The sequence below is a fragment of the Candidatus Bathyarchaeia archaeon genome (assembly GCA_038882715.1).
Taxonomy (GTDB): domain Archaea; phylum Thermoproteota; class Bathyarchaeia; order Bathyarchaeales; family DTEX01; genus DTEX01.
The window spans coordinates 1-56,618 of the sequence record JAVZNR010000010.1; the positions used below are offsets into that span (position 1 = coordinate 1).

Here is a 56,618-nt window from a genome sequence, read left to right on the forward strand (position 1 = left end):
GCGTCAAAGAATACTTTATTGAGGGAAATGTGAAAATCGACAATAAGATATGTCAGGGGATAGAGTGTAAGCTCTGCATTAAAGCCTGCCCAACCAACGCCCTCTACTGGGGCTATGGCAGAGTAAACTTAGTTGAAGACCTATGCGTCTACTGCGCGGCCTGCGTCCTAAGCTGTATAGTCGATGACTGCATTAAGGTGACGAGGAAGAGGGCTGATGGAAAAATAGAATCCTTCAGCAAGCCGGCTGAAGCGGTTAAGCTCCTTCAAACCCTAAGCTCGAAGAGAAGAGTTAATTTAGTGAGCCGCGTTTTTCAGCATTAGGCGCTTAGGCGCTAAAAAAAGGTGGATCCATCTTGAAGATCGCTGTAGCTGGGAAGGGCGGTGTGGGAAAAACCCTGATTTCCGGAACCCTAGCGCGCGTCTATGCGCGTCAGGGTTACAGGGTGTTGGCTGTTGACGCTGATCCAGCCATGAATTTAGCGTACGCGATAGGAATTCCGCCCGAAGTCTCATCGAGAATAGTGCCTATTGCCGAGAACACTTCGCTGATAGAGGAGAGAACCGGGGCTAAACCCGGCTCAGCTTTTGGAATATTCTTTAGCTTGACGCCGACGGTTGAAGATATAGCGGATAAGTATGGTGTGATTGGGCCCGATGGCGTTAGGCTGCTTGTTATGGGAACCATAAGATCAGGTGGCTCCGGATGCGCGTGTCCCGCTAACTCGCTTATAAGCGCCTTAATCAGGCATGTAGCCCTTAAAGAAGGCGACGTCGTTGTAATGGATTTGGAGGCTGGCTTGGAGCCGCTCGGCAGGGCGACCGCTAAGGGTTTCGACGCGCTTCTCTGTGTTGTTGAGCCGAGCGCCCCATCTATAGAGACAGCGATGAGAATAAAGAATTTGGCCGGCGAAATAGGCATAAAGCGGGTTTTCTTTGTCGGAAATAAGATTTCATCTGTTGAAGATAAAGAGTATGTTGAGGAAGCCTTCAGCAAAGTTGGCCTAAACCTGTTGCATCTTATCCCATTCGATGTATGTGTGGTTAAAGCTGGGAGGCTCCGCGTGGCGCCGATAGATTATTCGCCTTCGTCGCCGGCAGTATTGGCAATCAAGGAGCTAAGCGGGAAACTGATGAGAAGCCTGCTGAAAAAGGATTGATTTATTCTGCGCCTGTTTTCCTTGTTCTAAAGCAGCCTAGGCTATCATAGATGGTATGCGCCTACTAGAGACACAAGGACAACTCCCAATAAAATTTCTTAGCTACCATTTTTCTCCGCTAGTTCCGCTAGAATAGTTTTCTTTAAGATTTCCTTTAGATCTAGCATGGCTATGTTTGATTTTAAGGTTTCTCTTCTGAGACATGAAACATAAAGTTCCCTATCGAACCTCACTACGCCATTAATCTCCAAATTTAGTTCGGCGGCTTTATCCATGACTAGCTCCCTAATGTCCTCGGTGACTTTATTCGCTATAACCCAAAATTTCTTCTTTAGGGATTGAGCTACCTTTTTTAGTATTAGGGCCAGCTCCATGGATTCGGCTGTCGGGTCAACGATGACCATTAGTCCATCGGAAACCTCTTCAAGCCTCCTGCCCACATGCTCGATTCCGGCGTCGGTATCCACCAAGACAATCTCATTCTCTCTTAAGATAAGGTTGCCGAGCAGTATTCTTGCCAATATGTTGAATGGGCATGCGCAGCCTTCGCCATACTCCCTAACCTTACCCACGGTTACGAGCTTTATCCCATCGCTGGAGGTCGCTACATACTCTTCTGGCAGCAAATCTAGCCTTACTCCTCCCCTAGCCTTTGACAACGCTTGGACTATGTCCGGCTCTATTCTCTCAAAAACTTCCTCATCCTTTTTTCCGCCAACATATTCGACGAGGGGTTTTGGCGGCTTAACCCCTAAAAGATCCGGTAAGAGAACATTGGATTCGTCGGAGTCAACGATATAGACATTAAACTTCTCTGAGAGTATTTTAGCCATAAGGACTGTTAAAGCCGTCTTGCCAGTTCCGCCCTTCCCGCAAACCATGATCTTCATGCTTAACACCGTTAAACAGTGTACATGACATTTAATTAAATGTGTTTTGCAGATTTTAGCCTACTGGCTTTCTATAATGACGATTGAGTTTAATGCGTCAATAAGCGATATCTTCATGTTCGGTAGGATTCTCTCCTCAGCGTCCACATTTAGGATCTTGATGCATCCGCGATCCGCAGCTATGAGAGCAACGTTTTCGGCGACCAGTCTTCTGCCACCGTTTCTAGCATCATTAACATAGATTTTTAAGAGGCACATGGATTTTCCGCCCTCTCTTCAGATATTATTAGATATTAGAATGTTTTCCTCAAGATATACCTATGGTTCCCGCTGGCGCAATTAACAGAGAAGTTTATAGATGTCTTTCTTAACCTTATAATGAATGATGTTTAATGGACGCCTCCATATATCGAGAGATCATCGAGCATATAATGAGCGTACCAAAACCCACACCCAAGGATGTTCAAGCAGCCAAGATTAAGGTTGCTGAAAAATATGATTTAAGCGCGCTGCCACCGAACTCTGAACTCATAAAATTTCTGAGGCCGGAAGAGAGGCCTAGGCTCCTCAAGGTTTTAAGAAGAAAGAGCGTTCGAACAATCTCAGGGGTCACCGTTATCGCGGTTATGGCTAAGCCGTGGCCTTGCCCCAAGAAGGAGCCATGCGCATACTGTCCGGGAGGCCCATCATACGGCGTTCCGCAGAGCTATACTGGCCGTGAGCCAGCTACGATGCGCGGCCTACAATTCGACTTCGATCCATATAGGCAGGTTAGACATAGGATTGAGCAGCTTGAAGCCATAGGCCACTCAGTCGATAAAGTTGAGTTGATAGTTATGGGCGGAACCTTTCCCGCTATGCCGGAGGACTACCAAAAATACTTCATTAAGGAGTGTTTGGATGCTGTTACTGGGTTGCGCTCAACATCGATTGAGGAGGCGAAGAAGAACGCTGAGGTAAGCCGCGTAAGGAATGTCGGCATAACCGTTGAAACGCGGCCAGACTGGTGTAAAGAGCATCAAGTTGACTTGATGCTGTCTTATGGGACGACGCGCGTTGAGATAGGTGTACAAAACATTTACGACGACATATATGCGCTCGTAGATAGGGGGCATAGCGTCGAAGACGTCATAGAGGCGACCAGGATCCTTAAGGACGCGGGGTTAAAGGTAGTCTATCACATGATGCCGGGGCTTCCAGGATCAGATTTTAACAGGGACTTAGAGGCTTTTAGAAGAATTTTTTCTGAACCGGATTTTAAGCCCGATATGCTTAAGATATATCCGTGTCTAGTGGTTAAGGGGACTAAGATCTACGACTGGTGGGCTAAAGGTCTTTATAGGCCTTATACGACGGAGGAGGCCGCTAGGCTGGTTGCAGAGGTCAAGAAGATCACTCCAGAATGGGTTAGGATTATGCGCGTTCAAAGGGATATACCCGCATACCTCATAGAGGCCGGCGTAAAGAGTAGCAATCTTCGGGAGCTTGCCCTAAAGATGCTTAGAGATGAAGGTTTACGCTGCAGATGTATTAGGTGCCGTGAGGTCGGGCATAGGTGGCTTAAAGACCGCGTTAAACCCGACCCCGATAACATTAAGGTTTTGGTTAGGCGTTATGAAGCCTCTGGAGGCGAGGAATTCTTCATATCCATTGAGGATCCAGCGAACGATGTGTTGGTAGGCTATCTGAGACTTAGGATCCCATCCAGCATGGCCCATAGGCCGGAGATCTCCGGGAAAAATGCTTCTATAATAAGGGAGCTGCGCGTTCTAGGGCCCTTAGTTCCAGTTGGGAAACGTGAGGATGAGGGCTATCAGCATAGAGGCTTCGGCAAGTCTCTGCTGGAGGAAGCCGAGAGAATAAGCATTGAGCAGGGCTGCAGGAAGATTCTAGTTACAAGCGCTCTTGGAACAAAACGGTATTATATGCGTTTCGGCTACGTTTATGATGGACCCTACATGAGCAAAAACCTATATGGGTGAATAATAGCCTATAATAAAATGGCTACTTAGGGCTGATAAGTAACGCCCATGATGCTTAACTTAAAAGCAGTAAGGTGAATGTTAAAATGATGAAGGGCGCGGATAAATTTGAGAAAATAAGCGAGCTGGCCCGCAGAAGAGGCTTCTTCTGGCAGTCATATGAGATTTACGGTGGCGTAAGCGGCTTCATCTGCTGGGGTCCTTTCGGCGCCGTTATGAAGCGGAGGATAGAAGACAAGTTTAGAGAATTTTTCCTGAAGCGGCTAAATTTCTATGAGGTCGAGACGCCCATAATTGCTCCGGAGCGGGTTTTCAAGGCTTCTGGGCATGTGGAGCATTTTAAGGAGCCGATGGTTGAATGCTTAAAGTGTAGGAGGAAGTTTAGGGCAGACCATCTCCTTCAAGACCTCGCGAAGATAAGTTCGCAGGAAACCGACAGGATGGGGCTTCAGGATATTAAAAACGAGATTGAGCGCCACAATATTAAATGCCCGGAGTGCGGTGGAGAGTTTTCTGAGCCAAAATATTTTTTAACAATGTTTCAGACGAGTATTGGGCCGTACGCTGATAACGTCGGCTATGGGCGCCCGGAGGCTGCTCAAGGAATATTCGTCGAGTTTAAGCGCCTATATGAGCAGGTCAGGGAGCGCCTACCGATAGGTTTCGCCCAAATAGGTCACGCGTTGAGAAACGAGATATCGCCTAGGCAGGGGCCGATAAGGCTTAGAGAGTTCACAATAATCGACTTGGAGTTCTTCTTTGACCCGGAGAACGCGAAATGTCCGCTTCTAAATGAGGTTGCGGACGAGAGGTTGAGGGTTGTTTTAGCTAGGAATAGGCTTAGCGGAGACGAGAGCCCCGTGGAGTTAACAGTCAGGGAGATGGTGGCTGACGGATACATTATGGTTGAGTGGCTGGCGTTCTTCATGGCGCTGGCCAAACGGTTTGTCGCAGGCTTAGGCATACCGGAAGATAGGCAGCGCTTCATAGAGAAGCATCCTTGGGAAAGGGCACATTACTCCGCCCAAGGCTTTGATCAAGAGGTTTACCTTGAAAGATGGGGTTGGGTTGAGGTTGCGGGCTTCAATTATCGTACGGACTATGATTTGAAGGGGCATATGAGGGAGAGCGCCGTCGATATGAGGGTCTTTAAACCGAGCGAAAAGAACGGGGGCAGGCATTTTATTCCACACGTTATTGAGCCGAGTTTCGGGTCGGATCGCTTAGCTTACGCAACCCTAGAGTACGCGTACACGGTGAAGGACGGCAGGGTTATTCTTAAGCTGCCTAGGGACATAGCTCCAGTGCAGGTGGCTGTCTTGCCTCTAGTGAGCAGAGATGGGCTTCCCGAAAAAGCCAGAGAGGTCTACAAGGTTCTTTTAGATGAAGGCTTTACGGTCGAATACGATGAATCTGGCTATATTGGCAGACGATACGCACGGTTCGATGAGATAGGTGTCCCATTATGCATAACAGTAGACTATCAGACGCTTGAAGACAACACTGTAACAATACGTGATAGGGACACGTGGAGGCAGGTTAGAGCTGAGATAGGTAAAATGCCGCGGCTCATATACGAATACCTGCGCTACAGAATTAACTTTGAGGATTTAGGCTCCGCAGTCAAGAACTGAGCGGTTTTGAAGGCTACTGTTATAGGTAGATTTTTAAACAGTCTTTTTACTATCTCTTTTAGAGAATTAACACTGAATATTGAGGTTGGGGGCTTACAGTTGGTATTCCCAATAGAAGCCGAGCCGCGCGCAAAGAGAAGGGCTTTAAACCTATGCCAAGACCATTTGAGAAAGATCATTGAGATAGTTCGTAAGACAGCACAGCTAGTCGATAGCTTTGTCGCTGGAGATGCAGGTTCTGTGCTACATTCGTACGATGAAATTCAGAGACTAAGCGATGAGATAGCGGATTCAAAGAGAGCTGTCACGCAGGAGATTGTTGAGGTAGGCGCCATACTGCTCAACCGCGAAGACTTTCTAAGGTTCATTTACGTGATAAGCGAGATAGCTGATTTATGTAAGGGGGTATCGTTCAGGATACTGGTTATAGTTGAGCGGAAATGGGAGGTACCGCGGGAGCTCAAGAAAGGCATAGCCGAACTTTCAAGCGCTGTCTTCAACGCTATGATGAGGCTGAGAGACGCAGTGTTTGCGCTGAATTATGGTTCTCCACAAATGTTTGAAAAAGCTAGGGAGGTCGAGATCACTGAAAGAGAGGTCGACAACCTCTATAGGAGGGTGGAGATATCGTTACTGGAGCAAAATATTGAAGCATCCAAGATGCTTTTAATAAGGGACATAATAGGTCTCCTAGAGGATACGGCTGACAAAATAGAGGATGCCTCAGACGCCGTGAGGATTCTCTCCCTCGCCCTATAATCTCAGAGGACGTAAATATGACCTCAAACAAAAACGCAAAGATTGAAGCGGAGTTTCTAGAGAACTTTCTAGTAGTCTGGGATCCGAAAGACGGGTCAAACCTCTATAAAATAGGCTTCTATGGGAAACCGCTTGGAATACCGAAGCCTAAAAGCCCCGAATTTAATGTCCCGCTGGTGCTCGACCTAATGGAGGGCCTCTATTTACTGGAGAAGGGCATAATAGATGTTTTCGAGGGGCTGGAGAAAAGCAGGGTTAGCGTGAGGGTTCTGAGGGCTAGGGCTAGACAGGTTTACGAGGACTTTGACTTAAAGTTTGCTGTATACAAGGATTTAAGGGAGAAGGGCCTAGTCGTAACGCCTGGCGTAAAGTTTGGATGCGACTTCGCAGTATATAAGCAGGGTCCTGGGTTAGAGCATGCTCCCTACATGGTTTCAGTTAAGAGTAGAAAGGATGAGATAACGCCGACGGAGATAGTTAAAGCGGGGCGGCTTGCAACAACTGTTAGAAAACGATTTATTATAGCTGTTCCAGACCTTGAGAAGGGTAAAGTAGAGTACCTGATTTTTAAGTGGTTTAAAGCGTAAATGCAGGTTTAAGCGGCTTCTTCGCCAGTAGCTGTGGTTTTCTCCTCCTCGCTTTCCATAATTCTCATGTTTATCTGCAGAATATCTTCCGTTATAGTGTTTCCTCTAACCATCTTTCTTCTTCTTTCACCTTTATCCTTAGGTTTAAAGCCAACTCCACTACTTAACAGGATGCGCGTCTTCACGCCTCCGTGGACATCAGGCCTCATAGGGAATCCGTCCTTATCGCTTCCGCCCGTTATTATAAGCTTTACGCCGGGCATTCCAACCACTGAGCCGTCAACTATATCACCTATCTTTCTGCCAATCAACGGGGTGGCTCTAGCCCCCTCCACCTCAACAGACTTTGATTTGCCGGTTTTGGGATCCGAAACTATTATCTTGAACTTAGCCATACTTTGTTCTCTCCAAGAGATATTCTTGAAAAAATGAGTTTCGACATATAAATTATTCGCATAAATAGCCTTTGGATGAAACGTAGAGTCTTGGAAGCGGTATGAGGGGAACAATAATATTTGGGTAAAGCCCTATAGAAAGAGTTTTTTCCTCCATAATGTCCTCCTCGCATATGTAGAACTCATGGGTTTCAAGGAAACCCTTCAGTAATCGGGCTTCGGCGGCATAATCGGTTTTAGTTATGTTCATGTATTGAAACGTGTAATGCCTTAATATCGCTGAGGAAGTTATGGATTTTAAGGGCTCTGCCTCTAGATTAGCCTCAACATATGTTAAATCAACTGGCAGCCAACCCCACGGTGGAATAAAAACCATTGCCCAGCCGTGCCAACCAACTCTAATCTGTCTGAACAAGAGATGCCCGCTGTAATATGTTCTATTGCTGTTCCAGCCGCTAATATATATGCAGCCAACCTGCAAATAAGCTGGTATGCCGACCGCGCGGCAAAACGTTATGAGCAGATTTGCTTGGTCGTCGCAGTCTCCTCTACGGCTCAAAAATGTTTCTATAGGATACTTCGGGAGTTCGGAGGTTTCATATTTGATTTCCCTCGCTATCCACGAGACGAACCTCTTAATAATTTTCAGAACATTAGTTTCATTACCAACTATTTTTAGGGCTTCCTCCATGAGCGTGGATACGTTCGACTGCCAGAGACTTGTCGGCTGACAATGCTCTTTTCGAAGATCTTCCGGGATCTCGTCGATTCTCCCAGAGATCTCCTCCGAAATGTTCGGCAGCTTCCTCTCCTTAAATATTAAAACATATGTAGCATTATAGCCTACTTTTTCGCCGGGCACGATTGATTCTCTTCCAAGGTTTAGTATGAGCACAGCGTTCCCATTAGAATCTTTCTTAATACTCTCTATACTGTGAGAAACCCTAGCCAGATAAGCCTCCTGCCAGCTATTGTTAATAAATAGGCCTACTGCCCTATCGTTATCAGTTAAGTTCCATATCTTTTTCTCCTCTCTATTTTCGAAGAGGACTTTCATGGTTAGGCTGAAGACCTTCCCTTCTAGCGGCGGCCTATAGGTAGCTTGCCTTAAAACTGCCAGCAGCAGGAACGCTAAGAGCATTAGGATGATTAAGTAGTCTCGTACTTTTGCTGCTGTTTTCGGCTCTATGTCAAAACGGCTTACTTGAGTAGATATGGGCATCAAAAGATAAATTGTCACGAAGGCTTAAATAATTGTCTTTTTGCAGAATATTATGGTGAAATTTTATGCAGATCAAAGTTGGCGAAACATCAATCGAGCTCGTTAAAGGGAATATAACTGAGCTGGATGTCGAATGCATCGTTAACGCGGCGAACAGTTTACTCAAGATGGGCGGAGGGGTTGCCGGCGCGATAAGAAGGAAAGGCGGGCAGAAAATACAGGATGAATGCGATGAAATAGTTGCTAAAAATGGACCTGTGCCGGTCGGAGGAGCCGTTATAACAGGCGGAGGAAACTTAAAGGCGAAATATGTTATACACGCTGTCGGCCCGGTTTACGGTGAAGGTGACGAGGAAAGGAAGCTTAGGGAGGCAACCCTAAATAGTCTTAGAATTGCTGAGCAACATAATATATCCAGCATAGCGTTCCCAGCGATCTCGACAGGCGCCTTCGGGTTGCCGAAAAAGATCTGCGCTGAAACAATGATAGCGGCGACGCTATCATATGTCAGGGGCGGGACAAGCATAAAAAGAATAATTTTCTGCTTATATGATGAGGAAACATTCAACGTATTTAGGGAGGTTCTTGAAAGATTTAAGGCTGGTTAGTGGGACGCATCTATTTATGGTCTTCCTAAAAAGCAATTTGTTCGGATACGTCTGCGCGGAGATAATTGACGATTTAAAGCAATAAGTTTTTTAGATGTTTTCTCAGAGATTTATCTATGCTACCCCTAATCGAGGAATATAAGAACAAAATTTTCAAGCTGATTGAAAGGATATACTCAGAGGAATGGGAAGACATTTTGAACGCCTCTAAAATTATGGCTGACTGCGTCAAAGAAAACAATTTAATTTATGCTTTCGGCGCCGGGCACTCCATGGCTTTGGCTCTGGATATTTTTTATCGTGCTGGCGGCCTGCCTCAAGTTTATCCAATGCTTGACCTAAGCGTGTCAGCCTATAACGGCGCCATTAAAAGTACAGAGCTTGAAAAGCTGCCTGGATACGCTAGGGTTCTAATTAATTATTATGGCTTGAAGGAGGGAGAAACGCTTATAATTGTTTCTAATTCAGGGAACAGGGTTCTTCCAGTTGAAGCTGGGATTGAAGCAAGGAAGAGGGGGGTAAAGGTTATCGCTATAACTTCGGAGGAGTACTCTAAGTCTCTTCCGGTCGAGAACCCTTATGGGAAAAAGCTATTTGAGGTTGCCGATGTCTCCATAGATAATAAGATGCCGCCCGGAGATGCCGTAATAGACGTAGAGGGTTTATCGGCGAAGATAGCGCCTGTATCCACAATAATAAACTCCTTCATCTTACAGAGCCTAGTGATCGCCACAGTTGATAAGCTGATTAAGGATGGTGTTAAGCCTAGAATTTGGGTGAGCGCGCATATACCCGGTGGAGAAGAGAAGAATAGGGCGATACTGGCAGAATACTTCAGGAGAATCAAGCCTCTATAGGCGGTTACCTATGTCTAAGTTTTATGCGGCTCTAAGTGATCATGGGCTTAACGCGGGGTGAAATATCCTTTGCATAGGAAACTGGTTCTCGGGGTTGATGGTGGAGCAACAAAAACCATATGCGTTATTTCTGATGAAGATTTTAGGGTTGTTGGGGTTGGAAAAGCTGGCCCATGCAACTATAATGTTGTCGGCGTCGAGAACGCTCGAAGAAACGTTGAAAAAGCTATTCAGATGGCTTATTCAAGTATTAGTGATGGGCAGCTGAAGGGTAAAGTAGCCGACGTGGGATGCTTTGGGATCGGCGGGTTGACGACGCAGCGTGATTACGAGATAATCTCCAGTAAAATAGTTCCATTAGAATCCGCTAGAAACAGGGTAATAGTTAACGATGTTGTAGTCGCCTTCTACGCTGCAACAGGCGGCGAACCGGGCATAGTTGTTGTCGCCGGCACTGGCTCCATAGCCTACGGCATGAATAGTAGGGGGGAGAGCATGATATCCAGCGGATGGGGTTGGCTTATAGGCGATGAGGGGAGCGCCTTCTACATAGCGAGGCAGGCGCTGGCTTCAGCCACGAAGGCCTATGATGGGAGAGGGAGAAAAACCATTCTGGTGGACATGTTTAGGGAGGAGTTTGGGGTAAGCGACTTTAAAGATATAGTTCCAAAAATCTACCATGAGGTTACGTCAACCAATATTGCCTTGCTGTCTAGAGTAGTTTTTTCAGCTGCGAGAAGAGGCGACAGGGTGGCGATGAAAATATTGAGGGATGCGGGTGAGGAGTTAGGTAAAGCGGCGGTTGCCATAGCGAGGAGACTTTTCAATAAAGGTGAGCGTATAGTGGTTGGCGTGTCGGGCGGCGTCTTCAGAGCGGATTTAACGGTGTGGGAGCACTTCAAGAAATACGTGTCAAAGCGGCTGCCAAACGTCATATTCACTCCTCCAGTAGAGCATCCGGTTGTAGGCGCGCTGATAATGGGATATAAGGCTCTTAACTTAGAGATAAGCGACGAGGATAAGTTGTCTCTGATGGAAAATGTGGCGCGTGAAATTGGGGAGTAAACGCTTCCCTTTAAATCCAAAGATATCGGGAACTTTGTGTTCGGCTGGGCATCGAAAATCCTTAAATGGGCTACCGCTCTAGTGAATGTTGGTGGATTAATATGGAGAGGAAGCCTTGCCCAAACATAGAAGTTAACTTGGAGAATTGTCCATGCACGTATCCATGCGATATTAAAGGTATCTGCTGCCAATGCCTACTTAACCATAGATTGCATGGCGAGTTACCGGCATGCTATTTCCCACCTGAAGTCGAGAGAACGTATGATAGATCCATAAGAAGGTTTATAGCGGTTTACAGAAAATAGCGGAATAAAGATGTGCTTCCAGAGATTCACAGAATATATGCGTGGGGTTCACCATGCTCGACGTCGTTACTCTGGGTGAAATGCTAGTTCAATTTAACCCTGTTACAACTGGGCCCTTAAGGCACGTGGTGTACTTTGAGAAGCATGCTGCGGGTTCGGAGGCCAACTTTGCGATAGGCATGGTTAGGCTCGGCTTTAAGGCGGGGTTTATAACTCGCGTTGGAAACGATGAGTTTGGGAAATATATTCTCTCTGTTTTAAGGGGTGAGGGTGTAGATACCTCAAGGGTTAAGATAGACTATGAGGCGCCAACCGGCATATATTTTATACAGAGGGGTTACCCTATACCGGAGAGGAGCTCCGTGCTCTATTATAGGCGGGGTTCAGCTGCGAGCAGAATGTCGCCTGGAGACATAGATGAGAACTACATTAAGGGCTCTAGGCTGCTGCATTTAACGGGGATCACGCCCGCTTTAAGCGAGAGTTGCAGAGAAGCCACATTTAAATCGTTGAGGATTGCTGTTGAAAACAAGATTATGGTTTCCTTCGACACGAATATTAGATTGAAGCTCTGGCTTAAAGCGGAAAAAGCCCGAGAGACGTTGCTCCCAATGATTGAGAAGGCAGACATAGTCTTGACTGAACCAGAAGACGCTGAGATCCTAATAGGCGAGAAAGATCCGGGAAAAATAATTGATAGGATGCTTGCGCTGGGCCCAAGGATAATTGCAGTTAAGCTCGGCGCAGAAGGGGCTGTAGCGTCCGATGGGCGAGCGATTTTTGTGAAGTCAGGGTTTAAAGTCCCGGTTGTCGATGTTATCGGCGCGGGGGACGCGTTTGCGGCCGGATTTATAGCGAGCATTCTTCGAGGGAGAAGCCTAGAAGAGGCCTTAATGTTTGGTAACGCCGCCGGCGCACTGGTTGTAGCTGTTAGGGGCGATATAGAAAATCTGCCATCATGGGAGGATATTGAGAAGTTTTTGGCTTTCCAGAGAAAGGAGCCCGTGGTGCTCAGGTGAGGGGAAAAGCAAATCTTTTTTCTTAGCCGTTAGCCGGATGCCCAGAGAGGTGAAATCTTTCTCATTATCGTGATTATTTCGCCTAAAGCCTCCATCTCGTCGGCGCTTAACTTATCCTTAAACTTGCTGTTTAGGAGCCTTGCATGCTCCTCTGGAATATGAGAGTAAAGTATGTCTCCCTCATCGAAATGTCTCCCGACGATCGGCCTATCTATTGAGATGGCAACCTGCCTCCCTTTTCCAGCATTTGGGATCGCTGCGCCCTTATCCTGTATCTGCAGTATTTCGCCTATCTCCTTCCCTTCGCCTGTCATTAACCTTATTCTAGGCTTTATCTGTCCGGCTAGGATCTCCACGCCAACTATTGCTGGCTTAGATCTACGGAAAACGTAGCCCGGCAGAACCTTTATCTTCGCCGGCTTAACCAGCCTCTCAAATTCGCCTCTCTCACGCGTCTCCTTCTCGCTTCTCATCCACTTAATATACTCGTCAATCAAGTGGTAGATGACGTTGTGCCAGAAGATGGGTATATTGTGCGCTTTCGCCTCTTCCTCAGCGTCGGGTAAAACCTTAACATTAAATGCTAGGACGACGCCGTATAAAGGCTCCTTCTCTTTAACGATTGTGGCTTCAGTCACATCTCTCTTCGACACGTCGCCAACGTCCGCCAATCTTACCGGGACACCGTTCCTAGAAAGGCTTTCAGCTATAGCCTCTAGGGAGCCCAATGTATCCGCCTTCAAGACAACTCCATCAATCTCGGTCGATATCCTTATTTTCCCAATCTCCTCTAAAACCTCCTTAACATATTCGTCTACCTTAGCCTCTGAGGGAACCACGTACACCGGCGCCCCGGCCAGAGCGCCTTCAAGGTTTGGTGCAACAATTTTCACTCCGGCAGCCGCGTAAACCTCATCAACGGATAGGAATCTCTCTCTGGGATCCCTTATCTCATCGAGCGGTTTAGGCATTAATATTGCCCTTACGCTTGTCACAATGGGTTTCTCCTTGCCGCCTAGCACTATTATGTCGCCTTTCCTCAAAACGCCGTCATAAATTATCGCGTTCACGGTTACGCCTAAACCAACCTCCTCCCTAACCTCTAGGACCGTGCCTTTTGCTGGGCCGCTGGTTGTTTGGAGTCTCCCTCTAAGATACTGCTGCGTTAAGCCCGCTAAAACCGCTATAAGCTCCGGTATTCCTTCACCCGTTTTCGCGCTTGTCGGTATGATGGCCACCGTTTTTGTAAAGTCTCTTATCCTATCAAATCTATCGGCCCTGAAAGATAGCTCAGAGAACTTCCCAATGATCCTATAGAGATGTTCGTCGAGGATCTGCCTAACAGCAGGCTCCTGCCTCTTGTAGGATTCTAGGAATGGAGCGTTGGGGTAGGGTTTCCAGCCCGGTATTCTGTCAATCTTGTTTGCTGCCACTAGAAAAGGCGTCTTCCTAGACTTTAAGATCTCAATAACTTCGTATGTTTGAGCCTCAAAACCCTTCAAAATATCTATGACGAGTATCGCTATGTCAGCTATTCCGCCGCCCCTACGCCTCAGGTTCGCGAAAGCCTCATGTCCCGGGGTATCGATCACTAAGAGCCCCGGTATCCGGATTTCGCCGCCAACGATCCTTAGAAATGGGCCAGCTATCTCCTTTAAAGTATCTATTGGAAAGAAGCTTGCGCCTATATGCTGAGTCATGCCTCCAACTTCACGGGCTTGAACACTAGTCTTTCTAATTAAGTCTAGAAGCGTGGTCTTGCCAGTATCAACGTGACCGAGGACACAGACGATAGGTTGCCTGATTCGAGTCTCCAATTCAAATCACTCTCGCCTTACCCAACCCTAAGAACCGCATCGCTTGGCTGCCTAGGCGGCTGCGTTCCGCGCGGTTAAGCAATGGATAAGTAGACAAGATATATAAATGAATCTCCGCTTAGATACGGCTCTTACAAAGGAGGCGAGGAAGCGCGGGGAGTCGATGAAGACGCTATGTAGCTAGTATCTTCATGTAATCAACGTTTCTCTTAACGAGCTCTACTGCGGCATTTATTCTTCTTGAATCCTTCGGCTTTATTCTTCCAATAATTTTCTGCACATGCTGGAGCGTCGTATAAGTGTCGTATGGTACAAGTATTAATGGAATATTGAGTTCATCAGCCCTTGGGAAAACCCTCACGTTTGGATATAGATTTCCAGTCAACACGATCGCTGCTACATCGGTTTCAAGAGCTGTTAAAATTATGTCTGTTCGATCACCGCCCGTGATTACAAGCTCATTAGTCACTTTTCGGAAGTATTTTGCCGCGCTCTCAGGGGTCATTGCACCTATGAGAATAGCCTCAACCATCTTATCCAACCCATCCTTTCCAGCTAAGACCCTTCCGCCGATGAAGTCGCATATTTCTCTAACGGTGGGAGCGCTTAGCATTTTATCTTCAGGAATCAAACCTAAAACGTTAATGCCAGATTTCTCGATAAACGGCTTAATTACCCGCTCAGTCCGCTCCAACCTGTCCTGCGGTATCCGATTCAAAATGACGCCGAATATTCTAGTACCCCACCTTATACAGCAGTCCTGAACCTGCAGAACGTCATCTACAACAGAATCCTCTCCAGCTTTCTCGACCAAAAGTATTTCGGCGTTAAAGTCCCTTGCGAGTTTCGGAACAGGGCATCCTGCAAAGGCGCCTGTGGAGAAAGTGGGCGGCCCCTCTATAAGCATTAAATCCGCTTTCTTTGAGATCTTCTCGTAGGCCTCATGTATTTTTTCAATGCAGGATTTTATGTCAATCCTTGTAAAATCCTCTAGAAACTCGTCTTTTCTAAGCACTAGTGGGCATATATCGCTGCTCTCACATCTCATGTTCAGGATCGATCCAATTATCTCCGCATCCTCATCTACGTGTTCTCTTCCAGGGATCAGTGAGGAGCTAAAACCTATAGGCTTAAAGTATCCGACGCTCTTGCCCATCTCCTTAGTAATAGATATGAGCGCCATTATAATAGCGCTTTTACCTGAAAGCTCATCCGTCGAAGCAACGTATATTGCTTTTTTAACCAACTTACATCCCTCACATATACTTTAAACTTAAATCCTACTTATTATTATTCTTATGTCAACCCCTAAGCATCCTTCGCCGCTCTCATAAACAAAAAGCGGGTTAACCTCCATCTCAGATATCTCCTTGACCTGCATCATAATCTGCGATATCTTGAGGATCACATCGATAACCGCATCTATATCTGAGGGCGGCTCACCTCTAACGCCTCTAAGGAGAGTATAAGCTCTGGTCTCCTCAATCATCTGGGCTGCTTCAGACCTTGTCAGCGGGCCTAGGCGATACGAGACGTCTCTCAGGAAGTTAACGTATATCCCGCCTAAACCAAACATTATTAATGGGCCGAACTGAGGGTCTCTAACCGCGCCGACGATGACCTCCTTACCTGGAGGCGCCATTTTCTGCACGAGGACGCCGGTTATCCTTGCGCCTGGAATAGCGGAACGCGCTCTCCTCACTAAAATCTCATAGTTTTCTTCGGCTTCGCTGCGGCTTCTAACGCCTAGTATAACGCCGCCGATATCTGTCTTATGCAGTATATCGGGTGAGACTATTTTTAGGACGACCGGGTAGCCGATTGAATCAGCTATTTTTCCGGCTTCCTCCCTGCTCCTAGCTATTCCAGCCGTCGGCATAGGTATGCCCGCCGCCTTAGCCACCTCAATAACCTCATCGACCATTAGAGTTGGGCGCCCCTCCAGCCTTGCGCGGTTGACTATATCCGCTATCTTCCCTATGTTTACGTCTAGCTGCGGAGCTAGTCCTTCAACCGGCATATCACGTATGAGGCTGTATTCATGCATTGTTTTTAGAACGAAGGCAGCTGATTCTGGGAAAGCGTAATTCGGTATGCGGCCCTCCTTAAGCGTTCTGATGGCTGGAGAAGTGTCTTCAAGCCCCATGAAGGACGCTATTATCGGTTTAGTGGACGATTTTCCCACCTCGGCAACAACCTTAGCGATCTCCTCACATGGGGTTACAGCTTGCGGCGTTAAAATAACTATTATTCCATCCACATTTCCACTCTTTAAACCGGACTCTAAAGCCAATTTATACCGGTTTTCTTCAGCGTCACCTAGAACATCCAGCGGATTACTTAGGCTTGCATGGGGAGGCATCTGCTCCCGAAGCTTCTCTATTATCTCGTACTCCAGCAGCGGTAGATCTAACCCCATCTTCTCGCATGCGTCAGCCGTTAATATACCTGGGCCTCCGCCGTTCGTCACTATTAAGACCCTTTTACCTTTTGGGATTGGCTGTAGGCTGAACGATATAACAAGGTTAAACAGCTCCTCCAGAGTGTTAACCCTTATTATCCCAGCTTTTTTGAAGGCTGCTGAGAAGGCTGTCTCTGACCCCGCCAACGATCCCGTGTGGGATGAAACCGCTTTTACTCCGGCGCTAGTTGTTCCAGCTTTTATGGCTATTATAGGCTTTTTTCTAGAGACTCTCCTAGCTACTTCAACGAAGCGTTCGCCCTCCTTAACGCCCTCTACATAAAGCCCAATAACCCTAGTATCCTCATCTTCGCCTAAAGCCTCTATGAAGTCAGCTTCGTTTAAATCAGCCTCATTACCTAAGCTTACGAACTTCGTGAACCCAATCTCGTTTCTAATAGCCCAATTCAATATAGCGCTTCCAAGAGCCCCGCTCTGTGAGACAAACGCTATGTTTCCTGGCAGAGGCATTGAGGGCGCAAATGAGGCGTTCACCCTGCTTTGAACGCTTATTATGCCTAGACAATTGGGGCCCTGCATGCGCATCCCGTATTTCCGACATATGCTGACGACTTCGCGTTCTAGCTGCGCCCCCTCCCTGCCGGTCTCGCTAAAGCCAGCTGAGATGACGATTAAACCCTTAACCCCCTTTAAACCGCAATCCTCGACAACTGACGGCACAATTTTGGCTGGAACAACTATTACCGCTAGGTCAACTTCTCCGGGGGTTTCTCTTATGCTTCTGTAGCATTTAAAGCCAAGTATCTCGTCAGCGTTCGGGTTTATTGGGTATAAAGCCCCTTTAAAGCCAGCTTCAACGATGTTTCTGAATACTCTGTGCCCAACCTTAGAGGGGTCTCTGCTTGCACCGATAACGGCTATGGATCTTGGGTTGAAGAACGCGTCCAGCTTCATAGGCAACCCTCGTTAACTTGGGATATCTGTCGAATCCTCATTTTAAGCGCTTAAGCTGAATATATATCTAGCTCTTAAAGTATAAGGCGCATTTATCTTAAATGAAAATTTTATTCGATTTTTAGGGGGTTAAAAAGCTAATATTATATCCGACTTCTCTATTCTCCGTTTCTAAAATCTGCGAGTATTTTCTCCTTAACCATGTCAAAATGCTCAGGTAGTTTTTGCGGCGGAAGGTTCCTGCTCAGGTACTCTGAGAAGTATTTTGTGTATTTTTCCATGCTTTCTGAAGCCAGCATCTCCGCGTACTTCGCTATGTGTTCACCGCGTATTCTAGACTCATCTGGCAGTATGGATTCATCATGTGGAACTTCTATCCCCGCATCCACGAATCCCTTCATTGTTGCAAATACGGCTGCACCCCTTGAAGGTGTATGTAAACCTATATCTAATACGGCTTCCCTAACACCTTTCTTAGCAGCCTTTAGGCCGCACAGCATCCCGGTCAAATATGCTGCCGGAAGATTGTTTAAGTCTCCAAGCCAATTATACTTCTTCCTCAACTCGCGGGAGTGCGCTGACGCTATAACCACATCTCCTATAACCGTTGCCCTCACAAGCTGAGCTATTATGTTTCTATTGGTTTTTCTGACGATAAGCCTAGGTAAACCTGAAAGTATAAGCTTTTTTCTAAGCCTGTAGTCTGTTTTACCCTCTCTACGCCTCCTGAACGGAACGCTATACGAGGGCCCTTCAGCCATCATCGCTTCCTCCTTAAACCATGCGCCTCAATATAACGGTGCAAGTCCGCAGTTGACTTAAAGGCGCCCGCCTTAGCCTTAAGATATAGCTGCCTGTAAACTCTAACAGATATAACGTGCTTCTCCTTAAGTTCACGAAGCCTCCTTCTTAAAGACCTGATCCTCTCAACCCAATCCTTCTGATGGCTAACTCTAGCGCTCATGGCACCGCTTCTGCTCCCCATTCCCCTACGCCTACCCTTCCTCTTCTTCTCGTGAGCGATGCGCGCTCTGGCGCGGCTAACCCCTCTATCCTTCAGTTTCCTTATGACGCCCTCATGTATCAGCCTTTTAATATCTTCCCTAGTTATTGCGGCTTCAACATTCTCAATTTTTTCGGGATCTATCCAAACTCTATCCTCACCGACGCCTAGAATTTCCGCAGCCATCCTGCGCTGGCTCTTTAAACTCAATTTCAAACACCTCCATGTATAGCGGTTATTTCTGGCTGGTCTCCGCGGTTTCCTCCTTTCTTTCCTCTATGGGTACACCCGGATTTAAAACGTGGATGCCCATCTCCTTCGCACCTCTAAGTATTTCAGCCCTCTTTTTAGCGCCAACGGTATGAGCTATCCTTGCGGCTTCAGTTTCAGGATTTATTTTACTTAAATCATTAACGTTATAGACGATAACTTCCCTATAAGCTGATGGATGCAAACCTTTGGCAGCCTTCGGGCCACCGTAACCAATTTTAACTTTAGCCGGCCATCCCTTAACTTCTTTACGCATCTTGCTGTCTATGCCTTTTGGCTTCCTCCAGCTCTCGTCGACGCGGCCGTATCGCCAGCTCTCTTGCCTGATAAAATCTGGCTTCTTCCTCTTTATTTTCTCCCTTAACTCAACGCTATCCTTCAGCTTTTCTAGGCCTTCGCTTCTTGCCGTCAAGCAACTAAACCCTCCAGCCTCTCATAAACATATATGCCGTCTAAAAATCTACGCGGGTCTCTATCTTTTATTCTTGTCGCCTGCTCTATGTTGGCAGCTGTTTGGCTAACCTCCTCCAGATTTATTCCCTGAACAATCACATCGTCTCCCTTAACAGTAACCTTAGCTTTACCAACTATCTTCGCAACCCTTGGGGTTCTCTCACCCATAAAGTTCTCTATTAAAACTTTGTCTCCGCTAACCTTTACGGATACTGGAAAGTGAGCGTAGACAACTTTAAGTTTATAGGTGAAGCCCTTTGTTACGCCCCTAATCATATTTCTAATATGTGCGGCAACTGTTCCAACATGGGCTTTCTCCCTCCTTTTAGGCCAGAGGGCTGAGACCTCAACCTCATCTCCTACAACACTTATCGACACTGGATAGCCTGAAAAGTCTCTGGAGAGATGACCTAACGGCCCGCTTACTTCCACTAGCATCTTGTTTACGCTTACCTTAACCCCTTCTGGAATCTTAACTTTTCTAGTCTCCCTCTTAACCTCTTCAATCTCCTGTACCTGCATCCCAATCCACCCATCTCAGTAAACGTAAGCTAAAAGTTTTCCTCCGATACCCTTTTTCCTCACCTCTAGATGGGACATGACGCCCTCCGGCGTAGAAACCACCAAAATCCCAATATCCCTAGCAGGGAGATAATTTTTCTCCCACTTCTCAATATCTTTAACCTTAAAAGAGTATCTGGGCCTTATGGCTCCACACTTATTTATCCTGCCTAAAAGCTGAACCCTAAACTTCCCGGTTCTACCATCATCAATAAACTCAAACTCGCCAATGTAGCCATGCATCTGCATAACCCTGAGAACATTACCCAGTAGCTTAGAAGCTGGCATTATATAGCATTCCTTTTTTCGCCTCAACTCATTATTGTAAATCGTGGTTAAGCCATTCGCTATAGTATCCATGTTCATTCACGCTCACCTCTAATTATACTTCTTGAAGCCTAGCTTTTCAGCCACCTCTCTAAAACATTGGCGGCAGAGCATTAAACCATACTTTCTTATAATTGGCCCGTAGGATCCGCATCTCCTACACGGCCTGCTACCCTTACCAATTTTCCTTACTTTCCTCTGATTTTTCTCGCTCATTCTTTACGCTTCCCCCTCTTTTTCACCTTCTTCTCTTCCGTCAATTCAACGCCGAACTCCTCTTTCATGAACGCCATGGCTTCCTCAGCTGTTACCCTATGTTTTGCACCAACTTTGGATCTTGCACGCCTCCTATATTTAACTCTATAGCCGGGCCTGCATAAAGATACACATATGTCCATACCTATTATGCCGAGCTCCGGAGAATACTTTGTTCCAGGTATATCGATATGTTCGCTTATGCCGAACGCGAAGTTTCCAAAATTGTCAAATGAGCTTACCGGAATCCTATTGTCGACAGCCTCCAAAACTCTCTTCAGAAATTCCACGGCTTTCTCCCCCCTCAGAGTTACTAGACATGCTATTGGCTCCTTTCGCCTTATACCGAAATCCCTAATGGTCTTCTTAGCTCTCCTAAAACATGGCTTCTGACCGGTTAATTCCTCAAGCAACTTCATGGCTTTCTCCAGCGGTTCACCGGACTTTCCAACACAGCAATTAACAACAACCTTCTCAATTCTGGGTTTAAGCATAGGGTTCTCTTGCCACTTAACCTTAAAGTTCTCGTTCTGCTCAGCTGCTAGCATACGCCTCTTCCTCCACCTCTTCGCTTGGCAATGATATTTTTGCCTCTCTGTCGCCTATGACGAACAAGTAATCTAAAACTGTGGAGTAAACGCCTCCTTTATTATCCTCTATCGTCACGAGACTTTTACGCTTCTTTTGCCCCCTAATTTCCTCAATAGATTTAATAACCCCGTATTTCCCTATGTTTTCCCCATCTATAATTATGCCCATCATGCCTTCTTCTAGCCTTAAATGCTCAAGGATCTCTTGGTTGGGCAGCCCTATTCTCAATGTATCAAGAGTTCTATAAGCATTCCCAGCGGGCTTGCTCGGATCCTCACTGCGTATCAATATGTTTCTTCCATCATGAAGATTAAGTTGAATATGCCCGCCATCAACGGTTGTCTTATCCTCAATCCTGCAGATCTTATAGCTCGCCTCTTCAAAACCTATTTTATGAAGAATTAAACCCTTTCTAGACGGAAGAACCCTATAATAAGCTTTAATCTCAGGGATCGAGACAACATCCATTAATCCAACGGGAAAATGCTCATCACACCTAACCTTTCCGTCAACTAGAACTCTCCCCTGAGCAATAATCTTCTTCGCTTCCCTCATTGTCTCAGCTAAACCTAAAAGATCCCTAATAATTATTCCTAGAGGGATGCAGCGCTCAATAGGGTGAGGGCCTGGGCTAGGTTTAACGGCCCAAACATACTTCTTCCTATGTATGGGCCAGAATGCCGGGGTTGCTTCCCGCTTAAGATGCCTGCTTCCACCCATCTTACCCATCTTTACACACCTTTAACCTCGCTTACAGGCGTTTCCTCAGGCTTTTTAGCTTCCTCAATAAAGCCTCTCCTCTCTAATATTCTTTTCCTAAACTTATCGTCTAGATTCAAGCGTATAATCTCAACGTTAGATGGATGGATCGGAGCGAAGATGGTTGTTCCATCGGCTTTCTGACGGGTTATACCCTCAATAAATATATGATACTTTTTTCTATCAACCCTCACAACTTTCCCCTCAACCCCTTTATAGTCCCCTCTAAGAACTCTAACAGTGTCCCCCTTCCTAATTGGAAGAGACCTTGTGCCATACGTTTCTCTGAGATCGCTTGATAGGTGAGCCGAAAGGATTTTTCCACGGATATGGTTGGGCGCTTGAAAAAGCCTTTTCCTCTGCTTACCCGGCTTAATCGTTTTACTCCTCATTAATAATCCCCCTATATTATTATGCTCGCCGCGCTAGCTATCCTCGGCCACCTTTCCGCAGCCTCTCTAGCCACCGGGCCGCGGATCTCCGACCCACGCATCTCACCTTCAGGCGTTATAATAACCGCGGCGTTATCCTCGAACTGAACCCATATTCCCTCTGGGCGCCTGTAAGGCTTCCTTTGCCTAACTATCACGGCATGGAATATTTTTTTACGCATGTCCGGAGTGCCCTTTCTAACGGAAACCACCACAATGTCTCCTACAGCGGCAGCCGGGGCTCTTCTATGTCTTCCCTTATATCCGATGACTTGAACTAACCTGAGCTCCTTGGCTCCAGAATTATCAGTGCACTTGATTATTGAGCCTGCATTTATCCCCTTACTTATCCTAGTTTTAGGTTTTCCAACACCTTTAGCCTGTAAGCCTCTGGTTTTAGCTTTTGCCGCCATTCTAAGTCACCTCTTTCTGACCTATTTTCTCCACCACAACGAATGAGACTGTCTTGCTTATTGGTCTGCATTCGGCTATTCTCACAACATCGTTTTCCGTCGCATTTATGCATGGAGGGTTGTGGGCCGGTATCCGGTTTTGTCTCCGCTCATAGCGCTTAAATTTCGGCACATAATACACGTAGTCTCGTCTAACTATAACCGTTTTCTCCATTTTGGCGCTGACAACAACACCCTCAAGTATCCTACCCCTAATCTTAAGCGAGCCGTGGAATGGGCAGTTTTCATCATCGCATGTCTTCTCAGGAGGCTTAATAGTGTACGACATCACCAACGTCTCCTAACTATTTTCTTAACCCTATCTTCAGGCCGTCCAATTAAAACTTTACCATCAATCTCGATAACAGTCTTATCAGGTAAGGTAAAGTGAAAGATGCAATTCTCCTTAATTAAAATCTTTTCCTCATTATTTTTGCAGAGGATTTTAAACGTGTTTTTGGTTTCATCAATCACTTTGCCGCGTAAACCAACATAAGAAGGATTTGTGCTCTTAACGACTCTAACATTCAAACCAATAAACTCGTCTTGAAGTATGTGAGATAAATCCCTCATTTAGATCCTCTATCCTCCTCATTGTTGACAGTTAATATGCGAGCTATTGTCCGCTTAATCTCCCTAATTCTAGCCGGCTTTTCAATAGCCCCACCAGCCTTAACCATGGTCCTCAACCTAGCCAGCTCAGCGCGCAGCTCATTTAGCCTCCTTTCGCGCTCCTCACGGGTCATGCGCCTAATCTCTTTGACTCTGAGAATCGCCATCTTAATTATCCCCCTGACTTGGCTACGTCGGCTTCGCCTTCAGCGGCAGTTTCCTCAATAAGCTCCACTTCATCTGGGAATTTTGCTTCCGGTGAAACTATGGTGACCTGAACCCCGAATATTCCGGGCTTCAAATAAACATGTGTGACGGCTCTTCTAACATATTTCATCGCCGGCTCCCCGCTCTTAGGTATATATCCATCCCTAAACTTCTCGGCTCTAGCCCTCTCAGTTCTAAGCTTGCCACTTATAGTTATCTCAGCGCCTAGAGCGCCGGCGCCCATTATCTGATTTAACGCCCAGAAGCCAACCCTCCTAAAGTGGATTCCACGCCTCAAGGCAGCAGCTATCCTAGATGCCATAACATGAGGATTCAGCTCCGGAACCTCTATTTCAGCAACCGATATCTGCGGGTTTGGAAGATTAAATTTCTCCTCCAAAATCTTAGCCAGATTCCTTATTGTTTCGCCTCCGCGCCCTATTATAAGCCCTGGGCGCACAGCGTATATGACCACGTTTGTGCCGAGGGGTGTCTTAGTTATATTGACTCCGCCGTAACCCGCCCTCTCGAACTCTTTCCAAAGGAACTCGTCTATTTCGGCTTTTCTAATAGACTCGCTTATAAAATGCTTAACATAAGACATGCCTATCCCTCTTTCACTTGTTCAAGAACTATTTCAACATGGCATAGGGTCTCAAACTTCGGCGTGGCTCTGCCGAATGCCCGCGGAATATATCTCCTTATTTTAGCGCCGGGATACGCTGACGCATGAATTATCTTAAGTTTCTCCACATCAAACCCCTTGTATTCGGCGTTCGCCTCAGCGTTCTCAAGAACCTCAAGTATCCTTGAGGCAGCCTTAACCGGGTATCTCCCAGCTCCGCTTAACCCCCTTCTATGCGGAAGCTTCTTCTTGTAGCGCCTATACGGGACAGCTTTCTTCTTCGCTATAACTTGGCTTAAGTATTCTTTTGCCTCATCGAGCATCATATCTTTTATCGCTGCGCAGATCTCTCTGGCAGCTTTAGGCGATATTCTAAGCTCTCTTCCGCTCGCCCTAACCATCGTATCCGGGTTGTAAACGGTTACTGAGTATCCCCACTCCGGCAAATATACTTCACCATGTTATTAGTGAAAGAGAAAATGCAACAGTTATTTATAAGAATTTTTCTCTTAACACCAAAATAAAACGCTTAGACCCTTTGGTGTCGGCGCCCTTCTTTCTCCTATCTATCCGCCGCCGATCACAGTCATAAGCGCCAGTGTGTCTCCATCCCTAAGGCTTATGCGTCCAATGTTCGCTAAGTTCACCGCGGAGCCGTTTAAGGTTATTAGTAGGGTTGGGTCTACGGGGTTTTCGCCTACACCGCTGATCAAATCCTTGATTGCCTTATGGGATTCAGCTATCTCTGCGAGCAGATCCTTGAGCGAAGCGCCCTCAGATAGGTCATACTCTTCCTCGCCCTTACCAACCTTGTGTCTGGCGACACCTAGGTAAATAACTTTAACCCTCATGAACCCTCAAAAAGGATATACGGGGTAATTGATTTAAACTTTGCTAGTCTCTTAGGTTTTAAATTTTCCTTTTAGAATCCTTCTTCTGATTCTGAGGAAAAGTTAAAGGAAAATGTATATCATCTTTTTATATCCCGGTGAGATTAATTCTGTTGGTTATCTTAAGAGGTATAAGTGTTGTCCGGTGAGGTAAATATTGGCTCCAGTATCGATTACTCAGACTTCATGTTTGAGAATAGCCTAGTTACGGTTGTCGCCGTCAAGAGTTCGCCTAAAATTGACCTTGTGGGTTTTTCAGTTGGACCGTTTGAGGAGGGGCAGGAATACGAGGTTAGGCTCTGGGTTGCCAAAGAGCTTGAGAGGGATGGCGTAGTTAGAGTTAGGGAAGGCGAGTTGGATGCCGCTAAGCTTTATAAGATTCAGTGGACTGAACGCATACAGTCTGTTGGGCAGCTGGCAACGCTTCCAGAAGACTTTTATCCTAGGCTCAGACGCTTAATTAATGATCTTAAGGCCGCTTCAAGGACAAGCCCTGAGAAAATGAGAGAATATGAGTATGTTCAAAACCTGGCGCAGGACATAGTTAACTGCAGGCTCAGGAAAATCGTATCATTAGCTTCTATTTCAACGCAGGAGGGGCAGACCCCTAAAAACCTTACCCTTGAGGAGAAGAGCCTTTTCGATAGCATACGCCAGATCGTTAACGAATGGGTGTCGAAGATAATATAGCACCTCACATGGGGGTGTACGCTCATGACGGAGCTCGTGGTTGAGAATCCGCTTGAAAAATTCGGCTCATTGTTTAAGACCGCTAAGTATCGCCAGAGAGTCGCCCAAATGGCTCTCAGCGCCTCCACATCGCTAACCCTAGACTTCGAAGACCTCCTCGTTGTCGATCCACGCCTCGCAGACGGCATACTTGAGAAGCCTCAGGAATACCTTAGCTACGCTAATAGCGCGGCTCTCGGCCAGCTGCAGATAGAGGTTCCCGAATACGCTGAGAGGATTAAAGAGACCGGCATAACGGTTAGGGTGCGCGGGCTACCACACATAACGCCGCTGCGTAGGCTTGGATCCGAGCATATTGGCAGGCTCGTTATGGTTGAAGGCATAATAATGCGCGCGTCAACGGTTAGGCCAATAGTCACCATGGCTGCTTTCAGATGTAAGAGATGTGATACAGAGGTTTATGTCCCGCAGAGCGGCGCCTTCCTAACGCTTCCAATCAAGTGCAGTAATAGGGCCTGCGGTAAAGGCGGACCATTCGAGTTTATTCCCGAAAAGTCTAAGTTTATTGATTACCAGGAGCTGAGGATTCAAGAGTACCCCGAGGATATTCCTCCGGGCCAGACTCCCCGCTCCCTAGACATTAGGGTTATCGGCAAAGATATAGTTGACACAGCTAGGCCGGGAGACAGGGTCTACGTTGTCGGAATAGTTAGCGCCGAGGCCACTTCCTATCCCAGAACCGGTAAGAGCAGGGCTTTCACGCTTTACCTTGACGCGAACTATATTGACGCTGCGGGAAGAGAACCCGAATCCCTACTTATAAGTCCTGAAGAGGAGGAGCAGATAATCAGGCTTGCTAAGGATCCGAAGATTCACGAGAAAATAATTCGGTCTGTGGCCCCATCAATATACGGCTATGAGCATATTAAGGAGGCGATAATGTACCTCCTGTTCGGCGGGGTACCCAAACACCTGCCGGACATAAACGTTAGAGGCGACATACATGTGCTCCTCGTAGGCGATCCCGGAACAGCGAAATCGCAGCTACTGCGGTACGTTCAGAGGATTGCGCCTAGAGGTCTATACACCAGCGGTAGGGGTACGACTGCTGCGGGCTTGACGGCGGCTGTTTTACCGTCTCCAACGGGCGGCATGACCCTTGAGGCCGGAGCCCTTGTTTTAGCCGATAAGGGCGTCGCCTGCATAGATGAGATCGATAAGATGAGGAATGAGGATAGGGTTGCCATACATGAGGCTATGGAGCAGCAGACGGTTTCAGTGGCTAAGGGCGGCATAGTTGCCACGCTGAATGCTCGGACAGCCATCTTGGCGGCGGCCAACCCGGCCCTTGGGAGATACGACCCATATAGGACTGTTGCGGAAAATATCTCTTTGCCCGTAACTATCCTGTCGAGGTTCGACCTAATATTTGTCTTAAGGGATGTTCCGGACAAGGATTTCGATTCAAGGATGAGCGAACATATGCTTAAACTGCATGTTAAGGAGGCGCCTCCAGTTGAGCCGCCTATCCCACCGGAGCTGCTTAGAAAATATGTTGCGTATGCGAGAAATAATGTTAGGCCGATTTTAACTCCTGAAGCCATGGAGCGTCTCAAAGAGTTTTATTTGGAGATGCGTTCGGCGAGCGAGGGTGAAGGTTCACCGATAGCCATAACAGCCCGCCAGCTCGAAGCGCTAGTTAGGATCGCTGAGGCTAGGGCCCGCGCGGCGCTTAGAAACGTTGTTTTGCCTGAGGATGCTGAGGCCGCCATAAATATTATGAGGAGGTCGCTTGAGGAGGTTGGCATAGATGTTTCCTCGAAAAAGTTTGATATAGACATTATTATGGTTGGTAAGCCTAGAAGCGTTCAGGATAAGCTGCGCGTTATACTCAGCACAATCGTTGACATGGAGAAGGAGTCCGGCATGGTTAATAGGGCTGATCTCCTTGAGAGGCTGAGCAGCGAGTACGGTATAGCTAGAAGCGAAGCGGAAAAGCTAATACAGCAGATGATACGTGAAGGAACATTATATGAGCCTAGGGCAGGATACTTAAAGAAGACTTAGCGGTAAAGGTTTCAGCCTTGCTGGTTGAAGATCTAAATATTCATCCTGAAGTGAAGAGGGTTCTTGCGGAGGAAGGTATAAGGGAGCTTTTCCCACCCCAGGCCGACGCCATAAAGGCTGGAGCCCTTGAGGGACGAAACCTCCTCCTAGCCAGCCCAACGGCCTCAGGCAAAACTTTGGTTGCTGAACTATGCGCGCTTAAACATGTGCTGGAGAATAATGGTAAAGTTCTGTATTTGGCGCCGTTGAAGGCTTTGGCGAACGAAAAGTATGAGGAGTTTAAGAAGTATAGCGTTATCCGTAAGCCCGACGGTGGACATGTGAGCGTAGGCATAAGCACAGGGGACTTTGATAGCAGCGACCCTTGGCTTGGAAGATTCGATATCATTGTGACAACGAACGAGAAGTGCGATTCGCTTTTAAGGCATAGGGCTCCATGGATAAGCGAAATATCCCTTGTGGTTGCGGATGAGGTTCACCTGCTTAACGATGTTGAAAGAGGGCCGACGCTTGAGGTTGTCTTAGCTAGGCTTATGCAGCTCAACCCGAACATACAGGTGCTGGCTTTAAGCGCAACCGTCAAAAACTACGATGAGATAGCGGAGTGGCTTGGCGCCAAGGCGATAACGACTGAATGGAGGCCGGTTAAGCTCCGCGAGGGGGTTCTCCTAGACGATGAGATACAGTTTAGGGATGGGGGCTCGATTAAAGTAAACCGCTTGGTTAAAGATCTATCGATAAATCTTGCGCTGCACGCCGTCAAGCAGGGTGGACAGGCCCTTATATTTGCGTCTTCGAGGAAGAACGCTGTAAACCTCTCTAGGAAGGCTGCCCCTGAAGTGGGCGCCTTGCTCTCTAAGTCGCTTAAGCGCTCGCTGGACAATATAGCTGAGGAGATCCTGTCGTCCGGCGAGAGGACTAGGCTAAGCGATCTTCTAGCCGAGCTCGTTAGAAACGGGGTTGCGTTCCATCACGCTGGCCTATCGGGGATACACCGGAAAATCATCGAGGATTCTTTTCGCGATGGGAAGATTAAGGTTTTGACGGCTACTCCAACATTGGCTTTCGGCGTTAATCTTCCGGCCAGAATGGTGATTATAAGCGATTATAGGCGCTATGAGCCGGGCTACGGCTACTACCCCATATCCGTCCTAGAGTATAAGCAGATGGTTGGGCGCGCTGGCAGACCTAAATACGATGATGTTGGCGAGGCGGTTCTTGTGGCGAGAACCGAGGAGGAGCGCGACTATCTAATGGAGAGCTTTGTTTTAGCTAAGCCTGAGCGGATATGGTCTAAGCTCGGCGTCGAACGGGTTTTAAGGAGCCATGTTTTGGCTACGATAGCGTCCGAGTTCGCCTACTCGGAGCAGGGCGTATACGACTTCTTCTCTAAGACGCTTTACGCCTACCAATATGATATCGGCGCCATTAAGGGCACAATAAACAGGATCTTAAGGTTCCTTTACGATGAGGGCATGATAAAGTATGAGGGCGGCTTCATCCGCGCAACCGAGTTCGGCGCAAGGGTCTCGCAGCTATATATTGACCCGGTTTCAGCCATAATAATCCGCGACGCGCTTAAGGGGAGGGCGCCGAAGCTAGCGGACATTAGCTTCCTCCACATGGTATCGCGTACGCCTGATATGGCTCCCAGGCTTAGGCCGGCTTCTAGCGAGATCGATAAGATCGCGCTCTTCGTTGAGGAGCATAGGGATGAATTCATGTTCGATGTTCCGGACGAGTGGGCTGATCGAATAGAGTTCGAGGAGTTTCTGGGCGAGGTTAAAACAGCCCTAGTCTTAAATGCTTGGATAGAGGAGTACAGCGAGGATCAGATAATTGAGTTTTTCGGGGTTGAGCCCGGAGACCTCTACCATTTAACCGAGACCGCTAAATGGCTCCTCTACGCATCATATGAGCTGGCGAAGCTGCTCGGCCATAGGGATCTACTCTCTAAGCTGGCTGAGCTGATGGAGCGCGTTGAGCATGGCGTGAGAGCCGAGCTGCTTCCGCTGGTTAGGCTTGAGGGCGTAGGCCGGGTTAGGGCGCGCATACTTTACAATGCTGGGTTGAGAACAATCGAAGATCTTAGAAAGGCATCTGTAGAGAATCTTATGTCGCTGCCGTACATAGGTCCAAAGATAGCGAAGAAGATAAAGGAGCAGGTTGGCGGAACACTAACGCAGGAAGAGTGGCGGAAGCTGACCCAAGCGGCTAGTAGGCAGGAGCAGCAGCCGCTGACAGAGTATTATGGCAAAAGCTAGGTGACATTGTGTAAGGTTTTTTGTGGCGGCTCTCTAAGTTAAGCAGAGATAAAAAAGGAAAAAGGAGAGGAAGGAATATTTAGTGTCTCTTTGTTTTCAATAGCAGTTTTGTTGAAGCTAAGATTGTTGCGGCGAGAATAATGACGATGATGGGTTCGGTTATTATTGTTGTTTCCGGAGCGTTAAAACTTGAGCTAACGATTATTTCGCCGCCTACCGGAATCTTCTCTACTACTGTTACTGGTGTTTCGGTGGTGCATGTGTTATCATTGGTATCTATCTCGTCATTTACGGGTAATGCTCGAACCTCAATCCAGTATGTTCCGGGATCCACGTCGCTGGTGTCCCAAATAAACTCTGGTGTCGCTTCCTCTCCTGGTTCCAAGGTCATTGTTTGGTCGGAGCCTATTTGTATGGGTGGTGTGAGCGGTGTTCCATAGTAGCATCTTACTGTGAATGTCTCGGTTTTGCTTCCATCGTTTCTTATAACTGCTGTAATTTTCACTATCCCCCCTCTTATTACGCTAGTCACATCGGTGCTTTGGCGTACAGCCACAATGTCGTGAACCTGAACCTCTATTGTAGTCGCTGCTGTGCAGTTGTTGTTTTCTTCATAGGTTTCAGGCAATTCCCTGCCGGAATCGGCCATGGCGCGAATATAATAGGTTCCCGGCGGAACTCCACTCGTGTTCCACGCAAACCTTATGGTGGTTCCTTCATTTTCTCCAAGGCTGTAGACTCTGATTGTGTGTACTGGCTCTATTTTCATCCATGTTGTTTGGTCTGGGCTATAGAAGAGCGTTACATTGAATGTTTCAGCATAATAGTTTCCGCTATTCTTTACAACCACGTCTATTCCAATGGTCTCCCCCTGAATCACGGTATACTTCGCTGGGGTCTGGCTGATAGCCTCAACATCTCTAGTATACGCATAAACCGTAACATTAAGATCGGCAGTATCTGATACAGTTGTATACTCCTTGGTTCTGCCGACGGCTGTAAGGTTCTGACCAAGATTAAGTATAAAGATTCCAGGTTCATTGGGTGTTAATGTAACGCTAAATGTCAGTGTAGCGTTTTCAGGTGAGTCAAGGTTTGTTATGTTCCAAACTATTACCGGTCTCCCATCGACGGTTCTATATTCGGCGTCTCCTTTGCTTGGGGTCTCGAGACTTACGTATGTCACTCCTTCATAGATGTAGTCTGTCACATTAATATTCACCAGTTCGACGTTTCCGGTGTTTATGTTTACTACGAGGATCTTTATCTCATATGTGGTGCTATGGCCTACTATGGCTGGATCTGGTCCATCAACCACTCTAACAAGGGCTTTCTCAACAGATATGCTTGGAGCCTGAGCCGGAGCCACCGTAACGATGGTGGTGGCAGTGCAGTTATTATTCTTCTCATTAAATTCGCTTATCCTTCTAGATGAGTCCGCGAAGGCTTTTATAAAGTATGTTTCAGGAGATACTCCAGCAGTGTTCCAGTCAAAGCTTACTGTTGTTTCGCTGCCTGGATCTAAGCTGTTGACGGTTTTTGTATCTATTGGAGTATTATCGTAGTATACTGTTACGTTGAATGTCTCGGTATAGTTGCCAAAGTTTTTGACTACAACATCGATCCTAACCAATCCACCCTGCTCTACGGTGGTTACATTCGTGGTCTGACTTATTGCGGCGACATCATGAACTTTCACGGTTACAGTAGCCTGAGCCGTACACCAATTGTTCTCCTCATTTATCTCCGCTATCTCGCCAGCAGAATCCGCAAACGCTCTTATTATATAAGTTCCGGGCTCAACGCCAGCGGTGGGGCAATCAAACTCCACAACGGTTGTTGCTCCAGCAGCCAAATTCTCCACTCTTTTAGCGCAAGTCACTTTCGGCCCAAAGTAGACTGTTACATCAAAGGACTCACTGCAAGTCCCACTATTCCTCACCTCAACAGACACTTTTACTGTTTCACCTTGCTCTACTTCGGTTGCATTGGCCTGTTGGCTTACGGCAACTACGTCGTGGACTACTATCCCCCTCTCTTCGTCTGGATGGTCTGTTGTTGGGGCCTGATTTAGATTGGGGTTCTCTTGGTCAGTTGCCCACATCAACCCATAAGAACGTGGATTACCTAGAGAAGCCCAATTCACCATCATATCTGTGTAATTGCCACTTATTCTGAAGTCCGCAATCGTTGGATCGGTTACCTTATAGTTCCTGTAGTCATATTGTTGCCCGGGGCCATACTCATCAAATTTTCCATCACCCTCAATATCCTCTAATAGATAGATTTCACCAATTCCATCATCATCTGTATCTTCTACAAACAGCAGATAGCTTGCGCCAATAATATTTCCTCCACTCATGTAGAGCGGCATTGTGGTGTTAATGAACCACTTATAACGAGCATCACTCACCTTCGTGTCAACCTTCCACTCAGAGCCCCGGCACTCCATAACATTTTAGTCTCAAGTACAAGTAGTCTTCATCGTAATAATAGTACGCTTCCTCCACATCTCTCCAATCATCTTGCGATCCATTCTCATTCTTATCCCAATCAATATAAATCCAATCTGAATCAGAGGACCATGCACTTGCAACATTAGACATCAAGGCAACACCAATTAACAATGCCACAGCAAAAACAAGATACTTTCTTGACATAATATACGTCTCCCTCATACTTACAATAAAAAGTTCACTGCTTCTTTATCTTAAATATTTTATTCAGTTTTACTCTTTAATCTGCACCAAATTATCTGGCTTAAGTGCCCCATAATATGAGCTGGCAAATCATGCGGTTGTAAATTGCTCAGAGTAAAGGGTAAATTTATGTTTTTCAAGCATTATTACTACTTTAGCGTTAAGCGCTGTGTACGGAGGCTGATTAGCCTTGGCGTCTGAGCTGTTTGGCATCGTCGTTAATTACAGGTTGGGGCCTAGAGAGCAGTATCCGCGCGAATGCATACTACAGTTTCCGAATGTTAAGTCGCGTAGCGAGACTAACCAACTAATCGGTCGGAAGGTTGCTTGGACCGACGGAAAGAAGAATACTATTGTCGGCGTCATTGTGGCTCCTCATGGAAATAAGGGTCTTGTGAGGGCTAGGTTTAGGAGGGGGCTGCCGGGCCAAGCCTTGGGAACGCGGGTGAGAATAGTCGGATAGCCGCCAGCCTCAGCCTCCGCTGGATTCGCTGAATTTTCCAAAAATGTTATTTTTTTTATCGTGATGATTATTTTTGGTTTGATGAGGCTTTAGATGCGGGTGGTGTTTTGGAAACCCTTCTATTGAGTGATGACGAGGTTAAAGGGCTTATCTTGATGAGGGATGTTATGGACGCTGTTGAGCTAGCTTTTAGAGAGAAGGGTCTTGGCAGGGTTCAGATGCCGCCGAAAATATACCTGTTTTTCAGCAAATATAATGGTGATCTAAGAGCGATGCCCTCTTACCTAGAGGAGATGAATATAGCCGCTGTTAAGGTCGTGAACGTCCATCCGGAAAATAAGAAGAGGCATGGTCTGCCAACGGTTATGGCCGTAATAATCCTCGTGGATCCTAGAAGCGGCTTCCCATTAGCGATCATGAGCGGAACAACCATAACCAATATGCGCACAGGGGCGGCTGGAGGCATAGCTGCAAAATATCTCGCAAGAAGGAATTCGAGAGTTGTCGGGCTGGTTGGCGCCGGGGTTCAGGCCAAGACGCAGCTGGCAGCTCTCCTAGAGGTTTTTGGCTCCTTTGATGAGGTTAGGGTTTGGAGCAGAAGCGAGGAGACGAAGACAAGGTTTAGAGAGGAGGCTACAGCTAACTACGGGCATTTATGTAGGGTTGTGGCAGCTAAAAGTATTGAGGACGCTGTTAGGGGAGCCGATATAATCGTGACTACGACGCCTTCTAGGGCTCCACTCGTCATGGATGAGTGGGTTCAGCCTGGAGCGCACTTCAACTGCATAGGTGCAGATGCGCCCGGCAAGGAGGAGCTAGACCCATTGATACTTAAGAGGGCTAAAATAGTCGTCGACGACTGGGAGCAAGCATCGCATAGCGGGGAAATAAATGTCCCCTTAAGCATGGGGACAATCTCTAAGGGCGACGTTTGGGCTGAGATTGGAGAAATAGTTGCTGGGTTAAAGCCCGGAAGAATAAGCGAGAGCGAAATAACGGTTTTTGTCTCAACCGGGCTGGCGATACAGGACGCTGTTACAGCAAACATGGTTTATAAAAGAGCCTCGGAGCGAGGAGTTGGTAAAAGAATCAAGTTAGTTTAAGCATCGATACGGTAATCGGCCTAGGTTAGCCTAGAGGGAGAAGAGAGAGGGGAAAAGGGTAGGCTCGTATAGCATGGCGTAATCATCAAAGTTTATCAAAAATGCCTCAATAATTGGAAGCAAGCTGGCTATTTTTTCTAGACGAATCTTAATTGCGATTTTGCCGTCGCTGCATCTAATTACGTAGCTCTCCACAATGTCATTTCTCATCGACTCTTCAATCTAGTTAGTGTAGAGTGTTTTCATTATTCCTCTAGCCAATAGCCTCGCCACTCTAAGCGGCTCCGGTATTGCGCCGTGCAGCGTAAACTTATTGAGTATACCCTTCGCCTCCTCTAACCTCATTCCGTAAAACCTAATGTACACTTCATGCCCGGTATGGAGCTTCACTAGGGTTCTTGGACCATTCCTATGGTAGATTTCTATGCGTTTCTCGCAGTCCTCTGGAAACAGTTCTAGAAAGTATTTGTCTAAGCCCTCGGACTCCTCGTATGTTACGCATATAAGCGGTTTAGCGGTTTCCTCGTAAACCCTCTGTAAGTCAACTACGTTGTACCAGCTTATCACGCAGCCGTTAAGCATTAAAACGTTAATATCGTCTCTCTCCAGAGCCCTATACATACCTATAATCTTCTCGGTTGCATCCATTCCGCCTAAAGTGGCCCTTGAGAAGGTGAAGCCGTCTATTATCCCGTCGCTTCTTGAGACTACGCCGGCGAGGATGGATTTGTCGCTTAACTCTCTAATGAAGCTCTCTGATACGCCGAGCGCTCGGAAGGCTTTCTTATGTATGTGTAGGCGCAAAACTAGTTCCGTCCTCCAGCCCTAGCCATATTATGTGAACACAGATATTAAAGGTATTCTCAGGCTAGCCGATAAAGAGGTCTACGACCTTAAGGTTCTCTGCGTCAATAAGCCCGTAATCCGTTATCTTAAGTTTCGGGACAACGGGTAGCGAGAGAAAGGATAGAGCGGTGAAGGGGCTTTTAATTCTACAGCCCATGTTCGAGGCGGCTTCCTCTAGGGCTTCAGTCCTCTGGGATATCTCTTCGGCTTCTAAGGCAGCCATCAACCCCGCTACTGTGAGCGGAAGCTCAGTGACAACTTTTCCATCCTTAACTACTACTAAGCCTCCGTTAATCTCTTTAAGCCTTAAAATAGCCCTATGGATGTCTCGGACGTCTGCTCCAACAGCGACGATGTTGTGCGAGTCGTGGGCGACCGTTGACGCCATGGCTCCGCTCCTAAGGCCGAAGCCTATCACAAACCCTTTCCCAATCCTCCCTGAGCCCCTGTGCCTCTCAACTACACAGATCTCCAGCATATCGCTATCTGGATCGGGTTTAACCTCGCCCTCAACAACATTCACTTCGCAGTGAGTCTCCTCCGTGTATATTTGGTTTTCAATCAAGCCTATGGCTCTGGCAACCGCTCTCCCATGTTTAATTCTCGGATGCCTAATCTTTAGGTCTTCAACGCTTATTTCCCCAATGTTCACTGAGCCTAGAGCGATTCTCTTAGGCTTCTCCTCCTCAACGTATAGGTATGCGCCTCCTCTAGCCACGACCACACCGTCTATTAGGACGGTTTCAGCCATAAAGTCCCTTAAATTATTCACGATGACGATGTCGGCGGATTTTCCGGGTGAGAGGGCTCCTAGATGCTTTAGCCTAAAGTATTCTGCGGGCTTAAGCGTAACCATTCTGACAGCGTCCACGGGGTCTATGCCCTCCTCAACAGCCCTCCTTAAGCAGTGGTCTACGTGCCCCTCGCGGACTATGTCGCCTGCATGCCTATCATCTGTTACAAGCATGGCTCTTTCGGGGCAGCGTTTAGAAACTATTCCAGCGAGCCTTGATAGGGCTTTTGCCGTTGAGCCTTCACGTATCATGATCCACATTCCAAGCGAGAGCTTCTCTCTGGCTTCTTCTAGGCTTAGGGCTTCGTGATCTGACATGATTCCGGCGAGAGTGTAGGCGCAAAGGACTTCTCCCCTCAGGCCAGGCGCATGCCCATCAATAATCATGTTTCTACAAGCCTCTATCTTATCTAGGATACTTCTATCCCCCTTCACTACGCCCATGTAGTTCATGACTTCACCTAAACCTAGGATGCGTCTAAAACTCTTAAGCACCTTTACTTCCTCTACGCCTATCTCTGCTCCCGATGTTTCGAAGTCCGTTGATGGGACTGATGACGGTATCATAAAGTAGAATTTTAGAGGCGTTTTCTCGGAGTCTTCGAGCATGAATTTTACGCCATCTAAACCTAGAACATTGGCTATTTCATGTGGATCAGCGACAACGCAGCATGTGCCGTGGGGTACAACTGCTCTAGCAAATATTCTAGGGGTCATGAGCGAGCTCTCTATGTGGACGTGTCCATCGATGTAGGCTGGCAGAACATATTTAGATGGGAAATCAAGCCGCTCTTTTGCGGGTTTGGGTTTGACGCCAACGTACACTATTAAGCCGCTCTTTACGCCGATGTAGCCGTCGGAGATGTCTCCGCTGTAGACGTTAACGATTTGGCCGGAGATTAATAAGTCTAGGGGCGAACGCCCTAGGCAAGCGTCTATAAGTTCCTTCATCGCCGTTTGTCTCCTAGGGGATGGTTAAGCGCGCGGAAACGCTGTTTGCTTTCGCTTTAGGGTTCTAGGGTGAAGTAGACGCGCTTGTTCAGCCTGCCCTTGCTCTCAAATTTCAGCAGCTTTATCTGGCCGACCTCTCTTAGGTTTCTGACGTGGGTTCCGCCGTCCGCCTGCCTATCTACGCCGACAACCTCAACAATGCGCAGCTTGGGTATGTTTGGCGGGAAGGCTTCAGCCATCTTAACTACTCCGGGTATTTTTAGGGCTTCTTCTCTGGGCAGCTCGTACCATTTAACCTCTATGTCTTTTCTGAATAGCTCGTTGGCTTTCTCCACGCACTTTATGATGATGTCTTTATCTAGGCGCTCTAGGCTGAAGTCGAAGCGAACCTTATCCTCTTCAATCTGGTTTCCGGTTACGAGGGCGCCTGTCTCGTTGCAGACCAGTGATGCGAAGACGTGGGAGGCTGTGTGGCTGCGCATAAGCCTGTATCGCCTATCCCAATTGATGATGCAGTGGACTTTGTCGCCGGCTTTTAAGCCCTCTCTGTCAACTTCATGTGAGATCTCGTCGCCTATCTTTGTGACGTAGATGACGTTGAAGTTTTCGTCTCCACGTATTATTTTTCCTGTGTCGTGGGGTTGTCCTCCGCCTCTGGGATAGAAGACTGTTTGGTCTAAAATAATGTATTTGCCGTCGGCGACCTTAACCACCGTTGCATCGCATTCCTTAAGGTAGCTATCCTCTAGGTAGAGGGCCTTAGTCAAGTGTTCGCACCCAAAGGAGATTTGTGGTGAAACCTAAATTTATATGTTTAATTTTTTCATCTGGGTGAATCAACAAAAATGTAGGTAATGCTTAATAATATGTTGTAAAATATTTTTACTTTGCTATTTAAAGGCTAGAGGTTATCCGTGTTGTCTAATGCTGTGCCTAATGCTTTAAGGAGTGAAAAGATTCAGAGGATGCTTAGGGCTTTGAGGGATGGAGAGTTTAGCAGCATAGAGCCGGCTGTAAACTTCGGTGTTGGGGTTGAGTATCCGGCTCTCAAGGGCTTCTTCGGCCTTTTTGAGGAAGCTAATGAGGCTCTTCTGGCGTTAAGTGAGACCGGTCTTTTGAGTTCTGAAATAGTGGATAATGTTGCAGTTTGTCCCGTCTGCCGATCCCATAGGCTTATGGTTAAGATGCATTGTCCCTCATGCGGCTCGTCTAGGCTTGTTAGGGGCGCTATGATTGAGCATTTGTCGTGTGGGCATATTGATTTTGAGGAGAGGTTTAAGGGTGAGGGGGGGCTTATATGCCCGCGCTGTGGTAAGCCGCTTAAATCTTTAGGGGTAGACTATAGGACGTTTAGCTTCCTTTATAGGTGTCTTGGCTGTAGGAGCGTTTTCTCAGATCCGAAGGTTGAGTACCTGTGTAGCAGTGGGCATAGTTTCGGTGAAGGCGATATTTCTGTTCAGGTTGTTAGGGCTTTTAGGCTTAACCCTGAGAAGAGTTTTCTGCTTGAGCGTTTAACATTTGATCTCGAGGCTGTCTTTAAGCCGCTGAGGGATGCGGGTTTCGTTGTGGAGTCTCCTGCCGAGGTTCGTGGGGAGACTGGCATCAGCCACGAGTTCTCTTTTGCGATATGGGGTAGCGCTGAGAGTAGGGGTGGCGGTGAGCCTCCTGTTGCCGTTGGCTCCACGCATACGTTTGATAGTGCTGTGACCGCTGTTAGTGTTCTTGCGTTTTGGGCTAAGGCTGCTGATGTTGGTGCGAGGCATAAGTTTATGGTGGTGCTCGGCGGCGTTGATGGGGGCGGTAGGGAGCTTGCCGATGTTTATGGCGTTAAGATTATTGATGGTAAGAGTTCATCCGAGGTTTTATCTAAGGCTAAAGCCATGATATTGGAGGCTGCTGAGGCCGCTAGAAGAGAGACGGAGAAGGGGGAGGGGGGGGCTGCGCCGGCTCCATCGTAGTCGATGTTTTTCGGCGGCGCTTCATGGGAGGAAACTATAGTCTAAAAATCTAGACTATAAATCTTATAAGATTTAAGTGCTCTAAATTATAACAGATGTATTATCTGTAGTATGAGGTGAAAGTAAGGTTGAGTAGGTCTTTTAGGAAGAGCGCTAAGGCAGTCAGCCCTGTTATTGCGACAATCATTATAGTCGCAGTAGCCATAGTCATGAGCATAGCAGTAGCATACTGGATGCTAGGACTAGCAACAACATTCACAAGATACGAAAAACTAGAATTCGTAGTAGCATACGCAGAAAAAACAACAGAAACTGTTGATTCTTTCAGTGTCGCTTTTAATGTCACATTACAGATTAAGAATACTGGGTCTTCTGACGCGACAATACAGATGATATTACTCAACGGAAAACTGGATGGACAAGCATGTGTAAATGTTACCGATACGGCGTACGAAGCTCTTTCAAATTCATCTTTAAATATACCTGTGAAGGCTGGACAAACAGTATTATTGTATGTGGGTCTTCCAAACACTTATTCATCTGGGCAGACTGTTGAGATAATGGTTCAATCGGCTGCTGGTAATCAGTATCCTAAGACAGTAGTCTTGCCTTAGGCCTTAGTCAACAATTAACGCTAAAGTTATATGCTCTTCCTTCCCCCTAAATTTTTGTTAAAATACGTATGAAAGTTTTTGTTGAGGGTTCAAGTTTTGGCTGAGAAAAAAGAAAATAAAGAGAATAATGCGGATAAATCTAACGTTAATGCTGGTGTGGAGGGGAAAAAGAAGAGTAGTTTACGCTCTTTATTCTCGTTCTCCATAGGTAAGAAGGTTGCTCCACCACCGCCGGTCGCCGTCTTCTCAAAGCTCCCGGAGAACGCGGAGATCCTAGACTCCTACGCGATTCATCCGCCTTTCTCGAAGGTTACGATAGCGAGACTTCCGGAGCTGGGCGGTGGAAAAGCATACTTCGTTGAGGAGGTTGAGCTAACACCTGAGGAGCGCCCAATCCTAGATAAGCTGATCGACATCATGAGCATCGAGATTGAGCCTCCGGAAAACGAGAACATTAATCCTAGCACATATATTGAGAGCGAAGCCGAGAGACTAGCAAAAAAATACGGCTTAACTAAACGCGTCAAGCGCTTAGGCGAGGAGTCATGGCAAAGAATACTATACTATCTGCATAGAGACCTCATAGGCTTCGGGCCATTACATGTGCTCATGAGCGACAGAATGATAGAGGACATATCAGTCAACGGCGTAAACCTACCAGTATACGTCTGGCACAGAAGACACGAAAGCATGCCGACAAACCTAAAAATAGTCGATGAGAGAACCCTAGACAACCTACTCGTAAAGCTCACACACATAGCGCAGAAACATATTTCAACAGCATTCCCAATACTCGACGCCATGCTCCCAAGCAAAGACAGAGTCGCAGCAACATTCAGATTCGAGGTCTCACCGAAGGGAAGCACATTCTGCATAAGAAGATTCAGGGAAGAACCATTCTCAATAGTCGACCTAATAGAGCTCGGAACAGTAGACGAGATGCTAGCAGCATACTTCTGGCTCATGATAGAAAACAGAATGACCATAGCCGTCATAGGCGGAACAGGCGCCGGGAAAACAAGCACACTAAACGCCCTAGCAAGCCTCGTAAAACCATCCATGAAAATAGTCACAGTCGAAGAAATACCCGAACTACTGCTGCCGCATGAAAACTGGGTTCAACTCGTAAGCAGGGCAAGCTACGGCCTAGGCATGGCTAAGATAGGCGAAATATCGCTGTTCGACCTAGTTAAAGTCTCGCTGCGATATAGACCAGACTACATAGTTGTAGGCGAAGTCAGAGGCGAGGAAGCCTTCGTGCTCTTCCAAGCCATGGCTACAGGGCACGGCGGATTAACAACCCTCCACGCCGAGAGCATCGAGCACGCTGTGAAAAGGCTGACAAGCCCCCCAATGAACGTGGCTGAAAGCTACATACCGCTCATAAACGTCGCGATACTACAGGAGCGCGTCCAGCTGCCCAGACCCAGAATGGGGTTAACCTTCGGTAGAAGGATTAGAGAAGTCTGCGAGGTTATTGATTATGGGAAGTATGAGCGGATAGCGTCATGGAACCCCCTAAACGACAGCTTCAACTCAAACTTTAAAAAGAGCGAGATGCTGAGAAGAATAGCCATAAAATACGGCGTCAGCGTGGAAAGCGTCCTAGAGGAGCTCTCCAGAAGAGCCCTATTCTTCCACGACCTGCTGGCCCGCGGAGTAAGAAACAACAACGAGGTTAAGAGAGAAATAATGAGATACTACCTGCTAAACCCATTCCCAGTCATAGCCCTACAAAGAAGGATCGGAGGCTAAAAAAGAGATGGCTTCATTCACAGGCCTAGCCTACCAAGGCTTCAGCTGGCTCTCAAAGGCGCTAATGACGATACTCTACGCTGGGAGACCATCCAAGCTAAGAGATAGCCTAGAAGCCGCCGGAATAAAAATATATCCCGAAGCATACCTCTCAGTGGTAGGCTTCTTCATAATAGTCTCCGCAGCAGTCTCAGCCATAATAGCGTGGCTAACAGGCTTCCTCCCAATCCTCATGGCGCCAATCATAGTCCTCCTAATCGGCTACACGCTGCCAAGCATAAAAGCCCAAGACAGAGCCTCAAAACTCGACATGGAAGCACCATTCATGGCAGCATACATAAGCGTCATGGCGACAGGCGGGCTATCACCATACTCAAGCCTAAAGAGGCTTAAAAACTGCGAGCTCCTCCCACACACATCTAAAACAGCGAGGCTCATGGAGGTCGACGTACACTTGAAAGGCATGGATCCAGTAGCAGCCATAGAGAAATCCGCTGAAAAAGTCCCCTCAAAAGAATATAAAGAATTCCTTATGGGATACGTCCACACCCTGAGAACAGGCGGAGACGTCGTCCACTACCTCTTGACGCGGACAGAAACCATGTTCAGAGACCTAGCCACAAAAATAAGGGCTTTCGGCGAGCGGGCGGCGCTGCTCCTAGAATCATATGTAGCCATAATGATCCTCTCAACCCTAGGCATAAGCATCGTCTACCTAACATCCATAGCCTTCCAAGGATACTGGCAGGGAGGCTTCACGGCTGAAAACTTCCTCCTATACGCATACATAATCGTCCCCGTCCTCTCAATCCTCTTCATATACCTCTCAGACCTATCCAGCTTCCAGGAGCCGATCTACGAGACCGCGCCCTACAAGATCTTCGCGGTCTCACTGCCCCTAATGATATTCCTCCTCCTAGAAATGTTCTTCATATACCTTGTTCCAGAGCTAGCCCTAGCGCTGCCATTCGCAGACCAGTTTAAAGGCTTCCTAACATTTCTTAGAAGCATATTCGGCCTTGAATTAGGCTTCGAACCATCCCTAGGTATGGGCATAGCCCTAATAATCAGCACGATCCCGGCGGCGTTATCCCACAGCTACTACAACCGCCGAAGAGGGAGAAGCATAGTCAGAGAGGTAACAAACTTCCTCAGAGACATGACCGAAGCAAGGAAGACCGGCGCATCGCCCGAAGCATGCATAGATCAGCTCTCAGCGAGATCCTACGGAGAATTCTCCAAACACTTGAAGATAGTTGCCAGGCAGCTCCGCTGGGGTCAACCATTCAGGGTCGTGTATGAAACGTTGAGGAAAAGGATAAGCTCATGGTTTGCGCTAATAAACCTCTACCTCCTAGTCGACGCAACAGAGGTTGGCGGCGGAAGCCCCGAAACCCTTGAAACCATGGCTAGGTTCGGCGAGATGCAGGCCTCTCTTGAGAAGGAGAAGATGGCCGCCCTCCGACCGCTTATGATAATGCCCTACATAGGTTCAGCCATAATGGTCTTCTCAACTCTGGTAACCATAAACTTCATGTACTCGGCGGTTATGTCAATATCCCGTGTGGCAATACCCTTCAAACAGATCGTAATAACCATTGTTCCGGCGCTAGTCTTCCAATCATACTTAATGGGCATAGTGACCGGGAAAGTTAGCACAGGAAACGTCTCAGCCGGATTCAGGCACGCAATAATACTGACGACAATAACCCTGCTAACAATAGTTTTCATGCGCTTCTTCCAAATAATCCTGCCAATCTAACTGGGTTTACGTGGGGAAAAGCGATGCAGGTGCACATAAAACCGGTGAGAGACTTCAAGGGGGTGAGTGCCGCAGCGGATAAAAGAGCTGTTTCACCAGTAATATCAACTGTAATCATAACCGCAACGTTGCTAATAATACTGGTGGTCGCCTCCTCCCTAGCGATAAGCATGCTTGAAATCCAAATGCAAAACTCCGAGTTCGAGCAGGCTAAAACAGCAATGCTACTGCTTGACAGAACAATAATGGACGTGTCACTTAGGCCCGGAGCAGCAAGCTCAGTCCAATTCAACCAGAGGAGCGGGGGAATAGGCATGTACGAGAGCGAGCCAATCAACATAAAGATCGAGGACACCTCAAAATCAGAGATTATCCCAATAAACTCTTACGTGATTAAGTATCGTGGGGGGAGCATGGTTTCAGCTGCAGAAGCAAATCTAACCAATCCAGGCGGACTAATAGTCGACATGTCTAAGCCCTTAGGACATGTTCGAATAGAGTCTGGAAACGGCGCATGGATAATATTAGACTACAATAGAGTGCGTATCACCGTGAATAAGGAGCTTAGAACAATGGACATTTACTTGATCCGTTTAGAGAGAGGAACATTCGGCGGCTCCGGGACCGTGAATGTTAGAGTTCAAAACAAGGGAATAAATGTGAAATCAATAACGCTTAGCGAAAGCAGCCTAACGGTTCGCGTGGAAGTTGGCGGTATAAGCGAGGAGCAATTTTACTCAGGGATATCTGTTGTTAGGGTGATAGAGGTCACCATAATGGTTTCTGTGGCGTGAGGTGTTTTGGCGTGGTTCACGTATCAATACAGCATATTATTGGAACGGTCGCGCTGATAGGCTTAGCCATATCCCTCGCCCTAGCCTACCAGATAGTCGTCGGATACGTTGAAGAGAACGCTATTAAAACGCAGCTGAACCAGATCGCGGAGTACGTCTCGATGAGCATAACGAACACAATCAGCCTAACAGACTTCACTTACGGTGTCCTATCCATAGGCGAAGCGGTTTCAAAGCGCTTAAACCTTCCATTAGACCTCAGCGGGAAACCCTACAATATTACTATTGTGGAAAGGGGTGGAAGATACTATGTTCATGTGAGCATTGTTGGGAGAAAAGACTTGTACGCGGAATCACCTATAACAGCGAGCTCAACACATAGAATACGGATATTCGCCGGTGGAGATTTACCGGAAGGCCTACTAGAAGACTCCAACATTGAGCCTAGGGTATGGGTTTACGGCGGCAGCCCAAACATGGTTGTCTGGTGCCATAAGGCTGGCGACATCATATATGTTGGCTTAGGCCTATTGACGGGAGGCTAATCGACGATGAAGACATACGAGTATATTTTTGCAGCGATTATAATGGTTGCAATACTGCTGGCCGCGGTCTTCTTAACTGGCATATCGCCGCCGCTCTACAGGAGCACATCTGAAATGGAGCAGCTAAAAATGGCTGCGCAGAAGATAATGGCGCAAATACTCTTAAGCCCGGGGGAGCCGGATGACTGGGGTGAAAACATTACTATAAAGGGCTCCGACCTATCATCCTTCGGCCTAGCCGTAAGCACAGTCTTCACCCGCGAAGCATTTGTCTTAGACCCAGATAAGGTTCAGAGACTAAGCCAGAGCCTGCCGGGAAACATCCCTATACAACCGAACACAGTTAGAAGTCTCCTAAACCTCGACTTCGACTATAACATAAAAATGGAATTCATACCAACGCTAAAAATAGAAATACGCCAGACAGGTTTAAATAATATTGAGGTTAATGTTGTCTCGGAGCAAGGCATGCCTGCTGTGAATGCTAAAGTGACTGTTGGTGCGGTTTTCCTTAGCGGTGGGGTTTTCTTAGAGCGGGATTATGGCTTTACTGATGAAAACGGGTGCTGCAGCTTAACCTTAAATTTCTTTAGCCCAGCTCTCTTAATCGCTGCTGTAGATCATTATGGTGTACAAGGGGTTGCAGTGGAGACCGTTGGCGCCATAACACATGCCTACTTCATCGGTAACTTCTTCCTTTCACCCTATAGTATCTCTGGTAATGAGGTTTACCAAATATTTCTCACGAAACTTCCTAATGGATCTATCAATATGATGAGTGTGCAGTATAGTGCGAGCTTCGCTGGTAACATCGGCAGCTACTATGTGCATGAGATGGATGGCATAGAGCCGTATACCGTTGCGGTGGTGGCGGCCGCTGGTAGCAATCTTATGGCGGCTTGGAAAATTATCCCGGAGAGTTTCGGTTCCTTGGCTGAAGAAATGCCTTTAGCCTACATGCTTGAACGAAGCGTTAAGATCGGGTTCTCCTCATATACGGTTAGATTATGGGTATGGAGGATGTCTTGGTGATGGACTGTTCAAGGCTTGGGCAGGTGAGAATAATTGAGGCTGTTATAGCGGCGATCCTAATTTTTATAGCCTTCACGGCGGCGTTCTTCATGCTCTTCTCCTCGGAGAAATTCTTCAAACAGGAAACTGTTGACTTAAATAGGCTAGCCTATAATGTCCTGCATCGCCTAGCTGAATCCGGCGTAATCGAGATCGCTGTTAATGAAGGCCAAAGCACCGTGTTGGCCAACGCCCTCCAGAGCCTACTGCCCCAAAACGTATACTATAATCTGACAATTTATAAGAGGGATAGCTCCGGTCAGGGATGGAGCTATCCTTCTTATGTCTCAAACGCTCCTAGAGAAGTTTTTAAGAGGTCGAGTGAGGTTGCCTCGGCCAGCATAACCTACACGTCGAAGAATGGTAAAATATATTATCTGAATTTAGTTCTCACGAGGGCTGGGCTCACATGAGTTTCCGGTCTGACTTCTACATCATTATATTATTAAACCATAAAGAATATATACAATGACAGATATAACATATAACAACATAATGGAATATTCGGGTTGATTGCCTGTGAATCGATTTAGAAACGATAGGAGAGGGCAGTTCGTTATTCTGGTTGCGGTTATAATAGCGGCCTTCATGTTCTCCCTAATCCTGTCAATAAGCCAGATAAGTACGAAAAGGCAGGAAGTATCCTATGAGCCAGTAGACGAAACAGTCCTAGCGATAACAAGCGACTTCGAAAGATGCTTAACAAGAGCACTAGCGATCGCCTCACAACAAAAATATTTTGAGGGAGATGGAAATGCGATACCAGAGGGTGAAAAACTCATCGAAAGTTGGGTAAGTTCGGTGCTTGAGTCTTATGGAGGATTTGGACTAAATATTGAGAAAGGGCAAACGAGTTGGTCGTTGGATTATGGCATCAGTCAAGTTTTTTCACAGCTTAGCGTAAGTATTGAAAAGTATGGATTAAAGAAGTTATCAGTTTCTTTAGGCAAATGTGTGATGCTTAACATTGAAAATGTGATAATTGATAGAAACAGTGGTAACGTTAAAATTGAGTTTCAAATATTTCAGAGTGGCGAAAAGGGCAGAAGGAATGAACCGATACCAAATCTAACAGAGAATTCTCTATGGATTAAGGTTAACAATACGGTCGTCAAAAACTTTACTTTAAGTCCCTATATTGGGCGAGGTAGGTATATTGTTGAGTTTACTTCACCCATAGAGCTCGATGATGAGGTAACAATAATAACAATAACTATAATAGCTGTTACTCCCGAAGACAATATAGTTGTCTCAGCGCGTCGCTCCATATTCTATTCTGTAAATGAATCCGCGCCCCCTCAGGCGGCTGATTGGAGCACATTATACCTTGCGAAATATATAACAAAAAAGGTAATAATATTGTCTCCAGAGCCAAGCAGTGGCAAAGATGAGTTTGGGACGCCGCCAAGGAGCCATGGTCAAAGTGAAAGAGTAGAGATAAGATCAGAAAAGACGCCGTTCGAAATCACCCTTGACCATGAAATAGAAATTATATTATTTATGGAGGCAAGCAAGTATAAAGGCAAAAACTTCACCATACTTGTTACGGTATCCTTCGGATACTATAGTAGTTCTGGCCACTACCACCAAATTGGGAATGAGGGTATAGAGGTTGGGAAGCAAAAGGGAGGCGCCCCTGATATCTTCTATAACCTAACGTTTTCTGTGCCAGACGATATAAAAATCGTGCCGGAAGGAAGCGTTTTCGAGCTCGTAATAGAGGCGCGGTTTATTGGTGGGGATGGCACTCTAAAAATATATTTCGGCGGCGACACTCCATCAAGAATCAAACTGTATACCCCTCATTAAGAATCAAACTGTATACCCCTCCGCCTCCTTCATTTTAGCCGAATCAGGGTTCTTAAACAGCCAAGAGGCGTATAGGCTTAAAAATATGGCTAGGATCAGAAATAGAGTTGCACACACTTATAGGCGGCTGGATCCGGAGGAGCTTAAAGCCTACGGGAGCGAAGCGGCGCTCTCAAAGGATCTAGCGCTAAAATTGATAGAGGAAGCGAGAAAGAGAAGCGTAGATCCGCCCAAACCCTCGAGGCTCTAACTCAAATCTTCAAGCGGAGAAACATGGCGCTAGCCTACCTTTTCGGTTCAAGAGCTAAGGGTCTCGAAACCGAGGATAGCGACTGGGATATCGCTGTACTCTTCAGCGAGAAGCCGAGTGATATAGGCGGGCCTGGCGGGCTTCAAGAGGAAATAGCCGGAGCTTTAGGGGTAAGCGAAGACAAAATAGACCTCATAGAATTAGAGGCGGCTGACCTCCACCTGAAGTTCAGAGTTATAAAGGAGGGAAAAGTTCTCTACGAGACTGAGCCCGGCGTGAGGGCCAAGTTTGAAGCCCAAGTTCTCATAGAGTATCTTGATGCTAGAGGGATGTATGAGTTGTATCTCAGCAGGCTTCTGAAGAAGAGATCTTAATGTTTCGCGGAAAACAGTGTGAGGTCGCCTAGTATTGTCCTAGGGAGCCGTCCCTTCTGGCGGCGTCGTATCCGATCTTGAAGGCGTATAGCGATATGGGCGTCGTAACGGCTATAAAGATGATTAGGCTTACGATGTTTGTGAGTATTGCAGGCGAAGATAAATCCTTTCCAGACTGGAGGCATAATCTTATCCCGTCTAGGGAGTATGTTAGCGGGAAAGCCCTCCCAACCCACTCAAGATACCATGGCAGGAGCCTAAGCGGATAGAATACGCCTGAAACGAGCTGGCTCAGCCACGAGAAAGCCCACGTAACCGGGCTGCCCTGCTTAACCTTCATTATTACGCCGGCGCTCAATATGCCTATATCCATGTGACTCGCTATGAGCAGAACAGTCAATATTACTGCTGTTAGAATCGAGTATGGGGTCACGTAGAACTCCGCCCCTAGGAGAACGCCTATGGCCAGTGACATCAAGAGGAGCGCCGAGGAAACTATAAATGAGAAGCAGACCTCGCCTAGGAGGAAAACCTTAAAGTCCGTTGCGGTTGAAAGTATGGTCTCCATCGTGCCGTTCCACTGCTCTTCACGTATGCTTTCATTTATGCTTTGGACGGCGAAGTGAACATACTGCTGGAAGGCTATACCTATGAGCGCAAAAGTGAAGTAGCCGCCGACAGCGTAGCCAGCTTCCTGAACCTGCTGGGGTGTGGTGATAAGCGAGAACAGATAGTATGTTATAACGAATAGAACTATACCTGACAGCTCTAGGAGAAGCCAAAACTTATAAGTCCACCAAACTTTAAAGTCCCTCACAACGAAGGATAAGACGATGCGATATATGGGGGTTCTCCTCCTAGGCACGTCTTCTGAGATCACCTTGATAAGCTTCTCAACCTCCAAGATTTGAGCCGCCTCCTCAATATGTTGCGACTGTCCCCTCATACCTTATCCTGTTGACGCCCCACCTGAAAACCCTTAAACCTAAGGGTATAAATATAATGCTGTACGCGACCAGTATGGCTACGTCCCATAGAACCATGGGCGAAAGAACCGTTGCACCATTCAACAATATTCTTCGGGCAGCATCTAAAGCATAAGTGTACGGCATAAGCATAGCCGCCGCATATAGCCCCGGAAAAACCTCAAGGTATTTTAGCGGGAACAGAACCCCGCCTAGGAACTCGGTTACGCTGGCGAAGAGGAATGTGAGCGGGTCACCCTTTTTATACACGAGGATTAATCCGGCGGCCATTATACCTATGCCCGCGTAGCTTAAAACCATGAGCAGTATTATCGCTAGAAACGATAGCGCGGTTCCGAGATTTATTGTTAGTGGAACCTTTAAGACGCATATGCCTACAATTAGAACGCCGAGCATAAAGTATCCGCTGACTAGGAAACCTCGGATCGACTGGCCAATAATATATGACCTCATGTTTATTAGTGAGGCAACTATTGGTTCAAGAGTACCCTCACGCACCTCATGCTGCAGGGAGTGGCTTAGCCTACTGATGCACATCCAGAGATAATTTGCTGTGGCGACGCCGACTAAGGCGAACGATATCCAGCCAACCTCGCCGTACCCGGCTAAAGCAACTCTCCTAGAATCAACCTGAAGACCCATGAAAGAATACATTGCAACTGAGGCGACTGTGCTTATGGTCTCCATTATAACCCAAGTTCTATAGGATAGGAATATTTTGAAGTTAGCCCAGAACACAGCCCAAACATGCCTAATCTCGGATGAGACGCGTGGGCGATCATCCCTAAAGAGCTCAACAATATCCTCGACCTTCAAGCGGATTCAGCCTCCCTAGTCAGCTTAACAAATATGTCTTCAAGCGTGGGTTCAGATCTACGCACCGCGGATATCTTCACGCCTAGAGAATCAAGTCTACTGACGATGGTTGGTATAGCCTCATACTCGTCGTCAACCTGTAAGCGTACAGTTACGTTAAACGGGCTGTTCTTGACATCAACAACCCTTTTAACCATTGGGAGCCTAGAGAGGCTCTCGACAACGCTGGTTAAGTTCTCTATCTCTTTAATATCCACCTCGATGGCACGTATGTCTCTAAGCATCTCTCTTAAAACCGAGGGCGGCGCATCAGCTATTATGCGTCCACCGCGCATTATGGCTATTCGCTCGCAGAGCTGCTCAACCTCAAACATGTTGTGACTAGTGAATATTATCGTCTTCCTGAGCTCGGTGTTTAAAGCCTTCAGAAGCCTCCTAGTCTCAACAGCGCTTATGGTGTCTAAACCTATCGTTGGCTCATCCATAAACAGTATCGGCGGGTTGTGCAGTAAGGCTCTGGCCAGCATAACCCTAACCTTCATTCCCGTAGAATAGTCTTTGACGAGCTTCTTCCTCTCCTTACTCAGCCCGAAAAATTCAAGCAAAGCGTTAATTCTCTTCTCAGCGACGTCTTTAGGAACATTCTGAAGGTAAGCGTAGAACCTCAGGTTGTCTTCGGCGTTAAGCCTCCAGTAAAGCGATCTGCCGCCCGTCTCGCCGTGAAACCAGCCTATGCAGCTCCTAACCTTAACAGGCTCCTTCACTATATCGTAGCCGTTTACTTTAGCTGTCCCCTCGGTTGGAAGTATTATCGTGCAGAGCATCTTTATGAGCGTGGTCTTCCCGGCACCGTTAGGCCCAAGAAGCCCGAAAAACTCACCGCGCTTAACTTTAATATTCACGTGGTCAACTGCCTTAACATAGCGCTTAGCATTATCCTCTTTACTCTCAAACACCTTTGTTAGATCAAATGTTTCAACAGCGTATTCCATCAAATATTACCGCTCGGGCATCTATTTAACCTAAACTAATAGCGGGAAGAAAAATAAGTTGTCTTTGCCTAATAAGCGTAACTGCCGGCACCCATCTTCGAACATCCAAGGTTCATAAGATGCCTTGAATTACGGCTGATAGGCTCATTAACTCTTCAATAACCGCGTACTTGGAGACATTGGTCTCACTAAAACTCCATTTATTATTCCTGAAGAGGATAAACTTCACGCCAGCTCTCTTAGCGCAAGCAGCGTCTATCCAATGATCGCCGACAAAAACCGCTTCGTCGGCGGATACGCCTAAAGTTTCTAGGGCTTTTAATAGATGTTCAGGGTCAGGCTTTAAATTGTTAACGTCATCTCTTGTGATGAACGCGTCGACATATTTGTCCAGCGAAAACATTTCAATGATTCTAGCAGCATACTCTCTACAGCTGTTGGTTACAATACCGGTCTTCAGCCCCATTTTCCTCAAGGTGTTAAGCGTCTCTAAAGCCCCATCCATCAGCTTAACTCCCTCCAGAGCCTTTATCTCAAAGATGCTTAGCATCGACTTAGCTCCCTCAAAAACTCTGCTAATGAACTCTTCAGGCAGGTTTTTCCCACGTAGGCTTTCACCCGCAGCCTTAAAAATCTCGAGGCTAGGCATGCTCTCGCTTAGGAGGCTGGGTTCAACGCCATGCTCAATAAAAAATTTAATCAACGATTTCTTTGCGCCAGCATAATCTATTCTGGAATGTATTAATGTGTCATCTAGGTCAAATATCACAGCTCTTACTTTAACCATTTCTCATCTATCTCCGATGGAATAAGTCAAAAATTTTAGCAACCGCTATAAAAACATAAAATACTGTTTTTCTTTATATGTATTTTCAGCGTAATCAGATGCACGGTAACCTACAGTGTGCTTAATGTACCAGAAATAGTGAAATAATAACAGAGAGATGCGTTTTAGGCTGGCCTTGGAATGAGGGAGCGTTCGCTTGCAAAAGCGTTTGCGCTTACGGTCGCTGGGTTGCTAGTTTTCATTCTCTACCTCTACTTTTTTGTCGGCATAAGTGACATGATTGAAGTTTTTAGGAGGGTTAATCCATATAGCTGCCTGCCCATATACTTTGCAACCATAGTCGCAATGGTGCTGAGCATGCTCTTTTACTCTATGAGCTGGAACACGCTCCTGAAAGCATTGTCGGTAAACGCTGGCCTAAAAAAGGCTTTCATTTACTGCTGGCTGGGAAACTTTGTGGATCTTATAATTCCATTAGAGACTATTTCAGGCGAAGTGGTTAGAACCTATCTTGTTCAGAGGGATTCTTGGGATCCGGGCAGGGTTGTAGCGTCGGTTATCGCCCACCGTATAATAACAGTGTTTGTTACTTTAAGTAGCCTACTGGCAGCCTCCCTCTTCCTATTCTTTAGGTATGAGATTGGCGCCGAAATCCTATACTTGCTGGCGATGATAAATGCAGGTTCTCTTACTCTAATTGTTCTTTTACTCTACGTTTCCTTGAGGGAAGAGGCTGCTGAGAAAATAGTCAACGCGTTCGTTAAGGTTGTTTCTCTAATAGTTGGGAAGAGCCGCTTAAACCCCTCAGAAGCCAGGAAAAAAGTGTATCAAAGCCTAATTCAATTTCATAGCGGTTTTAAGTCGTTTGGTAAAAGGTTGGATGCCGTGGCGAAATCCGTAGCTTATGGCTTTGTCGCCTGGGTTTTCCATTTAAGCGTATATCTATTAGTTTTTTATGCGTTAGGATTCAATGAAATCTCGATGAAGGTAGTTGAGTCAATTGTAGTTTACGCGGTAAGCCTCGCCGTTCAATCGGCGCCGATAGCGCTTCCGCTTGGACTGGTAGAAATAGTTATGACGAAGCTATATACACTATTTAATATTCCAACAGCTATTGGCGGAGTGGCCACGCTTCTCATAAGAGCTGTAACCTTCTGGTTCCAAATCGCAGTCGGATATGTTCTGGCTCAATGGATAGGTGTAAAAGAACTGATTGGTCAAAAGCCTAAAGAAACATCAACCTGTTAAAAAGATTTTTCTAGCTAGGAGCTGCTAATCTTCTATTGTGGAAGAGTTGAGTCAGAAGCCGCTAATAGCCCTTACAATAAGATACTTCACTAGAAGAGGTTATACTATAGATGAGAATCCATCTCAGAATAATGATTCGCCGCGCAGAGGCTTCGACCTAATGATACGGAGGGGAAGCGAAGCCCACCCGGTTTGGGTTAAAGACTGGAATAGAACTGTTGGCGTAAACATAGTTATAAATATAGATAAAATTGCGCAGAACGCTGGTTTATCCAGCCCAATCCTTGTAGCTAGAAAGTTTAGTGAGCATGCGAAGGCGTACGCAAACCGCAGGGGAATAAGATTGATCACGAAGTCAGATATATTGAAGGGGCTAAAAGTATTCTAAAATTTATCTAAATATTCCTCCAGTTTCCCTTCAGCCTCAAGCTTGCCTAGCCAGTCTACGACCCCAACCCTACGTTCCCTTAACCCGCCAAGAACATCTAGGATCTCTTGAACAACTTTATTCACGCTTTTCGATGTCACATCTATCTCGCAGACCTTTTCAACACCGAACTTCTTCACGGCTTCGAAGAGACAGACATCTAGGATTTCAGCAGCTAGGTTCTCCATAATCTTCCTCTCCGTGTAAGATCTCTCCTCAAGAATTCTCTTGAGCTCTTCGGGGTTTCTCCTCAAAACGAAGACGATGCTCGCTTTCTCGGCTGGGGTAACGTCGACGGCTAAATGCCCCTCTATAATTATGTCTTTTTGGGCTTTTGAGATGATTTCGCCGACTCTCCTAGAAATCTTTTCTATATCAGCAATTAAAGTGTCTCTCTCCTTATCGAAACCGATGTAAAGCTTCTCCTTCCTGATGAGTTCGCCTAAAGACACTAACTGGGCGTCTATCCTAGATGCGAGCGCGGCTGAAACCGAAGTTTTTCCAACGCCCGGTGTTCCAGTTATAATTATTATGCGCCTAATAGATATACTCACCTACCTTCAAAAGCATTCAGTATCTCTCATACTCTTGATTTATAGACCAAGTATATATATGCGCTTAGATCTTTATCCGAACCTCTTCTTTTATGCTCCTCAAGACAAGCGCGGTCTCCGTGCTAATTACACCGTCAATCATCCCTATATCGTCGATTATCTTCGCGAGTTTGTTTTGATCTTCGGTTCTAATCTTGGCTAAAGCATAGTAGGAACCTGTTACATCGTAAACTTCGTAAACGTCATTCATTCTGCTTAACGCTTCAAGAACATTATGTAGCTTCTTTGGATCCGCGTTTATCAGCACAAACGCAGTTATGTTTTTTCCAACCTTCTCTGGGGAGACTATGGCGGTAAACCCCTTTATAACGTTCTTTTTAAGGAGCTTTTTCACCCTAGTGAATATTGTCGCTTCGCTAACATTCAGCTTCTCAGCTATTTTCCTGAAAGATACCCTGGCGTCCTCCTGCAGCATCCTAATTATTTCCCTATCAACATCATCTATTAGACTCATTATATATCCCTTCAAAAATAAAGATTCCAAACTCAAATATATAAATCGATTGAAGAAAAAACGCTTTATAGCATGAATATTAAAGATTCTTTAATGTTTCCGAAACATTTATAAAGAAATATGCTTTCTCCTATTAAAGCGTGAAAAAGGAGGCGGTAACCTTCAAGACAAAATGTCCTGAATGTGATGCGGAGATAGAAGTCCCGGAAGACGTGATATCTGGTGAAATAGTTAGTTGTCCAGACTGCGGTCTTGACTTAGAGATAACACTTGATGAGAAAGGCGCTATTAACGTTAAGCCAGCTGAGATTGAAGGTGAGGACTGGGGCGAATAGAATCAGATGGTCAGAATAAGCCTAGTGTACGATAGGGTTAGATGGGAGGAAAAGGCATTAATAGAGGCGTCTGAGAGGCTTGGATTAAATCTGAATCCAATAGACTCGAAAGAAATCTACCTTAACGCGACTGAAAACCCCGACAAGCTTGAGGGAACATTTGGGGATGTGGTGCTCCAGCGCTGCATAAGCTACTTTAGGGGCCTACATATAACAGCAGTCCTAGAAGGTTCAGGCCTTCGAGTCATAAACCCATTCAACGTCTCACTGATCTGCGGAAACAAGCTCTTCACGATAATCGCCCTATCAAAGCTAGGTATCCATGTTCCTAGAACACTGGTAGCCTTCACAAATGAGGGGGCTGTAAAAGCCCTAGAGGAGTTAGGCTACCCAGCTGTCTTGAAACCGGTTGTGGGAAGCTGGGGTCGCTTAGTGGCCCTTGTTAAGGATAAGGAATCTGCTCAGGCGCTTATAGAGGCACGCGAAGAAATGCAGAACTCCCTTATGCAGATCTATTATCTCCAAGAGTATATTAAGAGGCCGCCGCGCGACATACGCGTACTGACTGTTGGGGATGAGGTTATCGCGGCAGCATACCGCTACCCGGCTGAAGGCGATTGGAGAACCAATGTTGCCCGCGGAGGGCGAATGGAACCATGCCGCCTCACAGATGATCTTGCCGAGATCGCCTTAAAGGCTTCTAGGGCTGTTGGCGGCGGAGTTTTAGCGGTCGACTGCATGGAGTCGCCTAACGGCATAGTTGTACACGAGGTTAACAATACGCCGGAGTTTAAGGGACTCTACTCCGCAACTAGAGCCGATATACCTGAGAAAATTATTAGATATGCTGTTAAGGTGATGAAGAAATGAAGGTTGGTGTCTTCGGTGCCTCAGGGTATGTTGGCGGCGAGCTTCTACGCCTGCTCCTAGCCCATCCGAAGGTAGAGGTTTCAGCTGCAACATCAAACACTTACGCTAACGAGTATGTTCATAGGGTTCACCCAAACCTTAAGGGTCAAACGACACTAAAGTTCATTAAGTCTGATCCACTTAAGGTTGCCGATCTATGCGACATCCTGTTTGTTTCAACGCCGCATGGTGTCTCATCATCCTTTGTGCCGCAACTAATTGAAGCCGGCTTAAAAGTGATAGATACAAGCGCGGATTTCAGGCTTAAAAACCCGGATGATTACGTGAAATGGTATGGATGGAGCCATAAAAACCCAGACCTCCTCAGTAAAGCTGTTTACGGCTTACCGGAGCTCCACAGGGAAGAGATTAAGAAGGCTCAGCTGGTCGCTGTTCCGGGATGCATGGCTGCAGCCAGCATCTTGGCTCTCGCACCCATAGTTAAATCGGGTAAAATTGAAGTTGACAGGATTGTGATAGACTTTAAAGTTGGCTCCTCAGGCGCTGGCGCTAAACCATCATTGTCAACGCATCACTCTGAGCATTTCGGCGTTATTAGACCGTATAAGCCTGTCGGCCATAGGCATACGGCTGAAATCGAGCAGGAGCTCAGTCTCCTATGTGGAGAAAGAATTAAGGTCTCAATGTCAGCCCACGCCGTCAATATTGTTAGGGGGATACTTTCAACATGCCATACTTTCCTAAAAGAGCCGGTGACGCCGATAGAGGTTTGGCGCATTTACAGGGATTTTTACTCTAATGAACCCTTTATCAGGTTTATACGTGATGTTAAGGGGATCTACAGGTATCCTGACCCGAAGATAATCGTGGGTTCAAACTTCTGTGATATAGGTTTCGAGATAGATGAGCACACGGGCAGATTGGTGATTTTATCAGCCATAGATAATTTGATGAAGGGGGCTGCTGGAACAGCTGTTCAAGACATGAATATAATGTGCGGCTGGGATGAGAGGGAGGGCTTACGCTACTATGCATTACACCCAATTTAAAGTTTACCCTATAATTTTGTGAGCGTGTCCACGATGATAGTCCTGAAAATCGGCGGAGACATATTTAGAAGGGGGCTAAGCGATAGCCTCGCCAACGATATAGGTGAAATCTTAAAGAGGG

General features: G+C 46.7%; 68 protein-coding genes (1 of these 68 running past the window's edge). 33 read left to right on the plus strand and 35 right to left on the minus strand.

Annotated features, from left to right (window positions below; all coding sequences use genetic code 11):
- Together QXR61_06780 and QXR61_06785 are read left to right on the plus strand one after the other, a co-directional pair.
- On the plus strand, window positions 1-323 hold a 323-nt coding region (locus tag QXR61_06780; GenBank protein ID MEM3757648.1), incomplete at its 5' end, for a 4Fe-4S binding protein.
- Between the two features lie 32 nt (window positions 324-355).
- Window positions 356-1,159, plus strand: a complete 804-nt coding sequence (locus tag QXR61_06785; GenBank protein MEM3757649.1) for an AAA family ATPase — start codon at window positions 356-358, stop codon at window positions 1,157-1,159.
- 98 nt (window positions 1,160-1,257) lie between these two features.
- Here the strand turns inward: QXR61_06785 and QXR61_06790 are convergent, their stop codons facing one another.
- A complete protein-coding gene (locus tag QXR61_06790) occupies window positions 1,258-2,049 on the minus strand; it encodes an ATP-binding protein (GenBank protein MEM3757650.1) in 792 nt (263 codons plus the stop codon).
- A gap of 60 nt (window positions 2,050-2,109) precedes the next feature.
- Entirely contained in the window at window positions 2,110-2,307 is a 198-nt protein-coding gene (locus QXR61_06795; GenBank protein MEM3757651.1) for a hypothetical protein, read from the minus strand.
- A 134-nt stretch (window positions 2,308-2,441) separates the two neighbouring features.
- Here QXR61_06795 and QXR61_06800 point away from each other — a divergent pair, with 134 nt between their 5' ends.
- The 4 genes from QXR61_06800 to endA all read left to right on the plus strand — a co-directional run bounded on the left by QXR61_06800 (window position 2,442) and on the right by endA (window position 7,011).
- Window positions 2,442-4,031, plus strand: a complete 1,590-nt coding sequence (locus QXR61_06800; GenBank protein ID MEM3757652.1) for a tRNA uridine(34) 5-carboxymethylaminomethyl modification radical SAM/GNAT enzyme Elp3 — start codon at window positions 2,442-2,444, stop codon at window positions 4,029-4,031.
- Window positions 4,032-4,117: 86 nt separating this feature from the next.
- The gene (gene glyS / locus QXR61_06805; GenBank protein ID MEM3757653.1) at window positions 4,118-5,665 is read left to right on the plus strand and encodes a glycine--tRNA ligase; all 1,548 of its coding nucleotides are present in this window, start codon (window positions 4,118-4,120) and stop codon (window positions 5,663-5,665) included.
- Window positions 5,666-5,671: 6 nt separating this feature from the next.
- The gene (locus QXR61_06810) at window positions 5,672-6,424 is read left to right on the plus strand and encodes a DUF47 family protein (GenBank protein MEM3757654.1); all 753 of its coding nucleotides are present in this window, start codon (window positions 5,672-5,674) and stop codon (window positions 6,422-6,424) included.
- 17 nt (window positions 6,425-6,441) lie between these two features.
- Window positions 6,442-7,011 (plus strand): tRNA-intron lyase, encoded by a 570-nt coding sequence (gene endA, locus QXR61_06815; protein ID MEM3757655.1) that lies wholly within the window; start codon window positions 6,442-6,444, stop codon window positions 7,009-7,011.
- A gap of 8 nt (window positions 7,012-7,019) precedes the next feature.
- On the opposite strand, the gene QXR61_06820 is transcribed toward endA, so the two are convergent.
- Together QXR61_06820 and QXR61_06825 are read right to left on the minus strand one after the other, a co-directional pair.
- A complete protein-coding gene (locus tag QXR61_06820; protein ID MEM3757656.1) occupies window positions 7,020-7,406 on the minus strand; it encodes a 30S ribosomal protein S6e in 387 nt (128 codons plus the stop codon).
- Between the two features lie 52 nt (window positions 7,407-7,458).
- Window positions 7,459-8,628, minus strand: a complete 1,170-nt coding sequence (locus QXR61_06825; protein ID MEM3757657.1) for a transglutaminase-like domain-containing protein — start codon at window positions 8,626-8,628, stop codon at window positions 7,459-7,461.
- A gap of 65 nt (window positions 8,629-8,693) precedes the next feature.
- Here QXR61_06825 and QXR61_06830 point away from each other — a divergent pair, with 65 nt between their 5' ends.
- From QXR61_06830 to QXR61_06850, 5 genes are all read left to right on the plus strand, one after another.
- Window positions 8,694-9,236, plus strand: coding sequence for a macro domain-containing protein (locus QXR61_06830; GenBank protein MEM3757658.1), 543 nt, complete (start codon window positions 8,694-8,696; stop codon window positions 9,234-9,236).
- Window positions 9,237-9,352: 116 nt separating this feature from the next.
- Window positions 9,353-10,093, plus strand: a complete 741-nt coding sequence (locus QXR61_06835) for an SIS domain-containing protein (GenBank protein MEM3757659.1) — start codon at window positions 9,353-9,355, stop codon at window positions 10,091-10,093.
- Window positions 10,094-10,162: 69 nt separating this feature from the next.
- Complete coding sequence (locus QXR61_06840) at window positions 10,163-11,158, plus strand: BadF/BadG/BcrA/BcrD ATPase family protein (protein MEM3757660.1); 996 nt, start codon at window positions 10,163-10,165, stop codon at window positions 11,156-11,158.
- A 101-nt stretch (window positions 11,159-11,259) separates the two neighbouring features.
- A complete protein-coding gene (locus QXR61_06845; protein ID MEM3757661.1) occupies window positions 11,260-11,463 on the plus strand; it encodes a hypothetical protein in 204 nt (67 codons plus the stop codon).
- 53 nt (window positions 11,464-11,516) lie between these two features.
- Window positions 11,517-12,482, plus strand: a complete 966-nt coding sequence (locus tag QXR61_06850; protein ID MEM3757662.1) for a sugar kinase — start codon at window positions 11,517-11,519, stop codon at window positions 12,480-12,482.
- Window positions 12,483-12,511: 29 nt separating this feature from the next.
- Here QXR61_06850 and infB read toward each other — a convergent pair whose 3' ends face one another.
- The 19 genes from infB to QXR61_06945 form a co-directional block, all read right to left on the minus strand.
- A complete protein-coding gene (gene infB / locus QXR61_06855; protein MEM3757663.1) occupies window positions 12,512-14,299 on the minus strand; it encodes a translation initiation factor IF-2 in 1,788 nt (595 codons plus the stop codon).
- Between the two features lie 172 nt (window positions 14,300-14,471).
- Complete coding sequence (locus tag QXR61_06860) at window positions 14,472-15,545, minus strand: phosphotransacetylase family protein (protein ID MEM3757664.1); 1,074 nt, start codon at window positions 15,543-15,545, stop codon at window positions 14,472-14,474.
- 27 nt (window positions 15,546-15,572) lie between these two features.
- A complete protein-coding gene (locus tag QXR61_06865) occupies window positions 15,573-17,675 on the minus strand; it encodes an acetate--CoA ligase (protein MEM3757665.1) in 2,103 nt (700 codons plus the stop codon).
- Window positions 17,676-17,833: 158 nt separating this feature from the next.
- The gene (locus QXR61_06870; GenBank protein ID MEM3757666.1) at window positions 17,834-18,436 is read right to left on the minus strand and encodes a 50S ribosomal protein L18; all 603 of its coding nucleotides are present in this window, start codon (window positions 18,434-18,436) and stop codon (window positions 17,834-17,836) included.
- Window positions 18,436-18,888 (minus strand): 50S ribosomal protein L19e, encoded by a 453-nt coding sequence (locus QXR61_06875; GenBank protein ID MEM3757667.1) that lies wholly within the window; start codon window positions 18,886-18,888, stop codon window positions 18,436-18,438. Before QXR61_06875 ends, QXR61_06870 begins: the two co-directional genes overlap by 1 nt.
- A gap of 25 nt (window positions 18,889-18,913) precedes the next feature.
- The gene (locus QXR61_06880; protein ID MEM3757668.1) at window positions 18,914-19,360 is read right to left on the minus strand and encodes a 50S ribosomal protein L32e; all 447 of its coding nucleotides are present in this window, start codon (window positions 19,358-19,360) and stop codon (window positions 18,914-18,916) included.
- A complete protein-coding gene (locus tag QXR61_06885) occupies window positions 19,357-19,923 on the minus strand; it encodes a 50S ribosomal protein L6 (protein ID MEM3757669.1) in 567 nt (188 codons plus the stop codon). Before QXR61_06885 ends, QXR61_06880 begins: the two co-directional genes overlap by 4 nt.
- A 15-nt stretch (window positions 19,924-19,938) precedes the next feature.
- A complete protein-coding gene (locus QXR61_06890) occupies window positions 19,939-20,328 on the minus strand; it encodes a 30S ribosomal protein S8 (protein ID MEM3757670.1) in 390 nt (129 codons plus the stop codon).
- A gap of 12 nt (window positions 20,329-20,340) precedes the next feature.
- A complete protein-coding gene (locus tag QXR61_06895) occupies window positions 20,341-20,505 on the minus strand; it encodes a 30S ribosomal protein S14 (protein MEM3757671.1) in 165 nt (54 codons plus the stop codon).
- Window positions 20,502-21,092 (minus strand): 50S ribosomal protein L5, encoded by a 591-nt coding sequence (locus QXR61_06900; GenBank protein ID MEM3757672.1) that lies wholly within the window; start codon window positions 21,090-21,092, stop codon window positions 20,502-20,504. Before QXR61_06900 ends, QXR61_06895 begins: the two co-directional genes overlap by 4 nt.
- Entirely contained in the window at window positions 21,079-21,864 is a 786-nt protein-coding gene (locus QXR61_06905; protein ID MEM3757673.1) for a 30S ribosomal protein S4e, read from the minus strand. Before QXR61_06905 ends, QXR61_06900 begins: the two co-directional genes overlap by 14 nt.
- Before the next feature lie 2 nt (window positions 21,865-21,866).
- Window positions 21,867-22,286 carry a 50S ribosomal protein L24 gene (rplX, locus tag QXR61_06910; protein MEM3757674.1) on the minus strand — a complete coding sequence of 140 codons (420 nt, stop codon included), beginning with the start codon at window positions 22,284-22,286 and terminating at the stop codon, window positions 21,867-21,869.
- Window positions 22,287-22,297: 11 nt separating this feature from the next.
- A complete protein-coding gene (locus tag QXR61_06915) occupies window positions 22,298-22,738 on the minus strand; it encodes a 50S ribosomal protein L14 (GenBank protein ID MEM3757675.1) in 441 nt (146 codons plus the stop codon).
- Between the two features lies 1 nt (window position 22,739).
- The gene (locus QXR61_06920) at window positions 22,740-23,066 is read right to left on the minus strand and encodes a 30S ribosomal protein S17 (protein MEM3757676.1); all 327 of its coding nucleotides are present in this window, start codon (window positions 23,064-23,066) and stop codon (window positions 22,740-22,742) included.
- A complete protein-coding gene (locus QXR61_06925; protein ID MEM3757677.1) occupies window positions 23,066-23,350 on the minus strand; it encodes a ribonuclease P protein subunit in 285 nt (94 codons plus the stop codon). Before QXR61_06925 ends, QXR61_06920 begins: the two co-directional genes overlap by 1 nt.
- Window positions 23,347-23,556, minus strand: a complete 210-nt coding sequence (rpmC, locus tag QXR61_06930; protein ID MEM3757678.1) for a 50S ribosomal protein L29 — start codon at window positions 23,554-23,556, stop codon at window positions 23,347-23,349. The genes QXR61_06925 and rpmC overlap by 4 nt, the downstream gene beginning before the upstream one ends.
- Window positions 23,557-23,561: 5 nt before the next feature.
- Entirely contained in the window at window positions 23,562-24,200 is a 639-nt protein-coding gene (locus QXR61_06935) for a 30S ribosomal protein S3 (GenBank protein MEM3757679.1), read from the minus strand.
- A 2-nt stretch (window positions 24,201-24,202) separates the two neighbouring features.
- Window positions 24,203-24,667, minus strand: coding sequence for a 50S ribosomal protein L22 (locus QXR61_06940; protein ID MEM3757680.1), 465 nt, complete (start codon window positions 24,665-24,667; stop codon window positions 24,203-24,205).
- Between the two features lie 120 nt (window positions 24,668-24,787).
- A complete protein-coding gene (locus QXR61_06945; protein ID MEM3757681.1) occupies window positions 24,788-25,072 on the minus strand; it encodes a MoaD/ThiS family protein in 285 nt (94 codons plus the stop codon).
- A 177-nt stretch (window positions 25,073-25,249) separates the two neighbouring features.
- On the opposite strand from QXR61_06945, the gene QXR61_06950 reads away from it, so the two are divergent.
- The 3 genes from QXR61_06950 to QXR61_06960 are packed head-to-tail and all read left to right on the plus strand — an operon-like array spanning window position 25,250 to window position 30,132.
- Complete coding sequence (locus QXR61_06950; protein ID MEM3757682.1) at window positions 25,250-25,801, plus strand: hypothetical protein; 552 nt, start codon at window positions 25,250-25,252, stop codon at window positions 25,799-25,801.
- 24 nt (window positions 25,802-25,825) lie between these two features.
- Window positions 25,826-27,868, plus strand: coding sequence for a minichromosome maintenance protein MCM (locus tag QXR61_06955; protein ID MEM3757683.1), 2,043 nt, complete (start codon window positions 25,826-25,828; stop codon window positions 27,866-27,868).
- Window positions 27,869-27,885: 17 nt separating this feature from the next.
- The gene (locus tag QXR61_06960; GenBank protein ID MEM3757684.1) at window positions 27,886-30,132 is read left to right on the plus strand and encodes a DEAD/DEAH box helicase; all 2,247 of its coding nucleotides are present in this window, start codon (window positions 27,886-27,888) and stop codon (window positions 30,130-30,132) included.
- 79 nt (window positions 30,133-30,211) lie between these two features.
- Here QXR61_06960 and QXR61_06965 read toward each other — a convergent pair whose 3' ends face one another.
- Together QXR61_06965 and QXR61_06970 are read right to left on the minus strand one after the other, a co-directional pair.
- A complete protein-coding gene (locus tag QXR61_06965; protein ID MEM3757685.1) occupies window positions 30,212-32,584 on the minus strand; it encodes a CARDB domain-containing protein in 2,373 nt (790 codons plus the stop codon).
- Window positions 32,565-32,738, minus strand: coding sequence for a hypothetical protein (locus QXR61_06970; protein MEM3757686.1), 174 nt, complete (start codon window positions 32,736-32,738; stop codon window positions 32,565-32,567). Before QXR61_06970 ends, QXR61_06965 begins: the two co-directional genes overlap by 20 nt.
- Window positions 32,739-33,021: 283 nt before the next feature.
- On the opposite strand from QXR61_06970, the gene QXR61_06975 reads away from it, so the two are divergent.
- Together QXR61_06975 and ala are read left to right on the plus strand one after the other, a co-directional pair.
- Entirely contained in the window at window positions 33,022-33,294 is a 273-nt protein-coding gene (locus tag QXR61_06975; GenBank protein MEM3757687.1) for a 50S ribosomal protein L35ae, read from the plus strand.
- Window positions 33,295-33,401: 107 nt separating this feature from the next.
- The gene (gene ala, locus QXR61_06980) at window positions 33,402-34,397 is read left to right on the plus strand and encodes an alanine dehydrogenase (protein ID MEM3757688.1); all 996 of its coding nucleotides are present in this window, start codon (window positions 33,402-33,404) and stop codon (window positions 34,395-34,397) included.
- A gap of 30 nt (window positions 34,398-34,427) precedes the next feature.
- Here the strand turns inward: ala and QXR61_06985 are convergent, their stop codons facing one another.
- The 4 genes from QXR61_06985 to alaXM all read right to left on the minus strand — a co-directional run bounded on the left by QXR61_06985 (window position 34,428) and on the right by alaXM (window position 37,754).
- On the minus strand, window positions 34,428-34,607 hold the full coding sequence (locus QXR61_06985) for a hypothetical protein (protein ID MEM3757689.1): 180 nt from the start codon (window positions 34,605-34,607) through the stop codon (window positions 34,428-34,430).
- A gap of 12 nt (window positions 34,608-34,619) precedes the next feature.
- Window positions 34,620-35,201 carry a DUF99 family protein gene (locus QXR61_06990; GenBank protein MEM3757690.1) on the minus strand — a complete coding sequence of 194 codons (582 nt, stop codon included), beginning with the start codon at window positions 35,199-35,201 and terminating at the stop codon, window positions 34,620-34,622.
- 64 nt (window positions 35,202-35,265) lie between these two features.
- Window positions 35,266-36,987 (minus strand): adenine deaminase, encoded by a 1,722-nt coding sequence (gene ade, locus QXR61_06995; protein ID MEM3757691.1) that lies wholly within the window; start codon window positions 36,985-36,987, stop codon window positions 35,266-35,268.
- A gap of 56 nt (window positions 36,988-37,043) precedes the next feature.
- Window positions 37,044-37,754: an alanyl-tRNA editing protein AlaXM gene (gene alaXM / locus QXR61_07000; GenBank protein ID MEM3757692.1), complete on the minus strand. Its 711-nt coding sequence runs from the start codon at window positions 37,752-37,754 to the stop codon at window positions 37,044-37,046.
- Between the two features lie 150 nt (window positions 37,755-37,904).
- Here alaXM and QXR61_07005 point away from each other — a divergent pair, with 150 nt between their 5' ends.
- The 11 genes from QXR61_07005 to QXR61_07055 all read left to right on the plus strand — a co-directional run bounded on the left by QXR61_07005 (window position 37,905) and on the right by QXR61_07055 (window position 47,919).
- Window positions 37,905-38,945, plus strand: a complete 1,041-nt coding sequence (locus QXR61_07005) for a hypothetical protein (GenBank protein MEM3757693.1) — start codon at window positions 37,905-37,907, stop codon at window positions 38,943-38,945.
- A gap of 128 nt (window positions 38,946-39,073) precedes the next feature.
- The gene (locus QXR61_07010) at window positions 39,074-39,559 is read left to right on the plus strand and encodes an archaellin/type IV pilin N-terminal domain-containing protein (protein MEM3757694.1); all 486 of its coding nucleotides are present in this window, start codon (window positions 39,074-39,076) and stop codon (window positions 39,557-39,559) included.
- Between the two features lie 96 nt (window positions 39,560-39,655).
- Entirely contained in the window at window positions 39,656-41,314 is a 1,659-nt protein-coding gene (locus QXR61_07015; GenBank protein MEM3757695.1) for a type II/IV secretion system ATPase subunit, read from the plus strand.
- 7 nt (window positions 41,315-41,321) lie between these two features.
- Window positions 41,322-43,076 carry a type II secretion system F family protein gene (locus QXR61_07020; GenBank protein ID MEM3757696.1) on the plus strand — a complete coding sequence of 585 codons (1,755 nt, stop codon included), beginning with the start codon at window positions 41,322-41,324 and terminating at the stop codon, window positions 43,074-43,076.
- Between the two features lie 23 nt (window positions 43,077-43,099).
- A complete protein-coding gene (locus QXR61_07025) occupies window positions 43,100-43,870 on the plus strand; it encodes a hypothetical protein (GenBank protein ID MEM3757697.1) in 771 nt (256 codons plus the stop codon).
- Window positions 43,867-44,415, plus strand: coding sequence for a hypothetical protein (locus tag QXR61_07030; protein ID MEM3757698.1), 549 nt, complete (start codon window positions 43,867-43,869; stop codon window positions 44,413-44,415). Before QXR61_07025 ends, QXR61_07030 begins: the two co-directional genes overlap by 4 nt.
- Window positions 44,416-44,421: 6 nt before the next feature.
- Window positions 44,422-45,447 (plus strand): hypothetical protein, encoded by a 1,026-nt coding sequence (locus tag QXR61_07035; protein MEM3757699.1) that lies wholly within the window; start codon window positions 44,422-44,424, stop codon window positions 45,445-45,447.
- On the plus strand, window positions 45,444-45,899 hold the full coding sequence (locus tag QXR61_07040; GenBank protein ID MEM3757700.1) for a hypothetical protein: 456 nt from the start codon (window positions 45,444-45,446) through the stop codon (window positions 45,897-45,899). The genes QXR61_07035 and QXR61_07040 overlap by 4 nt, the downstream gene beginning before the upstream one ends.
- A gap of 106 nt (window positions 45,900-46,005) precedes the next feature.
- A complete protein-coding gene (locus QXR61_07045) occupies window positions 46,006-47,295 on the plus strand; it encodes a hypothetical protein (protein ID MEM3757701.1) in 1,290 nt (429 codons plus the stop codon).
- A 31-nt stretch (window positions 47,296-47,326) separates the two neighbouring features.
- On the plus strand, window positions 47,327-47,545 hold the full coding sequence (locus tag QXR61_07050) for a HepT-like ribonuclease domain-containing protein (protein ID MEM3757702.1): 219 nt from the start codon (window positions 47,327-47,329) through the stop codon (window positions 47,543-47,545).
- 5 nt (window positions 47,546-47,550) lie between these two features.
- Window positions 47,551-47,919 (plus strand): nucleotidyltransferase domain-containing protein, encoded by a 369-nt coding sequence (locus QXR61_07055; GenBank protein MEM3757703.1) that lies wholly within the window; start codon window positions 47,551-47,553, stop codon window positions 47,917-47,919.
- 28 nt (window positions 47,920-47,947) lie between these two features.
- Here QXR61_07055 and QXR61_07060 read toward each other — a convergent pair whose 3' ends face one another.
- The 4 genes from QXR61_07060 to QXR61_07075 form a co-directional block, all read right to left on the minus strand.
- Window positions 47,948-48,865, minus strand: a complete 918-nt coding sequence (locus QXR61_07060; protein MEM3757704.1) for an ABC transporter permease — start codon at window positions 48,863-48,865, stop codon at window positions 47,948-47,950.
- Entirely contained in the window at window positions 48,840-49,721 is an 882-nt protein-coding gene (locus QXR61_07065; GenBank protein MEM3757705.1) for an ABC transporter permease, read from the minus strand. The genes QXR61_07060 and QXR61_07065 overlap by 26 nt, the downstream gene beginning before the upstream one ends.
- Window positions 49,718-50,713 carry an ABC transporter ATP-binding protein gene (locus tag QXR61_07070; protein MEM3757706.1) on the minus strand — a complete coding sequence of 332 codons (996 nt, stop codon included), beginning with the start codon at window positions 50,711-50,713 and terminating at the stop codon, window positions 49,718-49,720. Before QXR61_07070 ends, QXR61_07065 begins: the two co-directional genes overlap by 4 nt.
- A 112-nt stretch (window positions 50,714-50,825) precedes the next feature.
- Window positions 50,826-51,500 (minus strand): HAD-IA family hydrolase, encoded by a 675-nt coding sequence (locus tag QXR61_07075; protein ID MEM3757707.1) that lies wholly within the window; start codon window positions 51,498-51,500, stop codon window positions 50,826-50,828.
- A gap of 180 nt (window positions 51,501-51,680) precedes the next feature.
- Between QXR61_07075 and QXR61_07080 the strand changes: the two genes are divergently transcribed.
- Window positions 51,681-52,748, plus strand: coding sequence for a lysylphosphatidylglycerol synthase transmembrane domain-containing protein (locus QXR61_07080; GenBank protein MEM3757708.1), 1,068 nt, complete (start codon window positions 51,681-51,683; stop codon window positions 52,746-52,748).
- A gap of 46 nt (window positions 52,749-52,794) precedes the next feature.
- Window positions 52,795-53,136: a restriction endonuclease gene (locus tag QXR61_07085; protein ID MEM3757709.1), complete on the plus strand. Its 342-nt coding sequence runs from the start codon at window positions 52,795-52,797 to the stop codon at window positions 53,134-53,136.
- Here the strand turns inward: QXR61_07085 and QXR61_07090 are convergent.
- Window positions 53,133-53,729 carry an adenylate kinase family protein gene (locus QXR61_07090; protein ID MEM3757710.1) on the minus strand — a complete coding sequence of 199 codons (597 nt, stop codon included), beginning with the start codon at window positions 53,727-53,729 and terminating at the stop codon, window positions 53,133-53,135. The genes QXR61_07085 and QXR61_07090 overlap by 4 nt on opposite strands.
- Before the next feature lie 64 nt (window positions 53,730-53,793).
- The gene (locus tag QXR61_07095) at window positions 53,794-54,243 is read right to left on the minus strand and encodes an Lrp/AsnC family transcriptional regulator (GenBank protein MEM3757711.1); all 450 of its coding nucleotides are present in this window, start codon (window positions 54,241-54,243) and stop codon (window positions 53,794-53,796) included.
- A gap of 140 nt (window positions 54,244-54,383) precedes the next feature.
- Here QXR61_07095 and lysW/argW point away from each other — a divergent pair, with 140 nt between their 5' ends.
- The 4 genes in view from lysW/argW to QXR61_07115 are tightly spaced (at most 33 nt apart) and all read left to right on the plus strand, a layout consistent with a single transcriptional unit that may run on beyond the window.
- Entirely contained in the window at window positions 54,384-54,578 is a 195-nt protein-coding gene (gene lysW/argW / locus QXR61_07100) for an alpha-aminoadipate/glutamate carrier protein LysW/ArgW (GenBank protein MEM3757712.1), read from the plus strand.
- Window positions 54,579-54,584: 6 nt separating this feature from the next.
- The gene (gene lysX / locus QXR61_07105) at window positions 54,585-55,448 is read left to right on the plus strand and encodes a lysine biosynthesis protein LysX (GenBank protein MEM3757713.1); all 864 of its coding nucleotides are present in this window, start codon (window positions 54,585-54,587) and stop codon (window positions 55,446-55,448) included.
- On the plus strand, window positions 55,445-56,497 hold the full coding sequence (gene argC / locus QXR61_07110) for an N-acetyl-gamma-glutamyl-phosphate reductase (GenBank protein ID MEM3757714.1): 1,053 nt from the start codon (window positions 55,445-55,447) through the stop codon (window positions 56,495-56,497). Before lysX ends, argC begins: the two co-directional genes overlap by 4 nt.
- Window positions 56,498-56,530: 33 nt before the next feature.
- On the plus strand, window positions 56,531-56,618 hold the start of the coding sequence (locus QXR61_07115; GenBank protein ID MEM3757715.1) for a [LysW]-aminoadipate/[LysW]-glutamate kinase. Its footprint extends 719 nt past the window's final position; only the first 88 of its 807 coding nucleotides appear in the window; it begins with the start codon at window positions 56,531-56,533; its stop codon lies off the right edge, out of view.

Bases quoted from the DNA above. Each gene is read 5' to 3' on its own strand.
- QXR61_06790 (MEM3757650.1), bottom strand. From the start codon at position 2,049: ATGAAGATCATGGTTTGCGGGAAGGGCGGAACTGGCAAGACGGCTTTA.
- QXR61_06795 (MEM3757651.1), bottom strand. From the start codon at position 2,307: ATGTGCCTCTTAAAAATCTATGTTAATGATGCTAGAAACGGTGGCAGA.
- QXR61_06800 (MEM3757652.1), top strand. From the start codon at position 2,442: ATGGACGCCTCCATATATCGAGAGATCATCGAGCATATAATGAGCGTA.
- glyS (MEM3757653.1), top strand. From the start codon at position 4,118: ATGATGAAGGGCGCGGATAAATTTGAGAAAATAAGCGAGCTGGCCCGC.
- endA (MEM3757655.1), top strand. From the start codon at position 6,442: ATGACCTCAAACAAAAACGCAAAGATTGAAGCGGAGTTTCTAGAGAAC.
- QXR61_06820 (MEM3757656.1), bottom strand. From the start codon at position 7,406: ATGGCTAAGTTCAAGATAATAGTTTCGGATCCCAAAACCGGCAAATCA.
- QXR61_06825 (MEM3757657.1), bottom strand. From the start codon at position 8,628: ATGCCCATATCTACTCAAGTAAGCCGTTTTGACATAGAGCCGAAAACA.
- QXR61_06830 (MEM3757658.1), top strand. From the start codon at position 8,694: ATGCAGATCAAAGTTGGCGAAACATCAATCGAGCTCGTTAAAGGGAAT.
- QXR61_06835 (MEM3757659.1), top strand. From the start codon at position 9,353: ATGCTACCCCTAATCGAGGAATATAAGAACAAAATTTTCAAGCTGATT.
- QXR61_06845 (MEM3757661.1), top strand. From the start codon at position 11,260: ATGGAGAGGAAGCCTTGCCCAAACATAGAAGTTAACTTGGAGAATTGT.
- QXR61_06850 (MEM3757662.1), top strand. From the start codon at position 11,517: ATGCTCGACGTCGTTACTCTGGGTGAAATGCTAGTTCAATTTAACCCT.
- QXR61_06865 (MEM3757665.1), bottom strand. From the start codon at position 17,675: ATGAAGCTGGACGCGTTCTTCAACCCAAGATCCATAGCCGTTATCGGT.
- QXR61_06870 (MEM3757666.1), bottom strand. From the start codon at position 18,436: ATGGCTGAAGGGCCCTCGTATAGCGTTCCGTTCAGGAGGCGTAGAGAG.
- QXR61_06885 (MEM3757669.1), bottom strand. From the start codon at position 19,923: ATGCAGGTACAGGAGATTGAAGAGGTTAAGAGGGAGACTAGAAAAGTT.
- QXR61_06890 (MEM3757670.1), bottom strand. From the start codon at position 20,328: ATGAACATGGATACTATAGCGAATGGCTTAACCACGATTTACAATAAT.
- QXR61_06895 (MEM3757671.1), bottom strand. From the start codon at position 20,505: ATGAGCGAGAAAAATCAGAGGAAAGTAAGGAAAATTGGTAAGGGTAGC.
- QXR61_06900 (MEM3757672.1), bottom strand. From the start codon at position 21,092: ATGCTAGCAGCTGAGCAGAACGAGAACTTTAAGGTTAAGTGGCAAGAG.
- QXR61_06905 (MEM3757673.1), bottom strand. From the start codon at position 21,864: ATGGGTAAGATGGGTGGAAGCAGGCATCTTAAGCGGGAAGCAACCCCG.
- rplX (MEM3757674.1), bottom strand. From the start codon at position 22,286: ATGAGGAGTAAAACGATTAAGCCGGGTAAGCAGAGGAAAAGGCTTTTT.
- QXR61_06915 (MEM3757675.1), bottom strand. From the start codon at position 22,738: ATGGCGGCAAAAGCTAAAACCAGAGGCTTACAGGCTAAAGGTGTTGGA.
- QXR61_06920 (MEM3757676.1), bottom strand. From the start codon at position 23,066: ATGTCGTACACTATTAAGCCTCCTGAGAAGACATGCGATGATGAAAAC.
- QXR61_06925 (MEM3757677.1), bottom strand. From the start codon at position 23,350: ATGAGGGATTTATCTCACATACTTCAAGACGAGTTTATTGGTTTGAAT.
- rpmC (MEM3757678.1), bottom strand. From the start codon at position 23,556: ATGGCGATTCTCAGAGTCAAAGAGATTAGGCGCATGACCCGTGAGGAG.
- QXR61_06935 (MEM3757679.1), bottom strand. From the start codon at position 24,200: ATGTCTTATGTTAAGCATTTTATAAGCGAGTCTATTAGAAAAGCCGAA.
- QXR61_06945 (MEM3757681.1), bottom strand. From the start codon at position 25,072: ATGAGGGTTAAAGTTATTTACCTAGGTGTCGCCAGACACAAGGTTGGT.
- QXR61_06955 (MEM3757683.1), top strand. From the start codon at position 25,826: ATGACGGAGCTCGTGGTTGAGAATCCGCTTGAAAAATTCGGCTCATTG.
- QXR61_06965 (MEM3757685.1), bottom strand. From the start codon at position 32,584: ATGGAGTGCCGGGGCTCTGAGTGGAAGGTTGACACGAAGGTGAGTGAT.
- QXR61_06970 (MEM3757686.1), bottom strand. From the start codon at position 32,738: ATGTCTAATGTTGCAAGTGCATGGTCCTCTGATTCAGATTGGATTTAT.
- QXR61_06985 (MEM3757689.1), bottom strand. From the start codon at position 34,607: ATGAGAAATGACATTGTGGAGAGCTACGTAATTAGATGCAGCGACGGC.
- ade (MEM3757691.1), bottom strand. From the start codon at position 36,987: ATGAAGGAACTTATAGACGCTTGCCTAGGGCGTTCGCCCCTAGACTTA.
- QXR61_07020 (MEM3757696.1), top strand. From the start codon at position 41,322: ATGGCTTCATTCACAGGCCTAGCCTACCAAGGCTTCAGCTGGCTCTCA.
- QXR61_07025 (MEM3757697.1), top strand. From the start codon at position 43,100: ATGCAGGTGCACATAAAACCGGTGAGAGACTTCAAGGGGGTGAGTGCC.
- QXR61_07035 (MEM3757699.1), top strand. From the start codon at position 44,422: ATGAAGACATACGAGTATATTTTTGCAGCGATTATAATGGTTGCAATA.
- QXR61_07060 (MEM3757704.1), bottom strand. From the start codon at position 48,865: ATGAGGGGACAGTCGCAACATATTGAGGAGGCGGCTCAAATCTTGGAG.
- QXR61_07070 (MEM3757706.1), bottom strand. From the start codon at position 50,713: ATGGAATACGCTGTTGAAACATTTGATCTAACAAAGGTGTTTGAGAGT.
- QXR61_07075 (MEM3757707.1), bottom strand. From the start codon at position 51,500: ATGGTTAAAGTAAGAGCTGTGATATTTGACCTAGATGACACATTAATA.
- QXR61_07080 (MEM3757708.1), top strand. From the start codon at position 51,681: ATGAGGGAGCGTTCGCTTGCAAAAGCGTTTGCGCTTACGGTCGCTGGG.
- QXR61_07095 (MEM3757711.1), bottom strand. From the start codon at position 54,243: ATGAGTCTAATAGATGATGTTGATAGGGAAATAATTAGGATGCTGCAG.
- lysX (MEM3757713.1), top strand. From the start codon at position 54,585: ATGGTCAGAATAAGCCTAGTGTACGATAGGGTTAGATGGGAGGAAAAG.
- argC (MEM3757714.1), top strand. From the start codon at position 55,445: ATGAAGGTTGGTGTCTTCGGTGCCTCAGGGTATGTTGGCGGCGAGCTT.